44 protein-coding genes and 1 pseudogene (2 of these 45 only partly in view) are annotated in these 57,671 nt (G+C 70.7%); 15 read left to right on the top strand and 30 right to left on the bottom strand.

Annotated features, from left to right (window positions below; genetic code table 11):
- Both ACQEXA_RS06930 and ACQEXA_RS06925 read left to right on the top strand, forming a co-directional pair.
- A protein-coding gene (locus tag ACQEXA_RS06930; RefSeq protein WP_433129060.1) for an ABC transporter ATP-binding protein crosses the window boundary here: on the top strand, positions 1–135 show its 3' end. Its footprint begins 888 nt before the window's first position; only the last 135 of its 1,023 coding nucleotides appear in the window; the start codon falls outside the window, past its left edge; its stop codon occupies positions 133–135.
- Positions 132–1,178 carry an ABC transporter ATP-binding protein gene (locus ACQEXA_RS06925; RefSeq protein ID WP_433129058.1) on the top strand — a complete coding sequence of 349 codons (1,047 nt, stop codon included), beginning with the start codon at positions 132–134 and terminating at the stop codon, positions 1,176–1,178. The genes ACQEXA_RS06930 and ACQEXA_RS06925 overlap by 4 nt, the downstream gene beginning before the upstream one ends.
- Before the next feature lie 251 nt (positions 1,179–1,429).
- On the opposite strand, the gene ACQEXA_RS06920 is transcribed toward ACQEXA_RS06925, so the two are convergent.
- Positions 1,430–1,738: a peptidoglycan-binding domain-containing protein gene (locus tag ACQEXA_RS06920; RefSeq protein ID WP_433129056.1), complete on the bottom strand. Its 309-nt coding sequence runs from the start codon at positions 1,736–1,738 to the stop codon at positions 1,430–1,432.
- On the bottom strand, positions 1,735–2,346 hold the full coding sequence (locus tag ACQEXA_RS06915; protein WP_433129054.1) for a DUF1906 domain-containing protein: 612 nt from the start codon (positions 2,344–2,346) through the stop codon (positions 1,735–1,737). The genes ACQEXA_RS06920 and ACQEXA_RS06915 overlap by 4 nt, the downstream gene beginning before the upstream one ends.
- 263 nt (positions 2,347–2,609) lie before the next feature.
- Between ACQEXA_RS06915 and ACQEXA_RS06910 the strand changes: the two genes are divergently transcribed.
- The gene (locus ACQEXA_RS06910) at positions 2,610–4,076 is read left to right on the top strand and encodes a serine hydrolase domain-containing protein (protein WP_433129052.1); all 1,467 of its coding nucleotides are present in this window, start codon (positions 2,610–2,612) and stop codon (positions 4,074–4,076) included.
- Positions 4,077–4,141: 65 nt separating this feature from the next.
- On the opposite strand, the gene ACQEXA_RS06905 is transcribed toward ACQEXA_RS06910, so the two are convergent.
- Complete coding sequence (locus tag ACQEXA_RS06905; protein WP_433129050.1) at positions 4,142–4,702, bottom strand: type 1 glutamine amidotransferase domain-containing protein; 561 nt, start codon at positions 4,700–4,702, stop codon at positions 4,142–4,144.
- Between the two features lie 367 nt (positions 4,703–5,069).
- Positions 5,070–7,211, bottom strand: coding sequence for a zinc ribbon domain-containing protein (locus tag ACQEXA_RS06900; protein WP_433129048.1), 2,142 nt, complete (start codon positions 7,209–7,211; stop codon positions 5,070–5,072).
- 207 nt (positions 7,212–7,418) lie between these two features.
- On the opposite strand from ACQEXA_RS06900, the gene ACQEXA_RS06895 reads away from it, so the two are divergent.
- Positions 7,419–8,114, top strand: a complete 696-nt coding sequence (locus ACQEXA_RS06895) for a transposase (RefSeq protein WP_433129046.1) — start codon at positions 7,419–7,421, stop codon at positions 8,112–8,114.
- Between the two features lie 53 nt (positions 8,115–8,167).
- Here ACQEXA_RS06895 and ACQEXA_RS06890 read toward each other — a convergent pair whose 3' ends face one another.
- The 3 genes from ACQEXA_RS06890 to ACQEXA_RS06880 are packed head-to-tail and all read right to left on the bottom strand — an operon-like array spanning position 8,168 to position 11,716.
- The gene (locus tag ACQEXA_RS06890; RefSeq protein ID WP_359397633.1) at positions 8,168–8,518 is read right to left on the bottom strand and encodes a UBP-type zinc finger domain-containing protein; all 351 of its coding nucleotides are present in this window, start codon (positions 8,516–8,518) and stop codon (positions 8,168–8,170) included.
- Positions 8,515–9,999, bottom strand: a complete 1,485-nt coding sequence (locus tag ACQEXA_RS06885; protein WP_433134469.1) for an ATP-binding protein — start codon at positions 9,997–9,999, stop codon at positions 8,515–8,517. Before ACQEXA_RS06885 ends, ACQEXA_RS06890 begins: the two co-directional genes overlap by 4 nt.
- A 37-nt stretch (positions 10,000–10,036) precedes the next feature.
- The gene (locus ACQEXA_RS06880; RefSeq protein ID WP_433129044.1) at positions 10,037–11,716 is read right to left on the bottom strand and encodes an FAD-dependent oxidoreductase; all 1,680 of its coding nucleotides are present in this window, start codon (positions 11,714–11,716) and stop codon (positions 10,037–10,039) included.
- A 142-nt stretch (positions 11,717–11,858) separates the two neighbouring features.
- Here ACQEXA_RS06880 and ACQEXA_RS06875 point away from each other — a divergent pair, with 142 nt between their 5' ends.
- Positions 11,859–12,728: a universal stress protein gene (locus ACQEXA_RS06875; protein ID WP_433129042.1), complete on the top strand. Its 870-nt coding sequence runs from the start codon at positions 11,859–11,861 to the stop codon at positions 12,726–12,728.
- A gap of 117 nt (positions 12,729–12,845) precedes the next feature.
- Here ACQEXA_RS06875 and ACQEXA_RS06870 read toward each other — a convergent pair whose 3' ends face one another.
- The 4 genes from ACQEXA_RS06870 to ACQEXA_RS06855 all read right to left on the bottom strand — a co-directional run bounded on the left by ACQEXA_RS06870 (position 12,846) and on the right by ACQEXA_RS06855 (position 19,735).
- Positions 12,846–13,622, bottom strand: coding sequence for a dienelactone hydrolase family protein (locus tag ACQEXA_RS06870; RefSeq protein ID WP_433129040.1), 777 nt, complete (start codon positions 13,620–13,622; stop codon positions 12,846–12,848).
- Between the two features lie 144 nt (positions 13,623–13,766).
- A complete protein-coding gene (locus tag ACQEXA_RS06865; protein WP_432936136.1) occupies positions 13,767–16,406 on the bottom strand; it encodes a SpoIIE family protein phosphatase in 2,640 nt (879 codons plus the stop codon).
- Between the two features lie 252 nt (positions 16,407–16,658).
- Complete coding sequence (locus tag ACQEXA_RS06860) at positions 16,659–18,581, bottom strand: AMP-dependent synthetase/ligase (RefSeq protein ID WP_432939855.1); 1,923 nt, start codon at positions 18,579–18,581, stop codon at positions 16,659–16,661.
- A 203-nt stretch (positions 18,582–18,784) separates the two neighbouring features.
- Positions 18,785–19,735, bottom strand: coding sequence for a TauD/TfdA dioxygenase family protein (locus ACQEXA_RS06855; protein WP_433129038.1), 951 nt, complete (start codon positions 19,733–19,735; stop codon positions 18,785–18,787).
- 261 nt (positions 19,736–19,996) lie between these two features.
- On the opposite strand from ACQEXA_RS06855, the gene efeU reads away from it, so the two are divergent.
- On the top strand, positions 19,997–22,033 hold the full coding sequence (gene efeU / locus ACQEXA_RS06850) for an iron uptake transporter permease EfeU (RefSeq protein ID WP_433129036.1): 2,037 nt from the start codon (positions 19,997–19,999) through the stop codon (positions 22,031–22,033).
- A 44-nt stretch (positions 22,034–22,077) separates the two neighbouring features.
- Positions 22,078–23,358: an iron uptake transporter deferrochelatase/peroxidase subunit gene (gene efeB / locus ACQEXA_RS06845; RefSeq protein ID WP_433129034.1), complete on the top strand. Its 1,281-nt coding sequence runs from the start codon at positions 22,078–22,080 to the stop codon at positions 23,356–23,358.
- 66 nt (positions 23,359–23,424) lie between these two features.
- Here the strand turns inward: efeB and ACQEXA_RS06840 are convergent, their stop codons facing one another.
- Both ACQEXA_RS06840 and ACQEXA_RS06835 read right to left on the bottom strand, forming a co-directional pair.
- Positions 23,425–24,444, bottom strand: a complete 1,020-nt coding sequence (locus ACQEXA_RS06840) for an LLM class flavin-dependent oxidoreductase (RefSeq protein WP_432936146.1) — start codon at positions 24,442–24,444, stop codon at positions 23,425–23,427.
- Positions 24,445–24,707: 263 nt separating this feature from the next.
- Positions 24,708–25,928, bottom strand: coding sequence for an RNA-guided endonuclease InsQ/TnpB family protein (locus ACQEXA_RS06835; protein WP_433129032.1), 1,221 nt, complete (start codon positions 25,926–25,928; stop codon positions 24,708–24,710).
- Positions 25,929–26,110: 182 nt separating this feature from the next.
- On the opposite strand from ACQEXA_RS06835, the gene ACQEXA_RS06830 reads away from it, so the two are divergent.
- On the top strand, positions 26,111–26,542 hold the full coding sequence (locus tag ACQEXA_RS06830) for a cupin domain-containing protein (RefSeq protein ID WP_432936151.1): 432 nt from the start codon (positions 26,111–26,113) through the stop codon (positions 26,540–26,542).
- A 243-nt stretch (positions 26,543–26,785) separates the two neighbouring features.
- Here ACQEXA_RS06830 and ACQEXA_RS06825 read toward each other — a convergent pair whose 3' ends face one another.
- Positions 26,786–27,601, bottom strand: a complete 816-nt coding sequence (locus tag ACQEXA_RS06825; RefSeq protein ID WP_433129030.1) for an ABC transporter permease subunit — start codon at positions 27,599–27,601, stop codon at positions 26,786–26,788.
- Positions 27,598–28,542, bottom strand: coding sequence for an ATP-binding cassette domain-containing protein (locus ACQEXA_RS06820; protein ID WP_433129028.1), 945 nt, complete (start codon positions 28,540–28,542; stop codon positions 27,598–27,600). Before ACQEXA_RS06820 ends, ACQEXA_RS06825 begins: the two co-directional genes overlap by 4 nt.
- Before the next feature lie 290 nt (positions 28,543–28,832).
- On the opposite strand from ACQEXA_RS06820, the gene ACQEXA_RS06815 reads away from it, so the two are divergent.
- A complete protein-coding gene (locus ACQEXA_RS06815; protein WP_433129026.1) occupies positions 28,833–30,194 on the top strand; it encodes a lectin in 1,362 nt (453 codons plus the stop codon).
- Positions 30,195–30,375: 181 nt separating this feature from the next.
- Here ACQEXA_RS06815 and ACQEXA_RS06810 read toward each other — a convergent pair whose 3' ends face one another.
- The 4 genes from ACQEXA_RS06810 to ACQEXA_RS06795 all read right to left on the bottom strand — a co-directional run bounded on the left by ACQEXA_RS06810 (position 30,376) and on the right by ACQEXA_RS06795 (position 39,624).
- Entirely contained in the window at positions 30,376–31,740 is a 1,365-nt protein-coding gene (locus ACQEXA_RS06810; RefSeq protein ID WP_433129024.1) for an FAD-dependent oxidoreductase, read from the bottom strand.
- A gap of 203 nt (positions 31,741–31,943) precedes the next feature.
- Positions 31,944–33,053 carry a PP2C family protein-serine/threonine phosphatase gene (locus tag ACQEXA_RS06805; protein ID WP_433129022.1) on the bottom strand — a complete coding sequence of 370 codons (1,110 nt, stop codon included), beginning with the start codon at positions 33,051–33,053 and terminating at the stop codon, positions 31,944–31,946.
- A gap of 144 nt (positions 33,054–33,197) precedes the next feature.
- Positions 33,198–34,865, bottom strand: a complete 1,668-nt coding sequence (locus tag ACQEXA_RS06800) for an NlpC/P60 family protein (RefSeq protein ID WP_433129021.1) — start codon at positions 34,863–34,865, stop codon at positions 33,198–33,200.
- Positions 34,866–35,232: 367 nt separating this feature from the next.
- Positions 35,233–39,624, bottom strand: coding sequence for an HAD-IC family P-type ATPase (locus ACQEXA_RS06795; RefSeq protein WP_433129019.1), 4,392 nt, complete (start codon positions 39,622–39,624; stop codon positions 35,233–35,235).
- 185 nt (positions 39,625–39,809) lie between these two features.
- Between ACQEXA_RS06795 and ACQEXA_RS06790 the strand changes: the two genes are divergently transcribed.
- A complete protein-coding gene (locus ACQEXA_RS06790; protein WP_432936169.1) occupies positions 39,810–40,178 on the top strand; it encodes a hypothetical protein in 369 nt (122 codons plus the stop codon).
- Positions 40,179–40,334: 156 nt separating this feature from the next.
- Here the strand turns inward: ACQEXA_RS06790 and ACQEXA_RS06785 are convergent, their stop codons facing one another.
- The gene (locus tag ACQEXA_RS06785) at positions 40,335–40,475 is read right to left on the bottom strand and encodes a hypothetical protein (RefSeq protein WP_359397672.1); all 141 of its coding nucleotides are present in this window, start codon (positions 40,473–40,475) and stop codon (positions 40,335–40,337) included.
- 466 nt (positions 40,476–40,941) lie between these two features.
- Here ACQEXA_RS06785 and ACQEXA_RS06780 point away from each other — a divergent pair, with 466 nt between their 5' ends.
- Positions 40,942–41,910, top strand: a complete 969-nt coding sequence (locus tag ACQEXA_RS06780) for a pyridoxal-phosphate dependent enzyme (RefSeq protein ID WP_432936171.1) — start codon at positions 40,942–40,944, stop codon at positions 41,908–41,910.
- Positions 41,911–41,950: 40 nt separating this feature from the next.
- On the opposite strand, the gene ACQEXA_RS06775 is transcribed toward ACQEXA_RS06780, so the two are convergent.
- The 3 genes from ACQEXA_RS06775 to ACQEXA_RS06765 form a co-directional block, all read right to left on the bottom strand.
- Positions 41,951–43,135: a PP2C family protein-serine/threonine phosphatase gene (locus ACQEXA_RS06775; RefSeq protein WP_432936173.1), complete on the bottom strand. Its 1,185-nt coding sequence runs from the start codon at positions 43,133–43,135 to the stop codon at positions 41,951–41,953.
- Positions 43,136–43,346: 211 nt separating this feature from the next.
- On the bottom strand, positions 43,347–44,567 hold the full coding sequence (locus tag ACQEXA_RS06770; protein WP_432936175.1) for a hypothetical protein: 1,221 nt from the start codon (positions 44,565–44,567) through the stop codon (positions 43,347–43,349).
- Between the two features lie 291 nt (positions 44,568–44,858).
- Positions 44,859–45,614, bottom strand: a complete 756-nt coding sequence (locus ACQEXA_RS06765) for a YqjF family protein (RefSeq protein WP_433129017.1) — start codon at positions 45,612–45,614, stop codon at positions 44,859–44,861.
- Between the two features lie 218 nt (positions 45,615–45,832).
- Between ACQEXA_RS06765 and ppk2 the strand changes: the two genes are divergently transcribed.
- A complete protein-coding gene (gene ppk2 / locus ACQEXA_RS06760; protein WP_432936179.1) occupies positions 45,833–46,636 on the top strand; it encodes a polyphosphate kinase 2 in 804 nt (267 codons plus the stop codon).
- Between the two features lie 64 nt (positions 46,637–46,700).
- On the opposite strand, the gene ACQEXA_RS06755 is transcribed toward ppk2, so the two are convergent.
- Positions 46,701–47,936: a cytochrome P450 gene (locus ACQEXA_RS06755; protein WP_432936182.1), complete on the bottom strand. Its 1,236-nt coding sequence runs from the start codon at positions 47,934–47,936 to the stop codon at positions 46,701–46,703.
- 607 nt (positions 47,937–48,543) lie between these two features.
- On the opposite strand from ACQEXA_RS06755, the gene ltrA reads away from it, so the two are divergent.
- On the top strand, positions 48,544–49,962 hold the full coding sequence (ltrA, locus tag ACQEXA_RS06750) for a group II intron reverse transcriptase/maturase (RefSeq protein ID WP_432930471.1): 1,419 nt from the start codon (positions 48,544–48,546) through the stop codon (positions 49,960–49,962).
- Positions 49,963–50,142: 180 nt separating this feature from the next.
- Here ltrA and ACQEXA_RS06745 read toward each other — a convergent pair.
- The 5 genes and pseudogenes from ACQEXA_RS06745 to ACQEXA_RS06725 all read right to left on the bottom strand — a co-directional run.
- A pseudogene (locus tag ACQEXA_RS06745) lies at positions 50,143–51,205 on the bottom strand (FAD-dependent oxidoreductase); the annotation flags it as partial.
- Complete coding sequence (locus ACQEXA_RS06740; protein ID WP_433129015.1) at positions 51,206–52,837, bottom strand: IS200/IS605 family accessory protein TnpB-related protein; 1,632 nt, start codon at positions 52,835–52,837, stop codon at positions 51,206–51,208.
- 63 nt (positions 52,838–52,900) lie between these two features.
- Positions 52,901–53,152, bottom strand: coding sequence for a hypothetical protein (locus tag ACQEXA_RS06735; protein ID WP_433129012.1), 252 nt, complete (start codon positions 53,150–53,152; stop codon positions 52,901–52,903).
- A 190-nt stretch (positions 53,153–53,342) separates the two neighbouring features.
- Entirely contained in the window at positions 53,343–53,567 is a 225-nt protein-coding gene (locus ACQEXA_RS06730) for a hypothetical protein (protein WP_432936188.1), read from the bottom strand.
- A 301-nt stretch (positions 53,568–53,868) separates the two neighbouring features.
- Positions 53,869–54,537, bottom strand: a complete 669-nt coding sequence (locus ACQEXA_RS06725) for a hypothetical protein (protein ID WP_432936190.1) — start codon at positions 54,535–54,537, stop codon at positions 53,869–53,871.
- An 866-nt stretch (positions 54,538–55,403) separates the two neighbouring features.
- Between ACQEXA_RS06725 and ACQEXA_RS06720 the strand changes: the two genes are divergently transcribed.
- Positions 55,404–56,060, top strand: a complete 657-nt coding sequence (locus ACQEXA_RS06720; protein ID WP_433129010.1) for a hypothetical protein — start codon at positions 55,404–55,406, stop codon at positions 56,058–56,060.
- Between the two features lie 239 nt (positions 56,061–56,299).
- On the opposite strand, the gene ACQEXA_RS06715 is transcribed toward ACQEXA_RS06720, so the two are convergent.
- Complete coding sequence (locus ACQEXA_RS06715; protein ID WP_432936194.1) at positions 56,300–56,803, bottom strand: universal stress protein; 504 nt, start codon at positions 56,801–56,803, stop codon at positions 56,300–56,302.
- 221 nt (positions 56,804–57,024) lie between these two features.
- Here ACQEXA_RS06715 and ACQEXA_RS06710 point away from each other — a divergent pair, with 221 nt between their 5' ends.
- Positions 57,025–57,671 carry the 5' portion of a hypothetical protein gene (locus ACQEXA_RS06710; RefSeq protein WP_432936197.1) on the top strand. It continues 508 nt past the right edge of the window, so 647 of the gene's 1,155 nt are visible here — the first part of the coding sequence; it begins with the start codon at positions 57,025–57,027; its stop codon lies off the right edge, out of view.

Genomic DNA, 57,671 nt, shown 5'->3' with positions numbered 1-57,671 from the left:
TGCGTCTTCCGCGAGCGCTGCGCTCTCGCCACGGACGTCTGCGCGGAGACCGAGCCGCTGCTGACGGCTCTGGGCGAGGACCGCCGCCGCGCCTGCCACGCCGAACCTGCCGCTGTCACTGGAGAGTTGTCGTGATCGAGGCCCGCGGTATCACCCGCACCTACCACACCCGCGGTGCGTTCACCGGCGCCCGTACCGTCCACGCCCTGCGCGGTGTCGACTTCGCCCTGCCCAAGGGGGGCGCGGTCTCCTTCATCGGCGAGTCCGGCTGCGGCAAGACCACCCTCGGCAAGATCCTCACCGGCCTGGAGCCGTTCGACGGCGGTGAGCTGGTCATCGACGGCGTCGAGCTGTCCAAGGTGCCGACGCGGCGCCGAGCGGCGTACTTCCGGCGCATCCAGATGATCCACCAGGACCCCTATTCCGCGCTGAACCCGACGCGGACCGTGGAGCAGATCCTCGGCGACCCGCTGCGGATGCGGGCGAAGGAGACCGGGGCGGACCTGCGGGGTGTCAGGGAACGGGCGGCGGAACTGCTGCGGCTCGTGGGCCTGGAGCCCGAGGGCGCCCTGCCGAAGTACCCGCACCAGCTCTCCGGCGGGCAACGCCAGCGCGTCGTCATCGCCCGCGCGCTCACGGTGGACCCCGAGGTGCTGATCGCGGACGAGGCCGTCTCGATGATCGACGTCTCGATGCGCCTGGGCATCCTCGGGCTGCTGCACGACCTGCGCTCCCGGCTCGGCATCTCGCTGCTGTTCATCACCCACGACGTCGCCACCGCGCGCTACCTCGGCGAAGGCGGTGAACTGCACGTCATCTACCGCGGGCAGGTCATCGAGCGCGGGCCCACCGACGAAGTGATCCAGGCCCCGGTCCACCCCTACACCCAGTGCCTGCTGTCGGCCGTGCCGGTGATGCGTGGCCTGGAGGAGCCGGGCCCGGACCGGCTCGTGCCGCTCGCGGCCCTGGACGAGAAGGTGCACACCGACGGCTGCCTCTTCGCCCCGCGCTGCCCCTTCGCCTCCGACCGCTGCCGGAGCGAGCGTCCCGCCCTGGAGCCGGTGGGCGACCAGGGACAGCACCACGCCTGCTTCCACCCCCAAGCCCGCCGTGTGGTGGGCGTGGAGATCGCCGCGGTCCCGGCCGCCGGGGGCGGCTCGGAGAACCTGACGCGGTGAGCGTCCTGTCCCGCACCGGCGAGGCGGCCGCCGCCCGGTTCGTCGGCACGGCCTGAGGGATTCCACGCAGGCAGCGGCCGGCACGACCGGCGGACGGGCCTGCGGTACCGCAGGCCCGTCCGCCGTCGTCGGCTTCGGTTCCGAGGACGGAACCCCGTCTTGCGCAGGGAAATCCTTTCCGGAGACACGGGGAGATAGGTGGGCAAGGCGATGTGACCGGAGCCGGGCTACTTGCCGGACAGGAGAGCGCCCTAGGCGAGGGCTCCGACGATCCCGTCCGCGCCGAGGCCGCGGGCGGTCTGGTAGCTCTTGACCGCGCTCGTGGTCAGCGAGCCGAAGTCCCCGTCGATGCCCACGGTCTGGCCGAGCGCGGCGGTCAGCGCCCGCTTCAGGCGCTGCACGTCCGCGCCGGTGGAGCCGCTCTGCAGGGTCGGCTGGCTGCCGGCCGCGAGGAGCGCCGTCCAGGTGTGCGAGTCCACGGTGCCGGTGGCCGGGACGCCCTTGGCGGTCTGGAAGGCGGTGACCGCGGCTGCGGTGTCCGAACCGAAGGTGCCGTTCACCGAACCCGTGAAGTAGCCCTGGCGCAGCAGCAGGCACTGGCCGCGCTCACCAGCCCACCGGTGGAGCCGGACGAGATGGTGCCGTAGGCGGTGAAGTCCAGGCTCGCGGAGCAGGTCGGGGAGTTGCCGCCGACGTCCAGGTAGTCGTCGTCGACGTTGATGATGACACCGCCCCAGGTCTCGTCGGTGTCGCCCGAGTACTGGTGCAGCCGCTGGTGGTCGGACCAGTCCGCGGCCGGGACGTAGCTGCCGGTGGCGGTGTCGGCTGCGCCGTTCCACCAGGCGAACCAGATGTTGTCGGGCAGGGTGTACGCGCCGCTGGAACACTGCGCCCCCAGGTCCGATATGCCGGAGCCGAGGCTGGAGTAGACGCCGGACAGGTAGCCGTTCGCGTGCAGTTCCTCTGTCCACGCGGACAAGAAGGTCAGCACGGCGGCGCTGCCGGACGCGTTGGAGTTGTCGTAGCACTCCATGTCGTCGTACAGGGTGCTGCCGGCCGGGAGCCCGAGGGCCGACGCCTTGGCGAGGGCGTCGTCCGCCGTCGCGGCTCCCTGGGCGGCCGCTGTGGACAAGGTGGAGGAGACGCGGTGACTCTTTAGGGCAGCCATGGCCAGGATCCTTCCGGGTCTTCAATGTCTCCATCAAACCCGGGGCGATTCAGCCTGACCCCCAAACCTGTCAGAACGACGAAAGTCGAGTGTACCCGATTTGCACCATAAAGCGCGGGTTCCCCTTCGGGAAACGGGAAAACAGGCAGGGGGATCCGCCTGGGCCCGGCCGTGGACATTTCCCGGAGCGCGGCGGAAGGATGGTGCTTGCCGCGAGCCCCGGTCCCGGTCGCCCGCCCGTATCGCCCCAGGAGGCCCACAGGATGAGCGCCCGTCCGCTGCCCGTCAGCACACCTGCCGAGCAAGGGGTGGACGCCCGGGGGATCCAGGCGTTCCTCGATGCGGTCGAGGCGGCACCGGACATCGAGCCGCACAGCCTCATGATCCTGCGCCACGGCCGTCTGGTCGCCTCCGGCTGGTGGGCGCCCTACAGCGCCGACCGCCTCCACCTGCTGTACTCGCTCAGCAAGAGCTTTACCTCGACGGCCGCCGGAGCGGCCGTCACCGAGGGACTGCTCGACCTCGACGCGCCCGTGCTGTCGTACTTCCCGGAGTTCGAGGCGGACATCACCGACCCGCGCAGCCGCGCCATGCTGGTCCGGCACGTCGCGTCCATGGCGAGCGGGCACCTCGCCGAGACCCAGCCGGAGGCGTTCGGGCTCGACCGGGCGGAACCCGTACGCGGCTTCCTGCTGATCCCTCCGGACCGCGACCCCGGCACGGTCTTCGCGTACAACCAGCCCACGACCTACACGCTGGCCGCGCTCGTGCAGCGGCTGTCCGGCCAGTCGCTCACCGAGTACCTGCGCCCGAGGATCCTGGACCCGCTCGGCATCGGCGAGGTCAGCTGGACCCAGCATCCGCGCGGCCGCGACCTCGGCTTCACCGGACTGCACGCCACCACGGACGCGATCGCCCGCCTCGGTCTGCTGTACCTCCAGGACGGCGTCTGGGAGGGCAGGCGCCTGCTGCCGTCCTCCTGGGTGGCCCAGGCGACCCGCCCGCACATCTCGAACGCCGACGGGACGGCCGAGGGCGCCGTGTCGGACTGGCAGCAGGGGTACGGCTTCCAGTTCTGGATGTCGCGGCAGGGCTACCGCGGAGACGGGGCGTACGGCCAGTTCTGCGTCGTCCTGCCCGAGCACGACGCCGTGATCGCGACGACTGCGGCGACCATGGAGATGCAGAAACTGCTCGACGCGATGTGGCGTCATCTGCTGCCCGCGTTCGCATCGGGACCGCTCGCGGACCGCGCCGACGACGACAAGGCGCTCCAGGAGCGCCTCGACCGCCTCGCTCTGCCCCCGGTTCCCGCGCATTCCGGGCCCATGGCGGACTCCGACTGCTGGCAGGGCGCCCGCTTCACGCCCGGGGAGGGCCGTTCGCAACAGCCGACACTGACGGCGGCCGAGGTCACCGCGGCGGACGGGACCTGGACGGTGACCCTCGTGGAGGGCGACGAGCGTCTCACGCTGCCGCTTCCCGGAGCCTCCTGGGCCGTGCAGGAGGACCCCGTCCCCACCGCGGTGAGCGGTGGCTGGACCGATCCGGACACCCTTCGCCTGGACGTCCTGTTCCTGGAGACGCCGCACCGGCTGACGGTCACCTGTGCCCTGGACGGCGGCACGTTCACGGCCCGCTGGCACACCACACCGCTGCACGGCGGCCCCTTGCGGCGCCAGCGGGCGCCCCGCACCGCTCGGAAGGGTGGCGCCGCAACAGGCGGATGACGAGGTGGGTGCTCTCCGGTCCAGGGCGCCCCGTCCAGGCCCCCGTCCAAGGCCAGGCGGTGCCCTCAGGAGGCCTTGCTCGACGCCTTGCTGAACTGCTCGATGATGGCCTCGCAGGATGCGGGCAGGTCGGCGGGTGAGCGGCTGGTGGTGAACTGGCCATCGATGACGACTTCCTCGTCGACGACCTCGGCCCCCGCGTTGCGCAGGTCGGTGCGGATGCTCGGCCAGGACGTCATGCGATGGCCGCGCACGGCGCCGGCCTCCACCAGGGTCCAGGGGCCGTGGCAGATCGCCGCGATCGGCTTCCCGCTGGCGGCGAAGGCCTTGACGAAGGCGACGGCGTCCTTGTTCATGCGCAGTTGGTCCGGGTTCATGGTGCCGCCCGGAAGGAGCAGGGCGTCGTAGTCGTCCTCGGAGGCGTCGGCCACGAGCCGGTCGACGGGCAGGGTGCCCGCCGCGTTGATGTCGAACTGTCTGGCCTGGATCTCACCCGGGTGGAGCGAGATGATGTCGCTGGTGGCGCCAGCACCGTAGAGGGCTCCGCGGGGCTCCTCCAGCTCCACGCGCTCCACACCGTCGGTGGCCAGGATCGCGACCCTCCGGTCACGCAGTGCCTGTGCCATGGTGGTTCCTGCCTTTCCGCTGAGCGATCGGCCGTGTGGCGAGCGCGGCCGGCCGGGCCCCTGCTCGGCCGCCGTCGGCCTGCTCTCCGGGCGGACACAGCGAAGGACAGCGCCGGCCAGCCGGAGGGCGCGCGGCGCATCACCCCGTTCCGGCATGCGCACCATGCCGCTGGTGGTGAGCATGCGAACGGCCGCACCCTCCCTACTTCTCCACCCTCCCACCCGCCTCAGGCGTGTCAACCGGAGCCCGCACTCCATGGCGGAGCGATGGAGTGTGCGTTCCGCGACAGGGGAGACGGGGAGACTGGCGATCGGTCGGTGACCGACCCCCGCACCGCACGCACCCGGACGGCCGCTCCGCTAAGAGTCATCCCGTATTGGGATGCCACCCGATCAGTTCCCGTGTAGGTATACCGCCGCGGGCTGCGGCGTTTCCTACGCGGGCGGCTGTTCCGACGTGGTCCTTGTGCCGCTGGTTCGCGGGTCGGGTCTCATTCGGGGCAGGCCGGTACCGTTCGGGGGTGTTTCGTCGAGCAGAGGCCTGCTGGCCGGGGGCACCCGGACCGTGGGCTGCCGCGTGGGTGCGGCCCCTGCTGGGGCGGGCACCTCGCTGCGGTTGACTCGACAGGGCTTCTTGCAGCCCTGGTGAGAACGAGATCTGTGTGGTGCGGGCCTGGACGATGTCCAGGCCCGCCGTGCTGGGATCGTCCGGGTCGGTGAGCCGGACGTGCGCGGCGAGTGCGGCGGAGACCATGTCACGGTCGGCGACCAGTCCGCAGGAGGTGCAGGCGTGCACTCGGTCGGCGAGGGTTTTGCGGACCTGTGCGCCGCACAGGCAGGTCTGCGACAGCTTCGTGTTGAAGGTCGACGCGCGCAGCAGGCGGCCGCTGGTCTTCTCGCACTCCTTGCCGATCGCGGCGATGAGCCGCCCTGGTGTGGTGGCCTGCAGAGTCTTGCCCCACAGTCGGTGCCAGGTGCGGATGTCGCAGTCTTCGACGACTAGGTTGGCGCCGTGTTCGGCGACGATCTGCTCGGCTATTCGCCGTGCGCGGTGGTCTTTCGCGGCGGCCGCAGTGGCCGCGGCCTCGGCGAGCTTCGCACGGTTTAGGCGGTAGCCGGCCGAGAGGGTGTCCCTGCGGTATGCCTGTTTGGGTACTCCGGCCTTGTTTGCTGCCCGCGCGCCGCCGGGCACTTGGGCCTGCTTGTCTCGGAGTCCGGCGGCTTTGCGGCGTTCGGCACGGGCCTGCTGGCGCTTCGACGGCGCGTACTGGCCTGGGTTGGTGGCGCGGCGGGAGCGGTCGAGGGCGCGTTTACGGCCGCGTTCCTTGCGGCGGGCCTTCTCGAGTGCGGCCCTCTCGGCGTCGGTGAGCTCGACCCGGGTCGAGCTCACCTCTCCGTCGGCAGGGTCGAACGTGTCCGGGAGGGAGACGACGGACAAGTTGGAGACGTTGCCGTCGATCCCACCAACCCGGCCCAGGTCGGCTGCGGCAGCCCGCCGGGTCCGGGTAGCTGGGGATGCGTATCCGCCGGTGAGGATCATCAGGTGCGCCTCGTAAGCCCACCCGCCGGGAGTGCTCGTGTCTCGCCGTCGGACCAGGTCGACCTTGTGCCACGTTTCTGGGCTGTTCAGGAAGTGGACCAGCCGCGGCCAGCGGCCGGCACCGGAGGGCAGCCGCACGGGGAGGACGAGGTCGCCGCGTTGGGAGTCTGCGCCGCCGGTGAACACAAGGGCAAGGGGCCCGGCGTGGTCCCACCAGGTTGCGGCGCGGGTCTTCGGTTTTCCCTTCGCGGTGACTTCGCCGGTTTCGACGCGGCGGGGTCGCACGGGCACAGGCATGCGTCGCGGCTGTGCGAGGACGCTCGTCTTCGGCGGCAGCCCGGCCGCCTGCACCGGATCACTCACGGACGGGTTGAGGTCCCAGTGCCGGTAAGCGTCCAGGTGTCCGGCAAGAGTGCCGTGGAGGCGGAACGTTTCCCACTTCCGGGCCGTGGTGTGCGAGCGGGCACGGCCGGGGATGCGGGTGTAGTCCCACCAGGTGCCCGTCTTCGGCCGTCCAAACCGACGGCCGGACGCATCAGGAAACAGGTGCCGACTGACGGATTCCCACACCTCGTCTGCCTGATGCATCACCAGTGCTTTGGTGACATGCTGGCCGAGGTGCCGAGACCGTTCCATGTGCCGGTACCCGCGGCGTTCCATGCCCTCGCGGGACAGGCCCAGCCCGACCCGCCACGTTTTCGCGTCGATTTCGCGGCGGACATCGCCGGCCCAGTACGCGTCGACCGCAGCCGTGGCATTACGCTGAAGCGCTCGCTTCACCGACCACATCGCCGAATACAGCTGCTCTACCCGATGCTGGCTGTCGAGTCGGCTCACGTCGAGCGGCAGGCGGATCACCGCGAGTTCGGTGTCCTCGCCGCGGGTCCACCGTTTGCCTCTGTTCTTCCCACGGAACCTGCGGGCAGACGCGTCAGAGGCAGATACCGGGTCGAGCAGCTCTGCACTCACGGCATCCCACCTCCTTTGTCTACGGCAACGGCGACGACCTGTCCGGAACTTGGCAGCTTTGGCAAGCAAGGCCAAGGCTACAGACGGCTACTGACAGCGCCCGCTCCAGCGACCCTGGACGGACTCTACGATGCACTCATACGTCTGAGTCTGGCTTGCTGCACGAGCGTTGAGCTCCGTGCCTGGACCGGGCTCGCTGGACCGCAGATGAGATCCCTCGTTGAGCAGCTGTGGGAGCGGAAACCCGACGCCGCTCGAAGCCGGAACGGAGCGTTGCCGTTCCCTGACCGGGTTCTGCTGCTTGTCTTGGCCTACCGGACCAACCTCACCATGCAGCAGCTCGCGTCGCTGTTCGGCACGACCGACTCCACCGTGCACCGCGTGCTCTACCGTTTGGCACCTCGCCTTGCGGAATTTCTGGGGCCGCCACCGGCTGACCGGCGGGAGTTGCGGGTCGTCGATGGCACGCTCATCCCCGTCCACGATCAGTCCCGCACAGCTAAAAGCAAGAATTACCGGCGCAGCGTGAACGTCCAGGTCGTCTGCCGGCCACGGGACAGGCGCGTCGTCGCCGTCAGCGACGCATGGCCAGGGAATCGGAACGATGTGGTCGTATACCGGGAAACCCCCGGCCGGAGTCTTCCCGGCCACCCGCGGATCTCCGGCGACGGCGGCTACCGTGGCTGCGACCAGATCAGAACACCGCGCCGCGGACCAGACGGCCGCATCATCAAAGACAGAAACTACCGCAGGTTCCGGAAACGGCGCGCCGTAGCCGAGCACACCATCGCTCGTCTCAAAGACCACCAAATCCTCAGGCAGTGCCGCCGCCGCGGCGAGGCAATCAACCATGCCGTTGCCGGCGTCGCGGCGCCCCACAACCTGAAGCTCGACATCAGGTAAATCAATCCCCAGCAGCGGCGAGTCATGCGCCGCCCCACACTACGGGATATCTCTTAGCCCAGCGCCTGCGCCCAGTTGGCCGGCACCCGGCCCGCCGGTCCCGGCACCGGCTGGTCCTCGGGATGGCAGGCCGGGGGAGCGAGCTCGGGCCCCGACTCGTACAGCTGCGACGTGGTGTAGTCCCAGAACCAGCCCTCGCCCGGCTCGAAACTGCGGATCACCGGATGCCCGCTGGCGTGGAAATGGGCGGTGGCGTGCTTGGCCGGCGAGTCGTCGCAGCAGCCGATGTGTCCGCACTGCGCGCAGCGCCGCAGATGGAACCACCAGCCTCCCGCCTCGTCGCACTCGGCACAGCCGGTGCCGCTCGGCGGGACGGTGGGCTCGATGCCTTCGACTGACGTCATGACGCCTCCGGTGAGGTCTGGGAAACCCGCTGCGGCTCGATGTCCGGCTCGTCGGCATCGGACTCTGCGGCGGTCAGCGGCAGCCGCACCTGGAACCGTGTGTCGCCGGGCACGGACCGGACGTCCAGGCTGCCGTGGTGCTTGTTGACGACGATGCGCCAGGAGATGTCCAGGCCGAGTCCGGTGCCCTGGCCGACCGGCTTCGTGGTGAAGAAGGGGTCGAAGATGCGGTTGCGGATCTCGGGCGGCACGCCCGGGCCCGTGTCGCCGAACTCGACCAGCAGCCGGTCGCGGTCGAGAGCGGTCCGCACGGTCAGCGTGCCCTCGCCGCCCCCGTCGTTCATGGCCGAGACCGCGTTGTCGATGAGGTTCGTCCACACCTGGTTCAGCTCGCCGGGGTAGGCGGGAATCGGCGGCAGGCTGCGGTCGTACTCCTTGACGATGGTGATCCGCTTGCCGATCTTGCCGGAGAGCATCAGCAGGGTGCTGTCGAGGAGTTCGTGCACATCGGAGTTCTGGAACGGCGCCCGGTCCAGCTGCGAGTACTGCCTGGCCGCGTTGACGAGCGTGGAGACCCGGGTGGTCGAGTCCTCGATCTCGTTCATCAGCAACTCGGTCTCGACCGTGTAGTTGAGCCAGCGGATCGCGCCTTCCAGGGTCTGCTCGTCGACGGCCGCCGCCACCTGGTTGAGCCAGTCGGTGTCGAGCCCGGCCTGTACGAAGTTCGGAGCGATCTGCCAGGCGCCCTGGATGCCGTGGTCGTCGAGCCAGTCGCCGAGTTCGTCCTCGCGGTCGGACGCATCCAGGGGGCTGACCGGAACGGCCTTCGCGACCTGTTCCGCGGTCCTCTCCTGGATGTCTACCAGCGTCCGCAGCGTGTCAGGCTCGTACCGGCCCGCGGCGATCATGCCCAGCTTGTGCCGCATCCCGGCGACGCGCTCGCGCAGCGCCGCCGTCGCGCTCACTGCCGCGGCGGCCGGGTTGTTGAGCTCGTGGGTGAGGCCCGCCGACAGCGAGCCGAGGGCCAGCAGCCGCTCGCGCTGATTGATGACCTGCTGCGTGTTCTTGGAGCCGAAGAACAGCCCCTCCAGCAGATGCACCGCCATCGGGAACCAGTCCCGCATGACCGTGGCGAAGGTCGCGGCGGGCAGGACGAAGAATCGCGAGGGTTCGGTGACCCGCATCGAGCCGTTGTACGTCGCCCCCCGCGCCCGATTGCCGAGATACGCCTGGAAGGCGCCCGCGTACACGCCGCGCTGCGACGTCCGGGAGATCTCCACGTCGTCGGCGCCGACCCGGCGCGAGAGCACCACGGTGCCCTCCATCAGGACGAAGAAGCACGTGGCGGGATCCCCCTCGGTGTACACCGGACCGGGGTCGAACAGTTCCACCCGCCCCTCGAGGCAGAGCCGCGCCAGCTGGTCGTCGGTCAGCTTCTCGAACAGGAAGAGCGTCCTCAGCTCACTCTTGTCGCAGGACATCGGCCGGCTGCTCACGACCGCTCCCCGAACTGTGGGTTCATGACTGCTCCAGATACCGGTGGACGAGCATCACGGCCATGGCTCCCTCGCCGACCGCGGAGGCGACCCGCTTGGCGGACTCGGCGCGGGCGTCGCCCGCCACGAAGACGCCGGGGACATTGGTCTCCAGGTGATAGGGGGGCCGCTCCAGTTCCCAGCCGGGCGGTGGCTGCCCGTCGCAGGTCATGTCGGGACCGGTGGGGATGAAACCGTGCTCGTCCCGCAGCACGGTCCCCTCCAGCCAGTCGGTCAGCGGGGCCGCCCCGATGAACACGAACAGCCACTGCGCGTCGACGAGTTCGATGACTCCCGTCGCCATGTCCCGCAGCGTCAGCTGCTCCAGGTGCTCGGTGCCGTGCGCGGCGTCCACGACGGTGCGCGTGCGCACGTTGATGTTCGACGTCTCGGCGATCTGCTGGACCAGGTAGTGCGACATCGACGCGGACAGCGACTCGCCCCGCACGATCAGGGTGACCGACTTGGCGCCCCGGGACAGGTACATCGCCGCCTGGCCCGCGGAGTTGGCGCCGCCGACGACGTACACGTCGTACCCCGAGCAGGCCGGTGCCTCCGTCAGCGCCGAACCGTAGAAGACCCCGCACCCGGTCAGCTCCTCGAGACCGGGCGCCCGGAGCTGCCGGTACGACACTCCGGTCGCCAGGATCACGGTGTGCGCGGCGATCGCCGAACCGTCGGAGAAGCGCACGATGCGCGCCGCCCCGTTGATCTCGAGTGCGGACACCTCGCGTGCGGTGAGGATCTCGGCGCCGAACTTCTTCGCCTGGCGGCGCGCCCGGGTCGTCAGCTGAGCGCCCGACACGCCGTCCGGGAAGCCGAGGTAGTTCTCGATCCGGGAACTCTGCCCGGCCTGCCCGCCGGTCGCCGACCGCTCCACGAGCAGGGTCCGCAGCCCTTCCGACGCCCCGTACACGGCGGCCCCGAGCCCGGCGGGCCCGCCGCCGATGACGACGAGGTCGTAGAAGTCCGAGGTCGGTGTCGTCGCGAGCCCCACATGTCCCGCGAGCTCCGCGTCCTCTGGCTCGATCAGCGGCGTGCCGTCCGGGGTGACGACGAGCGGAAGCCGCACCCCGTCCTGGCCGGCGGCCGCCAGCAGCCGCTGTCCCTCAGGCATGTCGACCGAGTACCAGTGGTACGGCACCTGGTTGCGGGCGAGGAACTCCCGGACCTCCGACGATCTGGCCGACCAGCGGTGCCCCACCACCTTGGTGGTGGGGACCGACTTGTAGTCGGAGGCCCGCCATGCCTCCAGCAGGTCGTCCAGGACCGGGTACAGCTTCTCCTCCGGCGGATCCCATGGCTTGAGGAGGTAGTGGTCGAGATCGATGACGTTGATCGCGTCGATGGCGGCGCTGGTGTCCGCGTAGGCGGTCAGCAGCACCCGGCGCGCCCCCGGGTAGACGTCCAGGGCCTGTTCCAGGAACTCGATGCCGTTCATCTCGGGCATCCGGTAGTCGGCCACGATGACGGCCACCAGTTCACCGCGCAGCTTGAGTTCCCGCAGTGCCTCCAGCGCGCTCCGGCCGGATTCGGCACGCACGATGCGGTACGACTCGCCGTATCGTCGGCGCAGGTCGCGTGCCACGGCGCGGGACACCCCCGGGTCGTCGTCCACGGTCAGGATGACGGTCCGTGCCGCTGTGGCGGCCGCTTGTGACATCAGGTCTCCCACCCCAGTCAGTCGGCGTCCCGCCCATCGTATGTTCGATCGTCCGGTTTCGCTCCGGAACCCGGTGACCGTCCGTTTCGGTAACGTGTGACCGCCGATCATGGACCCGGATCAGGAACAGGGAGGCAGCCCTATGACCCGCCCCATCACCGTGGGAGTGGACGGATCACCGGAGAGCGAAGCCGCGGCGGCCTGGGCGGGGCGTGAGGCGGTGCGCCGGGGCCTGCCACTGCGGATCGTGCACGCCTGGCAGTGGCAGCCGTACGAAGTGGCCCCGGCCGCCGACCGGGACGCCCAGGCGGGATGGGCGCGGGAGATGGTGGACGGGGCCCGGCGAGCCGTCGCGGAGCGCCATCCGGAGCTGCCCGTGACCGCCGAGGCCCTGGAAGGGGCGCCCGCCGGGACGCTGGCCGCCGAGGCGGACGCCGCCGAGCTGCTGGTCCTGGGTTCGCGGGGCCACGGGGCAGTCGTGGGCTTCCTGCTCGGCTCGGTGGGCCAGCAGGTCATCGCCGAGTCCGCCCGGCCCGTGGTGCTCGTACGGTCGGACGACCGGGCCAGCGCGGAGGCGGCGGGCCGCGAGGTCGTCGTCGGACAGCACGGGGGCCCCGACGACAGCGCGCCCACGCTCGGATTCGCGTTCGCCACCGCCGCGGCGCGGGGCGCCGCCGTGCGGGTCGTGAGGGCCTGGAGCCTGCCGCCCGTGTTCGCCTACAGCCCCGGCTCGATGAAGCTGCTCGACGAGGCCGGCGGTATGGAGCCGTACGAGCGGAAGGCGCTCGACGAGGCGCTGCGGCCCTGGCGGGACCGCTATCCGCAGGTGCCGGTGACCGAGCACGTGGAGATGGGCAGCGCGGGCCAGGTACTGCTCGCCGCGGCCGCCCACGCCCAGCTGGTCGTGGTGGGGCGGCACGCCTCTCGGCCGGTGGGCCCGCGCATCGGATCCGTGGCGCACGCGCTGCTGCACCACGCGCCCTGCCCGGTGGCGGTCGTGCCGCCCGCCTGACCGCGGACGTGCCCCGTCTCCCCGGCCCGCCGCGGCCGGGGAGACATCTTCAGCGAGGTTCCGGGCGCCGGCTGACGACTCCGCCGGCGCCCGGTGACCGTGACGGTCCCCTCCGGTCTACGACGCGCTGCCCTTGCCCCGCAGACTGCGGTCCAGGAGTGCCAGCAGCTCCGTCCAGTGGCGTTCCGTCGCCTCGGCGTTGTACGCCGCGGTGTCTGCCTGGGTGTAGCCGTGGTGCGCGCCCGGGTAGACCTCGCTGCGGTGGCGCACGCCCGCCTCCGTGAGCACCTTGTCGAGCAGCTCGATCTGCTCGAGGGGCATCGAGGAGTCCTGGTCGGCGTGGCCGAAGTACACCTCCGCGGTGACGCGGTCGGCCACCAGGTGGGGGCTGTCGGGGGTGTCGGTCGCCAGACGCCCGCCGTGGAACCCGGCGATCGCGGCGACCCGCTCGGGGTACGCGCCGGCGGTGCGCAGGGCCAGCCTGGCGCCCATGCAGTAGCCGGTGATGCCGATCGGCCCGTCGGCGGCCTGGGGGAGGTCGGCGAGCCGGCGCAGATAGGCGTCGGCGTCGCGTTCCACCGCTTCGGGCGTCAGGGCCTGCATGAGCGGCATGATCTGCTGGAACAGCTCGGGGCGCGCGGACGGGTCGATAAAGTCCGGCAGGTCGACCACGGGAGCCCGCCCGCGCCGGTAGAAGACATTGGGCACGAGGACGGTGTAGCCGTGCTCGGCGAGGTGGTCGGCCATCCGCTTCAGGGACGGCCGCAGCCCGAAGGCATCCATGTAGAGCAGGACCGCGGGGTGGGGGCTGTCGTCGTCGGGGTGGACCAGGTAGGCATCGGCCGTGCCGTCTTGGGTGGGGATGTCCAGGGACGTCCCACGGATGGAGGTCATGTGCTGTACTCCTGCCTTTCGACATCCGGCCGGTGGCGGGCCGGCCGGGCCTTGGAGCGCCATCATCGCAACGCCGCCTGTGGGCCCTTCGCCTGGGGATCGTCATCGAGGACGCACGGCTCAGGGTGCGGGCCCGCCGGGCGTTCACGCGGACGGCGGTACGGGCCGCTCCTGCTCCCCGGGATCGGCGAGCTCCTCCCGGCCGGGCCGGGCGGCGCTGGTCGGCGCGCCGTCGGACACCCGGCCGCCGGGCCGCTCGCCGTCGGCACCGTGGTCGCCGCCGACCTCGTAGGGCGGCCGGTGGTGCCGTGTCGCCAGCAGGAGTGCGATGTCGTCCGGTCGGTCGAGGGTGCGCCGGGCCCGTTCCATGAGCCGGTCCGCGATGTCCGTCAGGCTGGGCCTGCCGACGCTGTCCATGCCTTCCCCCGCGCGGGCGAGCGCCGCGCGCAGGACGTCGACGCCCTCGTCGATGTCGGTGCCGGGCCGCTCGACCAGCCCGTCGGTGTACAGCGCGAGGACGGCATCGGGTTCCAGTGACAGATGCGTCACGGGATAGCGGGCCTGCGGATCCACCCCGAGCACCAGTCCGCCGGGCAGGTCCAGGACCTCTGTCAGACCGTCGGGATGGCGCAGCAGGGGCTGCGTGTGCCCGGCTCGTACGGCCCGCGCGTATCCCGTGTCCGGGTCCAGCCGGATGTAGCAGCAGCTGGCGAACTGGCCCGGATCCAGGTCGATGAGCAGCCGGTTGGTGCTGCTCATCACCTGGTGCGGGGCGTGGTCGCCGAGGGCGAACGCCCGGACCGCGCTGCGCAGTTGGCCCATCGTGGCGGCAGCCTGCACTCCGTGTCCCTGTACGTCGCCGATGACCAGGGCGAGTCCGTCGCCGGCCTCGACGACGTCGTACCAGTCGCCGCCCACGTCCATGCCCTGTGTGCCGGCCAGATAGCAGCCGGCGGTCTCCACCAGCGGATGGTCGGACAGCCGGTGCGGCAGCAGGGCCTCCTGCAGACCACGGGCGAGGGCGGCCTCGGAGTCGTAGCGCTGGGCGCGCTCCAGGGCCTGGGCGATCAGACCCGCGAGCGCGGTGAGCACGGTGCGCTCCCCGGCGCTGAAGGTGCGCGGCCGTTCGAAGCCGAGGACGCACGAGCCGACCGGCCGGCCGGAGGCGATCAGCGGCAGGAAGGCCCGTGAGCCCGACTCGGTGTCCAGCGAGAGGCCCGGATAGGCGGCCTCGACCTGCTGCATCGACTCGAAGAACAGAGGGCGTCCGGTGGTGAGCGTCTCGACGCTCGGCAGCTTGGCGTCCAGGCCGACGCCTTCGAACTGGGCGAGGTACCCCGGCGGAAAGCCGGTCTCCCAGGCCACGTACAGATGCCGCTCCTGCAGCAGATAGATCGCCAGCCGGCGCCCGCCGAACGCGGGCAGCAGCTCCCGCATCACCACCTCGGACACCTGACGTGCCGTCATGGCCTCGGACAGCGCGATCGCCAGGACGATGGGGCGGTACACCGGGGCCGAGGGGTCCGGTGTACCGAGCACTCCCGTGGCCGAGGCCGGCGACTCGCCCAGTGAGGGCGCCTCCACGGTGTGCCCGAGCGGCACCACCCGGCAGCTCACGACATCCGGGCCGGGATGGGCCGAGACGGTGAGCCAGTCGCCTTCGCCCTCGTCCTCGGACTCCGTCGTGGGACGCCGGACCTGGAAGTGCACCGGTTCCGGCGAGATGAGAGCCGCGCGCAGATAGTCCTCGTAGGCGGGCTGTTCGAGCCAGGGGACGGCCTCCCACAGGGGCCGGCCGACGAGCTCCGCCTGCGTCCGGCCCAGCAGTTCGGCGGCACGCGGGTTGACGTAGGTGATCAGTCCCAGCCGGTCGAACGCGAACACGCCGTCCGGGAGGAGGTCCGTTGCCTCCTCCGCCGCAGGTCCGGGGCCCGGGTCGACGACGAGGCCGCCCACCCTGTGCTCCCGTCCCGTCGATGCCTCGGGCCAGAACTCCAGCATCCGCCGGCTGCCGTTCGCGGCCCGGACCCGCAGCGGACGCACGGGTGGGGAGTCGGCGGCCGAGTCGCGCAGTGCGCACAGCACCCGGCACGCGTCATCGGGGGAGATGGCCGCGGCCAGGGCCTCGGGCGAACGGGCGATGTCCTCCTTGGTGCCGCCCGTCAGCTCCCAGAAGACGTTGTCGGCGGTCACCGTGGCATCGGCGGGGTCCCAGACGAAGTGCCCGATCGACCCCTGTGACGGCCCGCTCACCGGTGGCCGTACGCACAGCGGCTCGCGGTCCCAGATCACGGGATCCCCTTCGGCCTCCAGGGCACCCAGGGCCTCGCCCAGACGATCCGCCACCGCGGTCAGCCGGGCCCGTTCGGGCAGCGCCTCGGAGACGTCCGATGCCGGAGGCCGCAGCACCGTCAGCACGCCGTACCTGGTCGTACCGTCCGACACGGGCATGCAGACCGAGCCGAACCGGAACGGCAGCCCCGCAGCCAGTTGCGGGTAGCGCCGCATGGTCTCCGTGGAGTCGGTGAGCACGACCGGGTTGCCGTGCCGGTAGGCGTCCGCGACCGGGAACTGGCGCTCCGTGTGCAGCCGCCACCATGGCCGGAACAGCGGGCCCGGAAGGCCGGTGAGTACGGCCAGGCGCAGTACCGCGGGCGCGCCGGAGCGCAGGTACACGCCGCCCGCGAAGCCGCCGACGGCGTGGATCGCGTCCGCCACGGCGCCGGTCAGCACGGCGGTCGGCGTCCCGGGTGCGCTCTGCGCGCGCTCGGCGCTGCCTTGCATCGGTCTGCCCTCGTCCCGGGCCGTCGGGTGGGTATCACAGCAAGAATGCGCCGTATCGGCCCGGATGCGCATCCGGACAGGTCAGTGCGGAGGCAGCGACCACCGCACCGGGTGAATCATGCGGCGTGGCGGACGGGGTCGCCGCCGCTGACAGGGCGGACGTGGGTCAGGCGGGTGTTCCGTGCCGGGCCCCGCAGGTCCCGCCCCGCTCGGCTCGGAAGCCGGCCAGGAGACCGCCGGGCCGACTCCGGCTCACCGTGCGCGCCGGAACACGTCGTCGGATTCGTCCCAGGTCGCATGCTCGTCCAGCCTGCGCTCGCGCGGGATGCGGGACGCGGACTGGTACATCGCCTCGATCTCCCCCGCGTACCGGCGCGCGATGACGTCCCTGCGCAGCTTCATCGACGGCGTCAGCAGCCCGTTGGACACGTCGAACAGCTCCGGCAGCACCCGGAAGACCCGGATGGACTCCGATCGCGACACCGTGGTGTTGGCCGCGGCGACGGCGCGGGCCACCTCCTGCCGCAGCGCGTTCTCCTCCCGGGCCTCGCGTCCGGGCGCGTCCCCCTGCGCGAACAGGGCGCGGCGCCAGTGCGCCAGGAACTCCGGGTCAAGGGTGATCAGAGCGCCCACGCAGGGCCGGTTGTCACCCACGACCACCGCCTGGTGGATGAGCGGATGCATCCGCAGCCGCTCCTCGAGGGCCGCCGGGGAGACGCTCTTGGCACCGCTCGTGACGATGGTGTCCTTCTTGCGGCCCGTGATCGACAGATAGCCCTCGGGGTCGAGGTGCCCGAGGTCGCCCGTGGCCAGCCAGCCCTCGCGCAGTGCCGAGTGCGTGCCCAGGTCGTCGTTGACGTACCCCTGGAAGACCGAGGGGCCGCGCACCAGGATCTCCCCGTCCGGGGCCATCCGTACCTCGACGCCCGGCAGGGGGCGCCCCACGGTGCCCCACTTCTCCCGCCCGACCGGCTGCGCGGTGATTCCCCCGCTCGTCTCGGTGAGGCCGTAGCCGTCGTGCACGGAGATCCCGATCCCCGCGTAGAACAGGGTGAGTTCCCGGTTCAGCGACGATCCGCCGGACACGGCGCCGCACACCCGCCCGCCGAGTGCGGCGCGCACCTTGCGGTACACCGCCTTGTCGTACAGGGCGTGCTGGAGCTTGAGGTCGAGGCCGGGACCGTGCCCGGTGCCCAGCCGGTGCCGCTCGACCGCCAGGGCGTAGTCCTGAGCCGTGCGCACCGCCTTCTCGAACAGGGTGCCCCGCCCCGCCTGCTGGGCCGTGCGGAGGAACGTCTTGAAGAGTCTTTCGAAGACGAACGGGACGGCGTACAGGTACGTCGGGCGGAAGCTCAGCAGCGATGCGGCCAGGGTGTCCGCGCGCAGGTCCGGTTCATGGGCCATGAGCAGGCCGCCGCGCAGGCACATCCCCTGGATCATCAGCCCGTAGACATGGGAGAAGGGCAGGAAGGCGAGGACGGCGGGCTGCTCCCCGGGCGGTGCCCCGGTGTGCCCCCAGCCGGCCAGCAGTGTGTCGCAGGGGCTCGCCAGATTGCGGTGGCTGAGCGCGCAGCCACGGGCGTGTCCGGTCGTACCCGAGGTGTAGGCGACGACCGCGGTCGAGTCCGGCAGCACGATACGGCGCAGCGAGTCGATGGTCGTGGCCGGCACCGGTCGGCCGCGCTCCACCAGCGTCGCCAGCGCGCCGGCGTCCAACTGCCACACGTGGCGCAGCAGGGGCAGCGAGGCGCACACCGACCCGACGGTCATCACCCCGTGCTCGTCCTCGACGACGACGGCGACGCAGCCGGAGTCCCGCAGGATCCACTCGACCTGCTCGTGCGAGGACGTCGGATAGACCGGCACGACCTCGGCGCCGACCGCCCACAGGGCGCAGCTGAGCAAGGTCCACTCATAGCGGGTGCGGGCCATGATGGCCACGCGGTGGCCGGGGCGGATGCCCGAGGCGACGAGTCCCTTGGCCAGATCGACCACTTCGTCGCGCAGTTCGCCTGCCGTCATGGTGTTCCACGTGCCGTCGCCCCGCCCGGACCGGCGGGCGATCATCGGCAGGCCGGGGTCGCGGTTCGCCGTGTCGAAGACGCTGTCGGCGAGCCCTCCGGTCATCGCGGGCCATCCCGCCGTGTCCGGGGCGATCGCCCGGGCGTTTCCCATGTCGCGCATGCGCCGCCCCCGAGCCTCTCCTGCGACGTCGCCGATGGATACGGGATCGGCGGGCACGAATGTAGCCCAGCCTGTGACCGGTCGTGCAGGAAATGGACAAGGAATCCTCGCGAATTGGCAACAGCGGGTTCCGGACAATCAGTTGGGGTGCCGGCGGTCGTTCGTCTCCCGTGGTCCGAGCTCCGTGCCCCGTGTCACCAGCGGCCCGGTTCCGTGCCGGTCACAGGCGCCGAGGGCGTGCCGTCCGGTCCCACCGGGACGTCTCCGGCGAGCATCACCCGGTGCATGATCCGAGACTGTTCGGGCGTGACGAGGTCGCTCGGGGCCAGGTGGATGGTGGCCCGGTTGTCCCAGAAGGCGACACTGCCCGGCTCCCAGCGGAAGCGGACCGTGTACTCCGGGCGCGTGGCCTGCTCCAGGAGCATCTGCAGGATGTGCGCGCTCTCGGCGCGCGAGAGGCCGGCGATCTGCTCGACGTAGTAGCCGTTGACGAACAGCACGCGTTCGCCCGTCTCGGGGTGCACCCGGACCAGCGGGTGCTCAGCGGCGACCTGGTGGTCCAGGAGATGACGCAGGTAGGCGTCGTCGCCGGGCCGCGCCTGGTACCCGACGCCCAGTCGGTGCTCGGCGCGCAGTCCGTCCACGAACGTCCGTACCGGCTGCGAAAGGCCCGCGTACGCCGCGGCCAGATTGGACCACTGGGTGTCCCCGCCGTACGGCGGCACGGTCTCGGCCCGCAGGATGGTCGCGGCGGGCGGGTCGACGCGGGCGCCGTGGTCGCAGTGCCAGCCCCGCAGGAGCGAGTACCGCCTGCGCCGCAGCCACTCCTCGTGGTCCATGCCGTAGCGCCCGCCCAGCTCCAGCCGGTCGGCCGTCGTCTCGATCTCGGGGAAGCCCGGCGGGGAGGTACTTCCGCGTTTGCCGAGGACGACGGGTTCGCCGAATCGCCGTGCGAACGCGATGTGCGCGGCGTGGTCCAGTTCCTGGCCCCGGAAGAACACCACCTTCCAGCGCAGCACCGCCGACCGGATCGCGGCCACCGTCGCGTCGTCCAGGCCGGCGGCGAGGTCGACCCCGGTGATCTCCGCGCCGATGTGGCCGGCGACGGGCCTCACCTCGACCTCGGTACCGCTGTCCGTCGTCATACCGGCTCCGTCCGTCGTGGGTCCGTCCGCCGTGCGTGCGGACTGGCTGGGGGCAAGCATCGTCCGGCTGCTGCCGGTGCGAAAGATCGCATGGGCAGCAGGCGGACGGCCGGAGGGCTCCCTGCCGCCGGTGCTTTTGCCTTCTCGTTGCCTCTCCATGACTGGATGACTACATATCTGTAGTCGTGATGGTTCGCGCGAGTAAGGCATGCCTTCGCTAACCTGCACGTCCATCGGCGGGAGGCTGCCGGGGAGGGTCGTATGTGGGATGACGCGTTTCCGAGCTTTCTCATCGGACTGAGGGAAGGGCTCGAAGGCGGACTGATCGTCTCCATCCTCGTGGCGACCCTCGTACGGGCGGGCGCCAGATCCCGGCTTCCGCAGGTGTGGACGGGCGTGCTCGCCGCGATCGCGCTCGCCATGAGCTTCGGCGCGGTGCTGACCTTCACCGCCGCCTCGCTGTCCGCCACCGCTCAGGAGGCGTTCGGCGGCACACTCAGCGTGATCGCCGTGGCGTTCGTCACCGCGATGGTGTTCTGGATGCGCCGCTCGGCGCGCAGCCTGTCCGGAGAGATCAAGGACAAGGTCACCGGCGCGCTCGCCACCGGCGCGGGCATGCTGATCGTCACCTCGTTCCTCGCTGTGGGCCGCGAGGGCCTGGAGACCGCCCTGTTCCTGTGGACGACGGCCCGCGCGGCCGGCGAGTCCGCGGGGCCCCTGACCGGCGCCGGCATCGGCCTCGTGCTCGCGACCGGCCTGTGCTGGGGCCTGTACCGCCGGGTCCTGAAGATCAATCTGACGAAGTTCTTCACCGCGACCGGTGCCGTCCTGATCGTGATCGCCGCCGGGGTGCTCGGCTACGGACTGCGGGATCTGCAGGAGGGCGGTGTCCTGCCCGGCAGGACCGCGTATGCCGTCGACCTCAGCGGCAGTGTCGACGCCGGGTCCTGGTACAGCACCCTCGTCCAGGGCGTGCTCAACCTGACGCCCACGATGACGTGGCTTCAGGTCGTGGGCTACGCCGCCTACCTCGCCGTGGTCATGACGCTGTTCGTGCGCGGCCTGCGGGCCACCCGCAGCCCAGCGGCCAAGGACGAGCCCGCCCCGAAGGCATCGCAGGCGCGGCCGGCCCCCGCTCGCAGCCGCCCGGTCTGGGTGGTCCCCGTCGCCGTCGTCGCCGTACCGGCCGTCGTCGCCGGGCTGGTCGTGGCTCTCGGCGGCGCCAAGCCCGCCGGTGCCCAGACGGTGGCCGTGTCCGAGACCGACTGCGGCAAGGGATTCACCGCGCCCAGGACGGGCCGCCAGACCTTCCAGATGCACAACACCGGCGACAAGACCTCCGAGGTGTACCTCGTCGACCCGGCCACCGACGCCGTCTACGGCGAGATCGAGGGCCTGGCCCCCGGTACCACCCGCGACCTGGTCGCCACCGTCTCCGGCGGCTCCTACGCCTGGCGTTGTGTGCCCACGGGCGGCAAGGCCGTCACCTCCCGGGCGGTCCGCGTCACCGGCGGCAGCGGCGCCAAGCCCGTCGCCCCCGTCTCCGAGAGCGACCTCGCCGGACCCCTGAAGGCATACAAGGCGTATGTCGAACAAGGCCTGGCGACCCTGGTCACCCAGACCCGGAAACTCAGTGACGACATCGCGGGCGGCCACCTGGACGACGCCCGCACGGACTGGCTCACCGCCCACCGGACCTATGCCTCGCTGGGTGCCGCCTACGGCACGTTCGAGGACTTCGACCAGAAGATCAACGGCCGGCCCGACGGTCTGCCGGGCGGCGTCGACGACAAGGACTTCACCGGCTTCCACCGCGTCGAGTACGGGCTGTGGCACGGACAGCCCGTCGACGCGCTGAAGGCTCCCGCCGCCCAGCTCGCCGACGCGGTCACCGGTCTGCAGAAGGCTTTCCCCACCCAGGACTTCGACCCCGGTGACCTGCCCCTGCGCACCCACGAGATCCTCGAGAACACCCTTCAGTTCGAGCTGACGGGCGACGCCGACCAGGGCAGCGGCACCGAACTGGCCACCGCGGACGCGAACCTGGCCGGCACACGGGAGCTGCTCACCGTCCTCCAGCCCCTCCTCACCACCCGGGCTCCGCAGTTGCGCAGCACCGTCGACACGGACATCGCCCGGCTGCAGCAGCTGCTCGACGCCGCCCACCAGGGCGGCACCTGGACCCCCGCGGCGCGGCTCGACGAGACCACCCGGGCCCGCCTCGACGGAGCCACCGGACAGCTCCTCGAGGACCTCGCACCCGTTCCGGACCTCCTTGAGATCCGGAAGTCCGCGTGATGACCGCACAGCGCGCCGAGAACGCACGCACCGAAGGGAATCCCATGCCGTCCGCCGAAACGCCCGCCGCCCAGGGCGGTTGCCCCGCCGGCCACGGCCGCCGCTCGTTCGTGAAGACGGCACTGGGCGCCGGAGCCGCGGGCGCGACCCTGGCCGGCGGCGGCTTCGCCCTCAGCCAGACCGGCGCCACCGAGGCCCGCGCAGCGGACACCGCCGACGCCGTGAAGGTCGCTTTCCACGGCATCCACCAGGCAGGCATCGTCACCCCCGCACCGGCGGCGGCGACCTTCGTCTCCTTCCACGTGATAGCCGAGGGACGCGAGGAACTCGCCGCACTGTTCGAGACCATCACCGAGCGGGCCCGCTTCCTCACCTCCGGCGGTACCCCTGCGGACCTGGGCGTCGGCGCCCCGCCCGCCGACAACGGCATCCTCGGCCCCGAGGTGCCCGCCGACGGACTCACCGTCACGGTCGGCGTCGGCGCCTCCCTCTTCGACGACCGCTACGGCCTCGCCGCGGTCAAGCCGCGCCGGCTCACCCCGATGCGCACGTTCCCCAACGACAACCTCCAGGCCGCCGAGTGCCACGGCGACCTGTCGTTGCAGATCTGCGCAGCCCGCCAGGACACCGTGCTGCACGCGCTGCGCGACATCACGCGGCACACCCGGGGCGCGATGCAGATCAAGTGGCGCATCGACGGCTTCCAGAACACACCCCGCCCGACCGGGGCCCAGCGCAATCTGCTCGGCTTCAAGGACGGTATCGCCAACCCCGACGTGACCTCGGCCCGTGAGACGAACCGGCTGATCTGGGTCGGCGAGGGGCAGGGCGAGCCCACCTGGACGACCGGTGGCAGCTACCAGGTCATCCGGATCATCCGCATGCTCGTCGAGTTCTGGGACCGGGTCTCGCTGGCCGAACAGGAGAAGATGTTCGGCCGCCGCAAGGACACCGGCGCCCCGCTGGACGGCGCCAAGGAGACCGACATCCCGCACTACGCCAAGGATCCGCAGGGCACGGCGATCCCGCTCGACGCCCACATCCGCCTCGCCAACCCCCGCACGGCCGGCACGGACAACTCGCGCATCCTGCGCCGGGGCTACAACTACGACCGGGGCGTCGACAACGTCGGGAACCTCGACATGGGGCTCGTGTTCTGCTGCTACCAGCAGGATGTGCAACGCCAGTTCGAGGCCACCCAGACCCGGCTGATCGACGAGCCCCTCGTCGACTACATATCGCCGACCGGGGGCGGCTACTTCTTCGCGCTGCCCGGTGTGAAGGACGCCTCGGACTGGCTGGGGCGCGGGCTGCTCGCCACATGAGACCGGGCCGCCGCCGACCGGCCACGGCCCGGGCGCCGCTGACGGTCTCCCTCCGTCAGCGGGCGTTCAGCCGGCCGGCCGCCAGCCCAGCGCCGGGCCGAGGGCGGTGGCGATGTCCGTGAGGATCTGCACGTAGTCCTCGTGCTCGAAGGTGAACGGCAGCGCGAACGCCACCTCGTCGACCTCCCGGAACGCGGCGTGCGCGTGGAGCTGCTCGGCGATCTGCCCGGACGGGCCGACGAGGTCGGGCGCGAACATCATCCGCGCCGGGCCCTGCGGCGACGCGGTACGCGGCATCCGCTGCGCCGCGTAGGCCTCGTACTTGGCGCGCTGTCCGGACGAGGCGCTGTCCGTGGGGATGACGACGAGCCCCTGCGAGACGCGGGCGCGCTCGCCGTCGGGGTGGTGGGCGCGGAACCTGCGGATGTGCGAGAGCTGAACCTCGGCGAAGTCCTCCGACTCCTCCGCCTTCACCACACTGCTGGTCAGCAGGTTCATCCCGTGTTCGCCCGCCCATTGCGCCGAACGCAGGCTGCCTCCGCCGTACCACATACGCCGGCCCAGGCCGGGGGAGTGCGGCTGCACCCGCTGTGAGAACACCTCGAAGCCCTCGACCCCGCTGAAGTCGGTGGCCGGCTTTCCGCGCACGAAGTCCAGCAGCCGCTGGACGCGGTCGTAGCCGAAGTCCTCCGCATCGGCCGTGTGGGGATAGAGCGCCTGCTTCAGATGGTCGTAGTGCATCGGCGGGCCGACGCTGATCCCGGGGTTGAGCCGGCCCCCGGAGAGGACGTCGACGGTCGCCAGATCCTCGGCGAGCCGCAGCGGGTTCTCCCAGCCCAACGGGATGACCGCCGTGCCCAGTTCGATCCGGCTCGTGCGCTGGGACGCGGCGGCGAGCACCGCGACGGGCGAGGAGATGCCGTACTGCAGATGGCGGTGGCGCACCCATGCGCTGTCGAAGCCGAGCCGCTCACCGAGTTCGATGATCTCCAGCGTCGACTCGTGCCCGTGGCGCGGATCCGCCTCGTCGAACAGGCCGATGGTCAGGAATCCCAGTTTCTGCAGCGGTTTCGAGGTCGGGGGCACGGGGCTCCTCCAAGATCCGTGGTGTGTCTGCCGTACGCCGGTTCTGTGTTCGAGTCTCGCAGGTGATCGTTGCGCGCGTGTGAAGGGAGAGCCGTGCCGTGCGGGCCGTGGCGGCGGACGTGAAACGGGAGGGGCCTGGGAAGGCTCCCGGGGCGCGCCGCGCACCGAGTCACCCCGACCCTGGAGGACGCATGCATTTGAAGGCTCCCCTCCCTGAAGGGAGGGGATTCTCCACCCTCCAGGGTTGAGCGGGGATGTACGGCTCAGGCTGCCACCGGAGCCAGCGGCTCAGGTGGTCTTACGCCCTCGGCACCGTCCGGGTTCCAACCTGCCCGGACCAGCATCACGCGGGCGGAGTTCTTGTCCCTGGGGGACACGGCTGCGCACACGGTGCAGGCATACGTTCTCATCGAGAGAGGGAGTGCGTGCTTGGTTCTCGCCCCGCACGTTGCGCAGTCCATCGTGGTGTGCGCCGGGTGCACGAGACGGACGTCCCGTGCGTGCTTGCGGCCCATCTCGATCAGGGCACGCTTCGTCGCCGCGATGGCCGCGTCGGCCGCCTTGCGGGCCATGGTGGTCTTCGCGAGGAACTTCGGGCGGAAGTCCTCCACCGCCACTCCGTCATGATCGCGCATGACGGCCTTGGCCCACTTGCGGCCGGTGTCCTCACGCTGCCGCGCGATCTTCCTGTGCAGCTTCGCTGCCTGTGCCTGCGCCTTCCGGTAGCCGGTGGATGCACGCTGTCCTTTCGGTCGCCGGCGCCGGGCCATCATCCGCTGGTACTTCGCGAGCCGCTGAGCGGACCGCTTGCCGTGTTCGGCATGCGGAAGGTCGTAGGCGTCATCCGTGGTGGTCGCGGTCTCCTTCACACCCCAGTCCACGCCCAGGACGTGGCCGGTCTCCACAAGCGGCTCGACCTGGGCCGGGGCGACGAAGGAGGCGTACCAATGTCCGAGCGTGTCCTGGTACACGCGCACACTCGACGGGTCGGCCGGAAGAGCCCGCGACCACACCACGCTCAGCACGATCTGGCCCGCAAGGTGCAGACGGCCCTCCTTCAGGCGGAAACCGCGCCGGGTGTAGTTCAGCGACGGTCGGCTGTCACGCTTGCGCTTGAAGCGGGGCATCCCCGCCCGGCGGTGCTGCGCAAGCCCGTCCTTGATGTCCTTCAGCGCCTTCGCCCTCGACCTGGCGAACTCCCGGATCACCTGCTGCTGCGGCACGCTCGCGCCCTCAGCCAGCCACGCTGTCACCCCGCGGGCGTCGGTCAGCATCCTGTCCAGCTGCGCCGGACCACACGTCAACTTCTCGCCGCCCGCTCTGCTCTGCGCGTGGGCCTGCCGGGACTTGGCCACGCATTCGTTCCAGATCCAGCGGCAGCGATCCCACTCGGCTTCGAGTGCGCGCCGGGCTGTCTTCGACAGGCGTACACGGAAGGTGTACCGGGCATGCCCGGTGTCCTTCGTGGTCGCTTCTGTCGTCATGCATCTGAACCTACCTGGGAGGACTGACAGTTGAGAGTTCTTGACCGTTGTGGGCGGCATCACGGCCGTGCGGGGTGGACGCCGGATCGCCCTGACGGCGATCCGGCTGTCCCTGCCCTGCTCCGCAGGAGTCCGATTCCTCCCCGGCCTGAAGGCCGGGGCATCCTCGGAGAAAGCCGGTGATGTTCCGAAGAGCGCTGACGGGAGCCGCCGCCACGGCCCTGGGCGTGGCCGGCCTGTCCGGCACGGCCGGTGCCACCCCGCCGGGTCCCGGTGTGACCGGCGTGGTCCTCGCCCAGAGGACCGTCGGCGGCACGGACTACATCCTGCGCGAGATAACCGTCCCGGCCGGGCAGAGCACCGGCTGGCACTACCACGACGGCCCCCTGTACGGATACGTCAAGCAGGGCACCCTCAGCCACTTCGACTCCACCTGCGCCTCCGACGGCGTCTACCGGGACGGCAGCACGATCACCGAGCCGAGCGGTCCCGGCCACGTCCACATCGGCCGGAACCTCGGCACCACCCCCGTCGTCCTGGACGTGCTCTATGTGCTGCCGCACGGCGCGCCGTTCTCCGAGGACGCTCCGAATCCCGGTTGCGACTTCCAGTAGGCCGGGCATCCGCTCCCCGGTCGGCCGGAGGGTGAGGGCATCCCGTCCCGGGCACCGCACGGGGCGGGGTGCCCTGGATCTGCTGCACCTGCCGTCGACGGGCGCCGTCCGCGTCTTCCTGGGGCTGACTGCCCGTCAGGGCTGCTGAGTGCGTTCCTCGTTGCACCGGTTGGTGGCCCGGATCGGCCGTACGCAATTCCGATTACCAGCCGGTGCGGCGCAGGGTGCAGGCGTCACCCCGGCTCAGGCATTCCGTCGTTTCAGTGCCACCGCGGCACACACCAGCGCCGCCAGCGCGTAGAGGCAGAACACCGCGAATCCCGTCCACGGTGCCGCGGTGTGCGGCTGCTGCTGGACGTGGATGAGGCTCTGCCCGGCGGTGCTCGGCAGATAGGGGTTGATCGTGTCGTACCAGGACGACGGCAGTGCCTGGGCGAGCACCGGCAGCACCAGCAGCAGGGCGAAGACGGCGGTGATGCCGCCCGCGGTGCTGCGGAGCAGCGCGCCCAGCGCCACACCGATCAGGCCCACGACGGTCAGATACAGACCGGTGCCGAGGACCCCGCGCAGCACGCCGGGACTGTTCAGTGAGGTCTGGAGATGATGGCTGGCCAGGGCGGTCTGGCCGAGCAGGAACGCCGTCAGTGAGGCGCACGTCATCAACAGCCAAGCGACCGCCGCGTACACCAGGGCCTTCGCCCACAGCACCGGAAGCCGGCGCGGCACCGCGGACAGCGAGGCCCGGATCATTCCGCTGGCGTACTCGCCGCTGACGACCAGTACGCCGAGCACGCCGATGGCCAGTTGGGCGAGGTAGAGGCCGCGCAGACTCACCATCGTCGGATCGAAGACGAGCCGTTCCTCCGGCGGCAGACGGTCCCAGCGCGCGGCGGTGAAGTAACTGAACAGGAAGCCCAGGCCGATCATCGCGACGACGGCCGCGAGCAGGGCGAACACCGTGGACCGCAGGGAGCGCAACTTGATCCACTCGGAGCGGATCACCCGCAGTTGAGTGACATGGCCCCGCTCTGCGGCGGGGATCGGCGATGCCGTCGTCATGCCGCCAGTCCTCCGCCGCCCGCGCCGATGAGTTGTGGCGCGGGTGCCTGGTACTCCACGGCGTCCCGCGTCAGTTCCATGAAGGCGTCCTCCAACGACGCCTGCTGCGGCGTCAGTTCGGCCAGCGCGATGCCGTGCTCGGCCGCGATTCGCCCGATGCGCTCACTGCCGAGGCCGGTCACCTCCAGCGCACCCGGCTCCTGCGGGGCGATCGACACGTCCGGACCTGCCAGCAGTCCGGACAGCTTCTCCGCCTCGTCGGTGCGCACCCGCACCACGTCCTTCGCGGCCCGCGCGACGAACTCCGCCACCGAGGTGTCCGCGATCAGCCGCCCGCGCCCGATCACGATGAGGTGTTCGGCGGTCTGTGCCATCTCCGACATCAGATGGGAGGAGACGAGTACCGTGCGGCCCTCGGCGGCCAGTCCCTTGAGCAGGTTGCGGATCCACAGGATGCCCTCCGGGTCCAGGCCGTTGACGGGCTCGTCGAGGATCACCGTCGCCGGGTCGCCGAGCAGTGCGCCGGCGATACCGAGCCGTTGGCCCATTCCCAGGGAGAAGCCGCCGACCCGTTTCTTCGCCACCGCACGCAGTCCGACCAGGTCGATCACCTCGTTCACCCGGCGTTTGGAGATGCCGTGGGTCGCGGCGAGTGCCAGCAGATGGTGGTACGCGCTGCGCCCGGTGTGGACGGAGCGTGCCTCCAGCATCGCGCCCACCTCGTGCAGCGGCGCCCTGTGCCGGGCATAGCCGCGGCCGTTGACGACGGCCCGGCCCGAGGTGGGCGCGTCCAGCCCCAGCAGCATGCGCATCGTGGTGGACTTCCCGGCCCCGTTGGGCCCGAGGAAACCGGTCACGATGCCGGGGCGCACGGTGAACCCGAGGTCGTCGACGGCGGTGCGTGCTCCGTAGCGCTTGGTCAGGGAGTGGGCCTCGATCATGACCTCCACCCTCGTACGCACCGCCTCCCTGTCGCGCGGGACTGCTCCGCACGGAGGGCGCGCGGCGCAACTGCACCCTCCTTGCGGCACCTTCGCGGCGCGTGCGAGCGCGGACGTTCTGGTGCCGTAGTCCCTCATATATCCGTGCTGTCCGCGGGCGCCCGGGACCGGTTCGAGGAGAACTGGCACTGGTCTGTACCAAAGCCTTGACAGTCCCTTAGTTCACTTCTTAAATCGCGGTCTGAAGTAACCACTTCGCTGTCTCCCCCCACATCGAGAAAGGGAGATTCATGCGCTCCCCGACCGCCGCTCGCGCCGCCCTCGCGGTGTCTCTGCTCGCCCTGTCCGCCACCGCGCTCAGCGCGTCCCCCGCTGCCGCCGCCACCGGTGCCATCACCGGTCTCGCGGGCAAGTGCCTCGACGTCGCCGGCGCCAACTCCGCCGACGGCACCCCCGTACAGCTCTACGACTGCAACGGCACCGCCGCCCAGCAATGGACGGTCGGCACCGACGGCACCATCCGCGCACTCGGCAAGTGCCTTGACGTGACCGGCAAATCGACCGCCAACGGGGCCCGCATCCAGTTGTGGTCGTGTACCGGCGGAACCAACCAGAAGTGGACCGTGACCGCCGCGCACGACATCGTCAACCCGCAGGCCGACAAGTGCCTCGATGTCGTGGACAACAACTCGGCCAACGGCACCCCGACCCAGATCTGGAGCTGCACCGGCGGCGCCAACCAGAAGTGGACGGCACCCTCGTCCGGCGGCACGAATCCCGCCGCCCCGATGGCCGTGGCCCCCTACCTCTACAACGGCTGGGGCGACCCGCCGAGCCCGACCACCATCACCAACGCGACCGGCGTCAAGTGGTTCACGCTGGCCTTCGTGCTCAGCAACGGCTACTGCAACCCGCAGTGGGACGGCGGCCGTCCGCTCACCGGCGGCGTCGACCAGCAGACCGTCAACACGGTCCGGGCGAACGGCGGCGATGTGATCCCGTCCTTCGGCGGCTACAGCGGCAACAAGCTGGAGAGCTCATGCTCCAGCGCGGGTGAGCTCGCGTCCGCGTACCAGAAGGTGATCAACGCCTACAGCCTGAAGGCGATCGACATCGACATCGAGGCCGACGCGTACAGCAACGCGACCGTGCAGCAGCGCACGGTCGACGCGCTGAAGACCGTGAAGGCGAACAACCCGGGCCTGAAGGTGTACGTCACCATCGGTACCGACCAGAGCGGCCCTGACACAAGCCTGATCAACCGGGCCGCCGCGTCGGGCCTCACCGTGGACAGCTGGACCATCATGCCGTTCGACTTCGGCGGCGCCGGTCAGAACATGGGCACGCTCACCCTGCGGGCCGCCGAAGGCCTCAAGACGGCGGTGAAGAACGCGTACGGCTACAGCGACGACCAGGCCTACCGTGACATGGGCATCTCGTCGATGAACGGCATCACCGACCAGAACGAGACCGTCACCGTCGCCGACTTCCGCACCATCCTCGGCTACGCGCAGCAGCACCACCTGGCACGGCTGACCTTCTGGTCCGCCAACCGCGACCGTCCCTGCACCGGAGGCCCGGCCGACAGCTGCTCCGGAGTGAGCCAGCAGGCCTGGGACTACACGCGCGTCTTCTCCTCCTACACCGGCTGATCGAACCGGCATCCGCCCAGGTCGGGACCGACCGCGGCGGGCCATCGAACTCCCCGACGAACGTGGCGAACCTGGTCAGCTTGCCTGACCTGCCCCGGGGGAACCGCCGGGCAGGGCATCCTGCTCGGCGGGCCGCCGCCCGGCCGTGGCTCGATCCTCCTCGGCCGGGCGGCGCCGGCGTTCAGGCGCCGCTCGCCCGGAGCATGTCCGCACGCTCGACGATCTTCACTCGCTCCCGCCCCTGCGGTTCCCCGAGCGCCTTCTCCGCCGCGTCGAGGCGGTACCAGCCCTCCCAGGTGGTGAAACGGATGCCCCGCTCGGCGAGGAACGCGTCCACGGCCTCGGGCGCCGGGGAGGCGGGCGTGTGCAGGCGGCCGTTCGCGTGGTCGTCCAGCAGTGAGGCCACGGTCTCGTTGGCGTCGCCCTTGGTGTGGCCGATGAGGCCCACCGGGCCGCGCCGGATCCAGCCCGTCACATACGTGGACTGCAGATGCGCGCCGCTCTCCTCGATGACCCGGCCGCCCTCGTTGGGCACCGTGCCCGACTCGATGTCCCACGGCAGCTTGGGCAGGGAGTCCGACAGGTAGCCGACGGCACGGTAGACCGCGGTGATGTCCCAGTCCCGGAACGTGCCCGTGCCCCTGACGTTGCCCGTGCCGTCGAGGGCCGTGCGCTCGGTGCGCAGGCCGACGACCCCGCCGTCCTCGCCGAGGATCTCGGCGGGCGACTCGAAGAAATGCAGGAACAGCTTGTGCGGCCGGTCGCCGACTTCCCGGATGGCCCAGTTCTCCAGCGTCTTGGCGACCATGTCGGCCTGCTTGTTGCCGCGCCGCGTCGCGATCGAGCCCTCGTCGTAGTCGATGTCCTCGGGGTCGACGATGACCTCGATGCTGGGGGAGTGGTCCAGCTCCCGCAGCTCCATGGGGCTGAACTTGGCCTGCGCCGGGCCGCGGCGGCCGAAGACATGGATCTCGAGCGCCTCGTTGGCCTTGAGGCCGTCGTAGACGTTCGGCGGGATCTCGGTGGGCAGGAGCTCGTCCGCCGTCTTGGCCAGGATGCGGGCCACGTCGAGCGCGACGTTGCCGACGCCGAGGACGGCGACCTTCTGTGCCGTGAGCGGCCAGGTCCGCGGCACGTGCGGGTGCCCGTCGTACCAGGACACGAAGTCGGCCGCGCCGTAGGAGCCGTCGAGATCGATGCCGGGGATGTCGAGGGCGCGGTCGGCCGTCGCACCCGTGGAGAAGACCACGGCATCGTAGAACGTGCGCAGGTCGTCCAGGCTGATGTCGGCCGGGTAGTCGACGTTGCCGAACAGCCGGATCTGCGGTTTGTCGAGGACCTGGTGCAGGGCCGTGATGATGCCCTTGATCCGCGGGTGGTCGGGGGCGACGCCGTACCGGATGAGGCCGAACGGGGCCGGCATGCGCTCGAAGATGTCGATAGACACACCGGGCTCGGCGGCCACCTCGGACTTCAGCAGCGCGTCGGCGGCGTAGATACCGGCGGGACCGGCTCCGACTATGGCTACCCGCAGGGGGCGGGGCATGATCAGGTTCCCTTCGAGCGGTGACAGGCGGCTCGTCGAGAAACCCTAAACTAAGGCAAACCTTACCTGGTACTCGGGTCCGGTCTATGCCCTCATAAGGCCATGTTATGTGCAGAGGCGGGAGCTGAAATCCGGGGGGTGCCCTTCCCTTGCCGACCGTCTCGCGGGCCGACCGGACCTGCCGATGCCGCCCCTGCCCCGGCTCATCCGTCGCCTCCGGGCTCGGGGGCGAGGAGGAGCATCGTGGCATCGTCGCGGACGGTGCCGCAGTGACGGACGAGATCCGCCCACACATTCTCCGCGGTCCTGGTCGGATCCTCGACCGCCAGCTGCGGGAGCCGGTCGACCAGCGGGTAGAACATGCCGTCGGTGTCTCTGGCCTCCCAGATGCCGTCGGACGCCAGGAACACCCGGTCGTCGCGCCCCAGCGGCAGGGCGACCTCGTCGTACGTACCTCCCGGAGACAGGCCGAGCCCCAGCGGCGTACCGGGTGTGACCTGTACTTCGGTGGCCTTGCCGTCCTGGAGCAGCAGGGGCGGCGGACTGCCGCACACGATGATCCGGACGGTGCGGGCGTCGGGGGTGAACTCGAGGAGCACCGCGGTCGCGAAGAGTTCCGGTCGCCGCTCTTCGGTCGAGTCCACGACCAGCCTGCGGTCCATTCGGGCGGCGACCGACGGAAGGTCCGCCTGATCGAGCACCGCTTCCCTGAAGGCGCCGAGCAGGGATGCGACGGTGGCCACGGCAGACAGCCCGTGACCCTGTACGTCGCCCATGACCGCCCGCACCCCGCCGGGACTCTTGCGCACATCGAAGAAGTCGCCGCCGACGAGCGTCCCGCGCTGTGCCGCGCGGTACAGCCCGGTGCAGTGGACGGGGCCGACCTGTTCGGGCAGCGGGGGAGCGAGGGCGTTCTGGGCGGCTTCGGCCACGGTGCGTTCCAGATCGAGCTGGGCGTCCCGGTGGCTGCGGACATACGACACGAACACGCTCAGCAGTGCGACGAAGCTGATGGTGAGCAGGTCGGCGCTGCCGGGTTGGTCCAGGTGGAAGACCCTTGTGTGCTGCAGACCGATGACCAGGGCGCCGAGTACGGCCGTCGCCGCCGGTCCGTAGGAGAGCACGGCAAGGGGTGGGATGGCGCCGAGCAGGAAGCCGATGTTGAGTGGTTGGGGGCTCACCAGGGTGACGATGCCGACGATCAGCAGCAGGAAGATCGGCAGGATCCGCACCCACCGCGGTGGCGGCGCGCCGCGCAGCCATCCCCGCCGGTCCCCTGCCCGGCGCCACGGAATGGCGCTGATGCTTCGCACAGCCCCACATTCCTACGCGAAGCCATCCGTCGCACGTCGGCGCGGGCACGGCGATACTTCTATATCTGCTGCCAGGTGTGCCGCGCACCCGGCAGGATCAGGGAGCCTGACGCCGCCCCGCAGGACGCGAGGCGGAATGCCAGGTCATGCGGGGCGTGCCGCGCCGTGGATCGCCGAGTTCCCGGCGAAGAAGATCGACTCCTCGCGGATGAAGGAACCGGGACTGGAGGCGTGGACCATCATGGCGTCGCCGGCGTAGATGCCGACGTGGTCGGCGGTGTCGTAGAAGAAGATCAGGTCTCCGGGCCGGAGGTCGGTCAGCGGGATCGCCGTACTCATGGCCGCCTGCTCCTGCGCGGCACGCGGAAGGACGACCCCGGCTGCCCTCCAGGCGGCCTGGGTGAGGCCGGCGGCGTCATACGAGTCGGGTCCGCTCGCACCCCATACGCACGGCTTGCCGATCTGCGCACGGGCGAAGGCGAGGGCCTTCGCGGCCTTCACGTCGTGCCCGCTCACCGGCGTGGCGCCAGCCTCTGCCGGGGTGGCGTGGGGACTGATGGCGGGGGCGGTGGCGTAGGGGTCGACGCCGGGCGCGACGGCGAAGGAGTCGGTGCCGGTGCCGGGCGCGACGGCGAATGTGCCGGTGCTGGTGGCGGCGGCGAAGGGGTCGGTGGTGATGGAACCGGCGTACGGGTCGGTGGTGGCGGCACCGGCGTACGCGTCCGTGGGGCCGAGGGCGTCGGCGTACGGGTCTATGGGGCCGAGGGCGTCGGCGTACGGGTCCGTGGGGCCGAGGGCGTCGGCGTACGGGTCCATGGGGCCGAGGGCGTCGGCGTACGGGTCCGTGGGGCCGAGGGCGTCGGCGTACGGGTCCATGGGGGCGTAGGAGGCGGTGGCCGCGAAGGCACCGCTGCCGAGTGCCGCGTCGGGGGCGACCGGGGCCGCGAAGGAGAGACTCGCTCCGGCAGGCGCGGCCGACGACTCAAGGCCGGGATAAGAGGGGCCTGTACCGACGGGCGCGGCCGACGACTCAAAGCCGGGGAGGGACGGTTGCTGCTGCCATGCCGCCTCGGCCGGGGCACCGGTCTGTCCCGCCGCTGCGGGCCGCGGGGGCTCGATCGCCGCGAGTGGCGTGCGGAGTGCCGCCGCGTGCCGGGCCAGCATCTCGCGGGCAGCGGCCAGCTTCCGCTGGTGCCGCCCCTTGGAGCCCGTCAACGGGGAGGGCCAGGACTTGGCGGCGGGCGCGGGCAGGGCCTTGGGCGGCTCGGTCTCCCGCAGTGACTGAGGCGCGGCGGGCAGCGCCGCGACGGGCCCGGCGGTGAGCTCCAAGGGCCGGGCGGTAGCTCCGGCCGGTCCGGCGGTGAGCTCCGGGAGGGCGCGGTCGTTCCTGCCCCACTCGATCGCCGGGAGATCGTCCGCCGGACGCCGCGCCGGGACCACGGGCCGCGGCTCGGGCGCGCTGTCCGGCATTCTGTCGGCCGGGAGCGCTGCCGGGACGGTGGGACCGACGCTCTCGCGCGCCGCGTCGAACCACTCCTTGGCGATGGCGTCGAGGACGGGATCGACGCGTCTGCGCTCCCCGTTGAAGGCCGGGGCGGGGCGGTTGCGTGTCCCCGCCGCCATCGCGCGGGTGGCGTTGAAGGTCCCGCTGTCGGTCTCGGCCCGGTCGTAGAGGTTGCGGATCCGCTGCTGGACCTCGGCGCGGCTCGGCCCGTCGTCCCCCGTCAGGGACGATGCGGCGGCGGTGCGGTCGGAGTCGTGCATACCGGGGAGGCCGAAGCCTCCGGGGCGCGAGGTTCGCTCCGGCGCCATGGAGACGTACTCCTTCCGTGCTCCGCCTGTCGAGTTGGCGACGGGGGTGGTGCCCTCAGGCCGCTCAGGCCCTGTGCGGTGCCGGCGGACGAATCCGGGAGGCGTTCCCCACGACCCTTGCCCTGGTGGGCAGTCGGGCCGATTCACCCCATGGCCGGTTGGGTCCCCGGCATCGCTGTGCTGGTGGTGCACCGGGGCTCGGCGGAGGCCGCTGGACCCGGCGAGGTTCGCCGGAGGGAGTCGTACGGCCTGCCGACAACCTAGCCAACTTGTGTGGCGGGCGTGAAGATTGGAGTGCCAAATGTCCGATACGTAATTGTGACTTTCATCTTGGCACCTCAGGTCTTGCCACCAGCACGGAGCGCCGCTATGCCGTGGAGGCGGCCGGTCGCAGCGCCGCGCTGCGGATGCGGCCGATGAGCGGTGGGAGGAACAGCGAACTCACCGTCGCCCCGGCCGCCGCGGACAGGGCGATCGTCCAGGCGACGGGGCCGAGGGGCGTACAGCCGAAGAACTGGCTGAGAACCGGGGTCTGGACCACGGCGGCGAGCGCCGCCATCGAGCCCAGGGAGGACAGCGCGATCGGCATGCTGCGGCCCCCGGCCAGCAAGGTCTGGCCGAGTTGCGCGCCGACCAGCGCCACCAGGCCGACGGTGCGGGCGCGCACGGCACGGCCGGTGAATCGGGCGACGAGCCAGCCGGCCAGGGCGCCGAGGGCGGTGGCCACGGCACGGTCGACGGTCTCCTCGGTCAGCGCCGTGCCGAGCGAGACCTCGGGTCCCTCGTGGAGCATGCGCTCGGTGGCTTCGGGATGGGGCGGCCGCAGGGCCACCGCCATCGCCGGTGCGAGATCCGTGAAGAGGTTCACCAAGAGGAGTTGACGAGCCGTCAGCGGCGAGGTGCCGGTCGTCGCGGCGCCGATGAGGGTGAAGGCGATCTCGCCGAGGTTGCCGCCGACGAGGATCGCCAGGGCCTGCCGCACCGAGGCCCACATGGCGCGGCCCTCCACAAGCGCGGCGAGCACTGTCTCCAACCGGTTGTCCGTCACGACGAGGTCGGCCGCCGCACGTGCGGCCGGCGTGGCCCGGGTGCCGAACGCGATGCCGATGTCCGCGAGCCGGATCGCCGGCGCGTCGTTGGCGCCGTCACCGGTCATCGCGACCGTACGGCCCAGGCGTTGGAATGCCTGCACGACGCGGACCTTGTGCACGGGGGTACCGCGGGCGACGACACCCACGTCGGGCAGCAGTCGCTCGAGCGCGTCGTCGTCCAGGTCGTCGAGTTCGGCGCCTGTCACCACGCGTCTGCCGTCCAGAACGCCGAGTTCGGCGGCGGTCGTGCCGGCGGTGCTCGGGTGGTCTCCGGTGATCATCACGATGTGCACCCCGGCGTCGGCCAGTTGGCGCACCGCGTCGGCTGCCTCACCACGCACCCGGTCGGCGAACGCGAGGAAGCCGAGGAACTCCAGGTCGCGCACGGCCTCCTCGGTGAGCTCGTCGACCGTGGCGCCCCGGAGTTCGGCGACCGCGAGGATGCGGTGGCCCTCGGCCGCCAGCTTCTCGCCGGCCGCGAGGACGTCCGCACGTCCCTCCTCGTCCAGCGGCTGTCCCTCACGCGTGGCACAGCGCTCCACGACCTCCTCCGGCGCTCCCTTCACCGACAGGATGTGCGTTCCCTCGGACTCGCTCAGAGTGGCGTGGAAGCCGCGACTCGGCTCGAACGGGAGGCTGGATTCGCGCCGCCAGCCCGGCGCTCCCATGGTCCGGCGCACTCCCGCCTCCTCGGCGCCGTCGGTGACGGCGCCGTCCGTGGCGTGCTCGAGTCCCGCGTCACCGTGCGGACGCGGAGTCGCCCGCAGCGCGGCGGCCAGTACGGCACGCTGCTCGTCGCCCAGCGATTCCAGGAGTCGGCTCTCGCCGTCGGCGGACACGGCGACCAGGGAGATGTGCCCATGGGTGAGCGTTCCGGTCTTGTCGAAGCACAGTACGTCGGTGCGCCCGGCCGCCTCGATCGTGCGAGGATCCCTGACCAGGGCGCCTCGTGCGGAAAGCCTTCTGGCGGAGGCGAGTTGGGCCGCCGAGACCAGAAAAGGCAGACCTTCCGGGACGCTGGCCACGGCCAGTCCCACGCCCGCGCCGACGGAGTCCCGGACCGGGCGCCCACGCAACGCTCCGGCGGCCATCACGGCAGCGGCCGAACCGAGGGCCACGGGCAGGGTGCTGCGGGTGATCCGGGCCAGCCTAAGCTCCACACCGACGGCGGGGGCGGCACCCCGGCCGATCGCCGCGGCCCGGCTCGCCTCGGTCGCCTTGCCGGTCGCCACGACGACCGCGCAGCCACGCCCGGCCGCGACGGTGGTGCCGTCGTAGACCATGGAGGTACGGTCGGCGAGGTCCGAGGCCAGTACGGGTGCCACGTCCTTGGCCACCGGAAGCGACTCGCCGGTGAGCGCCGACTCGTCGAGCTCCAGATTGTGTGCTTCCAGCAGGCGCGCGTCGGCCGGCACCACGGCACCCGCGTTCAGTTTCACCACGTCGCCCACCACCAGCTGCTGCGCGGGCAGGGTGATCTCCTTTCGGTCCCTCAGCACCTTGGCCATGACGGCCGATTCGCGCCGCAGCTTGGCCACCGCCCGTTCGGTGCGGTGGCGTTGGAAACCGCCGAAGAATCCGGACAGCCCGGTGACTGCCACGATGACGATGGCGTCGAGGACGGCGCCCACCGAGGCGGACATGGCCGCTCCGGCGGCGAGGACGGGCGTGAGCGGGTTGGCCATCTCGATCAGATAGGCACGGACGAGCGAGGACGTGCCGCCCCGCTGCTCGGGGATGGTGCCCCGGTTCCGTGCTTCCTCGCTCGTCAGCCCCTCGGCACGGCTGCCCGTCCGGGCGAGGGCCGTGGCCGGGTCCATCGCGTGCCAGGGCTGACGGGACTCGGCGGTCGGCGGCAGCGGCCGGCGCAGCAGCCGGACCGCCGACCAGACCCCGGCGGCGGTCCCGAGGGCGGCCGCGGCGTTGTACGCCGTCGTACCGCGTCTCTCGGGTTGCCGCGAGTCCGCGGCCACCGCCGCCGTCGCGCCCACCGTCGCGGACGCCTGGGAGAGCCTCACCCCGCGCCGCGCACTCTCCCGCGCGCCGCGGCAGGCCTGGACGATCAGGACGGCCCCACCCGGACCATGATCCACGTACAGATCGGCGCTCCAGGGAGGAATCCCGTCCGTGTCGGCGACGCCTACGCCCACGTCCGCGGCCCGGAGCGCCGTCCGGTCCCGTGAGATGAGGAGCACACCGTCGCCGCCGCGCTGGAGGTCCCGTACCGAGTCGACCAGCCGTTCGCCCGCGTCGCGCACCGCGTCGGCCTCCCGCACGGCCGGATCGGCCGTGTGCGTGCCCGCGACCACCACGGTCAGTCCGGCGGCATGGGCGGCGGGGACGAAGGCGCCCGCCGCGTCGTGCAACTGCGGCAGCACGCTGATCACGGCCACCAGACGGTCCTCCTGCGCGAGCCCGAGCACGAGCCGGGCGCCTTCTCGCTGAAGGCGCTCCTGGGCCTGCGCCGCCTCGTCTCCTTGCGGGAGGGACTCGATGGGGCCCAGCGTCCACTCGCCGTCCCGGGACAGCCTCTCGGGCTCCGAGCCGTCGAACAGTCGGTGCGCCTTCGCGGCGAGCTCTCCCGCGGGCGCGTCCTCGTCGAGGGCGATCAGATCGGCCAGCAGATGGGAGCCGGTGGCCAGGACGTCCGTGTCCAGGAGCAGGGTGCCGATCCGGTCCAGCCTGCGCAGTGCGTCGGGACACGGTACGAGCACGCCTCTGTGTGCCAGGCCCCGGCCGAAGGCGCAGGCGAAGCCCTCACGGGCGTGCAGCGGCGCCTTGGGGATGGCCGCCAGCGCGCCGGCGACGGCCTTTCCGGGACGCCGGGTGATGAGAAGCGATCCGGTGAAGGACGCCGCGGCGACCAGAGGCGCCTCGTCGGCGTAGCGCTCGACCGGTCCGCGCTTCAGGGCCTTCGCGCGGGGCGGGGGCGCTGGTTCCGGGCCGTTGGATCCGGCTTCCGGACTGCCGGCCAGGCGTGGTTCGGCCGCGGCCCAGGCGGCGCTCTCCGCCTTCGCCTCCATGACCCGCAAGGTGTGTGCCACGGCGTCGGCACCGGCCCCGAGGAGTCCGCCGGAGGCCGCCTGACCGAGCGCCGTGAGCCCGGCCATGACCACTCCGGCGGTCTCGCGGCCCACCGCCTTCTCCACCAGAGACCTGAGCCGCGGCTCGGACTCGACGATCGGGACCAGGGAGGCGACCCAGGCGGGCAGCGGGGCACGCCGGGCCAGTCCCACCGCCGCGGCCAGGGGCATGGCCCCGAGGTGCGCGGCCACGGCCGACGCCGCTCTCCGGGCCGTCCCCCCGGAGAGCGGGTGGTCGGGCAGCGGATGCTCGACGTCGTGCGCCTCCTCGACCCCCTCGACCACGTCGATCAGGACCGACGCGATCTCCTCGGGGTCGGTGCCGTCGTCGGTGCCGACGAAGACGTGCCCGAGTGCCGTGTTCACCACGGCCCACGCCACCCCGGGCACGTCGCGGAGCCGGCGCTCCACGTCGGCGGCCAGCTTCGTCGCGGCCGCGTGGGGCATCTCGCCCTGGCGCAGACCGCGTACGGCGACATGGAGGCGCCCGTCGAAGTGCCGTACACGCCGGCGGCTGCCGTTCCACAACGCGCCGGTGGTGGTCGACACGACGGCACGCAGCAGATCGCATCCCGGCAGTGCCACAGCGCATCACCCGCTCCCGGCGGACCGACGTTCGGCTTTGCTTGCATCAGTAGCCACAAAACGTCGATTCAAATCCGCTATGTGCGGATACCCGGTCCTATGGGGGTATACGCCGTATTTCAGAAGGCGTGCACCAGGGTGGAAGAGGGGGACACCACACCGACTCCGTGAGAGGAGGCCAGGGGATGGCCAAGACAGTGGGGACCACAGAAGACCGGGACCAGTCCATGAGGGAGTCCCACGAGGGAGCGGGTCTGCACCTGCACACGCGTACCCTGCACCCTTCGCTGAAGATTCCGTACATCACCAGGGGTGACATGGCGCATACGGCCAAGGCTGCGACGTCGCGAGTGCCGGGCGGCATGCCGTCGACCAAGGATCTCGTGTTCTACGGCGGACTTGGAGCGATGACGGTCGCGGGGGCTCTGGAGTGGCCCGTCGCGCTGGCCGTCGGCGGGGCCACCTATCTGCTGCGTGGTGGCAGAACCCGCAAGGCCGGCGACAAGACGACCGAGCGCAATGCCGGGTCCCCCGCCGCGGTCGGCAAGATGTGACGCGGCACAGCACGACGCCCGGCAGTGGTGCACTGCCGGGCGTCAACGTGCCGGTATGTGGCCCGGCGGGCCGGGCGGAGTCGTCGCGGCGGCCTTGTGCCGGCCCGGCGGTCGGAACGCCGGCACGTCAGGGGCGGCCCAGGTGGCGGCCGTACGTCAGACGGCGGCCGCGGGGGTGGCGGTCGTACGCAGGTAGCGCGAGCAGGCGGCCCACAGCTCCCAGGCAAGACGCATGACGATCGCCTCGGCGATCGCCACACCGATCTTCATCGCGACGGCTGCAAGTATCTGGCCCATGTCGGTATGGCTTTCTGTTCATGTTGCGGATGTCCGATATCCGACGATGGGCCCTTTCCTTGCGTTTCGGGTGCCTCGTGAAGGTACTTTCCCTGTCGCTTGGATGAACAGGCCATGAATGCCGCCGCCCCACGCCTCGGTCGTCCGGCGCACGGTCGTCGCTCCCCGGCGGGCCACCCAGGAGCGCGGGCTTTGGATTTGCTGCCCGGCGATCTAGATTCTCCGTACAGATTCCGGCGCTTGCCGGGGCTGATGGCGGGAGGGAGTCACCGGTTGGGGGAGGGGACGCCGTCATCGCGGCGCTGAGCCCGCCTCCACGACCGTGGAGCGGCGCGGCAGGTCGCCGAACGGCCGGGGATCTGACGGACCTGAGCCTGCACCCCCTCGCCGAGGCCAGGACCGCGCCGGACGCACCCGGCGCGGACGTCAGCGCGCCCGCCGGCACCGACCAGGACGGAGAACACACATGACCGACCCGCAGTTCGTCACCCTGGAGGACGTCCGCGACGCCGCCGTGCGGATCAAGGGCGTGGCGCACCGCACCCCCGTACTGCGGTCACGCACCCTGGACGCCCTGGTCGGCGCCGAGGTCTTCGTCAAGTGCGAGAACTTCCAGCGGATCGGAGCCTTCAAGTTCCGCGGCGCGTACAACGCCGCCTCCCGGCTGTCCGCGGCACAGATGGCGAACGGCATCGCGGCCTACTCCTCGGGCAACCACGCGCAGGCCGTCGCACTCGCCGCGCGTGAACTCGGCACCACCGCCGTGATCCTCATGCCGGAGGACACCCCGCGCTCCAAGATGGAGGCGACCGCCGGCTACGGCGCGGAGATCGTCACCTACGACCGGTACACCGGCGACCGGGTCGCCATCGGCGAGGCACTCGCCGCCGACCGCGGTCTGGCGCTCATCCCCCCGTACGAGCATCCGCATGTCATCGCCGGGCAGGGCACCGCGGCCCTCGAACTGCTGGAAGAGGTCGGGGATGTGGACGCCCTGGTGGTGCCCGTCGGGGGCGGCGGCCTGATCGCCGGCAGCGCCACGGCGGCCAAGGGGCTCCGGTCCGGGACCCGGGTCATCGGCGTCGAACCGGAGGCCGGCGACGACACCAAGCGGTCCCTGGAGGCCGGCCGGCGCGTCTCCGTTCCGGTGCCGCGGACCATCGCCGACGGTCAGGCCGCGGACATACCCGGTGAGCTCACCTTCTCCGTCAACCGACGGCTGGTGGACGGTATCGCCCTGGTCAGCGACGACCAGATCCGTGACGCGATGCGGTTCGCCTTCGAGCGGATGAAGATCGTCGCCGAACCCAGCGGCGCCAGCGCGCTGGCCGCGCTTCTGGCCCACCGTGTCGACCGTCTCCCGCGCAGGGTCGGTGTCATCGTCTCCGGCGGCAACATCAGCACCGACCGGTTCACCCGGATTCTCGCCGGCTGACGCCGGTCCGCGGCCGGTGGAGCCGGGGGCGGCGGGTTCGTCATCTGCTTCCCTGCTGGGAGCCGGACCGGTGACGGAACCCGTTGCCGTGGATGAGCCGCCCGTGATGGTGGACGTGGGGGAAGGCGGGGATGCGCTGGAGGGCGACGAGGGCGACGTCGTCGTCCAGGCGCGCCCCGGTGTGCTCGAAGAGGTTGCGCCGAATGTGGTGCAGCAGCGCCTCCGGGCTGGCCTGGGTCCAGTGGGCGACGCGTTCGGTGAGCGGGTAGAAACTGCCCTCGCCGTCCCGTGCCTCGATGACGCCGTCGGTGTAGAGCAGCAGGGTGTCGCCGGGCTCGAAGGAGAACACGTCCAGCGTGTAGTCGGACGGGCTCGTCCTGCCGATCCCCATCGGGGGTGCGGGGTGCAGGCTCGGGACGGTGACGGCGCTTCCGGGGCTGAGCAGCAGCGGGGGAGGATGCCCGCAACTGGTCATCCGCGTGGTCGCGTCCCCGTCGGGGATCTCCACCAGCAAGGCGGTGGCGAAGCGTTCGCCCTTCTCCTCGTCCGGCTCGAAGTCGGCCAGATACCGGCTCACGCTGTCCTCGAGGGACGCGGCCAGTTCCGGCAGGGAGTCGTGCCGGTGCGCGGACTCCCGGAAGGCACCGAGCAGCAGCGCGGCCTCGCCGATGGCGGACAGACCCTTGCCGCGTACGTCGCCGATCAGGATCCGTACCGCGTGCTCGGTGCGGGTGGCCGCGTACAGGTCGCCGCCGATCTGTGCCTCGTCCTCGGCGGCCAGGTAGAGGCAGGCGATCCGCAGAGGGCCGATCTGTTCCGGCAGCGGCCACAGCAGGACATGCTGCGCCGCCTCGGCCACGGACCGGACCTGGGCGAGCTGCTTGGTGCGCCGGTCCCGGATGGCGCAGTAGATCACGCAGAGGACCGAGAGCAGGGCGAGGGTGCCGATCTGCACGATGTGGTTGGTGGTGGTCAGCCCGCCATGGAGGACGGCGATGATGACCTGGCCCGCCACCGCCAGCGCCCCGATCAGGGCGGTCGGCCGCGCCCCGGCGAACGACGGGGTGAGGGCGGGCGCCATGACCAGGGCCGGGCCCAGATGGACGGTCTCGGGGGAGTGGATGTCCACCACGGTGATGACCACGATGAGCGCGATCGGAAGGAGAAGCAACGCATGACTCGACTGCCACGGCTGCCCACTGCCAAGGCTCGGCCGGGAACCCATGCCTTCCACCCTGCCTCGCCGCCGGTCCGGCGGCCACCGCTCGCCGGTGCCACCGCCTGATCCGGACGATCCGAAGCACGGCGGTGAGCAGCTCCCCGCCGGTTGCCCGGAGCGCTGTGCCGGGATCCACGCGGGGGATCCACGGGCCGGCTGCGGTCGATCAACGGGAAGCAGGCGCGGATGAGCACCGTCGAGGTGCTCGGGCGAAGGTTCAGGCCATGACCTGTACGGGCTCGCGTACGGGGCGCATGCGCTCCGCCGAGTACTCCGTCCCGCCTCGCCGTGCCGGCGGAATGACCGGACCGCGGGGGCGGGCCGAGGACCGGGGCCGCCGGTCGCCCCGGTCCCGCAGCGGCCAGAAGAGGACGTACGCGGTGGACACGGCCACGAAGCCCAGGCGGATCAGGCCCCGCGCCGAGTCGTCGGGGACGACGAAGACACTGCCGTACAGGGTGAGCAGTCCGATCCAGCTCCACCAGGGGACGAGCCGCCGCTGTCCGATCACGTCCCACAACAGGGTGCCGAGCAGGACGGACGCCGTGTAGTAGGTGTAGACGCTCGGGTCGAGGACGATCCGGGCGTTGGCGCCGAGCAGGACGACCGCCGGCCAGCGGCCGCGCCACACGGCGGCACAGCCGAGAGCGAGGCCGAGCGCGGCCTGTGCCGGCCGGTCCCACGGAGGGGTACGTGGATCGCCGACGCCGAGCCAGCGCAGGGCGGACGCCGGTTGGTTGGGGATGGTGAACTGGGCCGCGGCGAACGTGTGCGGGGCTCCGACGAAGAACGGCAGCCAGACGACCGCGACCAGGGCCGCGCACCACAGGCCCGCGCGCGACCACTGATGCCTCGGCAGTGCGAGCAGGAGGGGCAGAAAGGCCAGCGCGGTCGGTTTGGAGTCCATGGCCAGGCCCAGGAGGACGCCGGTCGCGGCCGCGTTGCCGCGGGTCAGGGACTGCACTGCGAGGGCCGTGAAGAAGAGCGCGAGGACATCGTCGAGATGGCCGAAGCGCACCGACACCTCGATCCACATCGGGATGAAGGCCAGGCCCGCGATCAGCACCCGTTGCCGCAGCCGCTGGTGGTTGGTACCGGTGCCCAGGAAGTGCCAGGCGGCGCTGCGCCCGGCCAGAACCACGATCACCAGGCCGAGCCCCGACATCAGGGCGGCGGCCAGGAATTGTCCCAGGGCCTCGGCGAACGGGTTGAAGAGACCCGCCACCAGGAAGCTCACCGGACCCATCTGCAGTTCGGGATGATGCGCGTACAGGTTCAGACCGCCGTCGCCTCTGCCCGATGGGCCCTCGTAGAGCAGCTGCCCGCCGGTGCGCAGGTAGTGCCAGGAGAATCCTCCGTGCCGCTCGACCACGGCGAACCAGACGACTGTCCAGGCGGTGAGCAGCACCAAGTGGACCCGCTGACTGATGACGGGCACGCGTCTTCCTTTCGGCTCCTGTCTCCTGCGGACGGCCCGGGGACGTCAAGGCCCCCCCTCATGGAGATGGCCGAATGAGGCGGGAGGTTCTGTCGCGGTCGTGAGAGATGCCGGACGGGACAGGTGCCACCAGTGGCCGCGGGGGCGGAGGGGACTGCGGACGGCACGGCACGACGGGCATGTCCGTGGGGCGGCGGACCGCGTCGTCGGGCGTGTTCGCCACGGCGGCGATCCTCCTCCTGAGCACCGCCGGCCCCGGCGCTCAACCGGTCCGCCCCCTTCGGGCCGGGGCTACCGGCCCCGGCTCCGCAGCGGCGACAGCACGGAAGGGGTCCCGAAGCGCACGGCGACTCCGGGGGAGTAGAGCACGCTGACCGGCGGACGCGTCATACGGGGCAGTCCCGCGGCGGTGACCAGGCCGTCGTCGAGGTCCAGCAGGTCCGCCCGGTGCAGCGGCCACGGCTGGTGGTCGTTGGGCAGATGGACGGTGCGCCCGTGCCACGAGACATGCAGGCCCCAGCGGGCGGTCAGGAACCGCTCCAGCGGTGTGGGTTCCGTGATCCGCCGGCCTATGCGCACCACGGCCCGGCTGGCCGGCCCCGTTTCCGGCGGGCGGCGTCGGCGGCAGCTGTAGGTGATGACATCGTGCTCACGGCGCAGGTGCATCGCCGACCAGGTGTAGGGCAGCCGGACACCCAGCCGGCCCACGAGCGCGGGAAGGAGACGGGCGGCGTCGAGCGACCGGAACACCACGCCGCGTCTGCCCTCCCCGTCGACCGAGTACAGGCGCACATTGGTTTCGCAGAACGTGCCGAGATACGGCAGTCCGGGCCCCGCTCCGAGGCCCGCGCCGCGCATCATGAAGGGGACCAGCCCGACGTAGGTGACCCCGTCGAGAGTGTCGGGCCGGGTGCCGGCCGGCAGCAGCCCCGCCACTTCCTCCGGCGCCACCGGCCAGTGCACAAAGGCCAGTTCGTGCCAGCCCTGCACGAGAGTGGGCCGGCGCATGGGGCGCGGGGTGGACAGGGTGATCGGCTCGGTTTTCATGACGGGCATTCCAGCAGGGGACCACGGACGGCGGGGCGCGCTGAACTCGGTGCGGTACGGCGGTCCGTCACCCTAACGCCGTGCACCACACTCGGGACATGGCCGAGGGCGGCGGACGTGCGCGGAACTGCGCCGGTCAGTACGGTGGCGGCTGGCGCCCGGCCGCGGACACGGATTCGGGCAGGTGAGCCCGCACGTCATCGACCGGTGGAGGCGGCATGGACGGGAACAATGCGGAAACGCTGCCGCGTAAGACGTACGAGCGGGAACTGCTGCGCCTGCAGACCGAGTTGGTGCGGCTGCAGGAATGGGTGCGGGCGGAGGGCGCCCGGTTGGTCGTCATCTTCGAGGGGCGGGACGCGGCGGGCAAGGGCGGCACCATCAAACGGGTGACGGAACACCTCAATCCGCGGCTGGCGCGGATCGCGGCACTGCCCAAGCCGACCGAGCGCGAGCGCACCCAGTGGTACTTCCAGCGGTACGTCGAGCATCTTCCCGCGGCCGGGGAGATCGTGCTGTTCGACCGCAGTTGGTACAACCGGGCCGGAGTCGAGCACGTGATGGGCTTCTGCACGGCGGAGGAGTACCAGTTGTTCCTGCGGCAGTGCCCGATCTTCGAGCGGATGCTGGTGGAGGACGGGATCCTGCTGCGCAAATACTGGTTCTCGGTGAGCGACGCCGTACAGCAGGAGCGTTTCCGGCGCCGGCTGGAGGATCCGTTGCGGCGCTGGAAGCTCTCGCCGATGGACCTGGAGTCGCTCACCCACTGGGAGGCGTACTCACGGGCCAAGGACGAGATGCTGGTGCACACCGACATCGCAGATGCCCCGTGGTACATCGTGGAGAGCGACGACAAGCGCCGGGCCCGGGTCAACATGATCGCCCATCTGCTCGACTCGGTCCCGTACCACGAAGTGCAGCCCCCGGTGCTGGAACTGCCCGAACGGCCGCCGTCGACCGGATACGAGCGCCCGCCCCGCGATCTGCAGACCTACGTCCCCGACCACGCGGCGAGCCTGTAGCGTCCCCTCGGTCCACAGCTGCCGGCCCTGGCACGAGGCCGCCGGGATCCGCGGGCGCTGCGTACTAGGGCCGCAGACCGTCGAAGACGACGTTCAGATGGCGCGGGCCGCGGAGCACCGCGTTCTGCCGGTAGGGCGGCGGATCCTCGGCCAGCCGCGGGTTGTCCAGCCTGCGGGCCAGTTCGGACAGCGCGATCTGCGCCTCCAGCCGGGCCAGCGGCGCGCCGAAGCACGAATGGATGCCACTGCCGAAGCCGAGGTGCTGGATGTCGCCACGGTAGGGATCGAACCGGTCGGGGTCCTGGAAGCGCTCGGGGTCCCGGTTGCCCGCCGCGAGGACGAGCCAGATGCGCGAGCCCTTCGGAATGGTGACCCCGCGCACCTCGATGTCCGCGATACAGGTGCGCTGCGGCACGAGTTGCACGGGCGGTTCGTAGCGCAGCAGTTCCTCCACGATGTTGACGGCCAGTCCGGAGTCCTCGCGCAGCTTCCGCAGGTACTCCGGGTGGCGCAGCAGCGTGAGCATGCCGTTGGTGATCAGGTTGACCGTCGTCTCATGGCCCGCGATCAGCAGCAGTACGGAGGTGGTGAGCACTTCCATCGTGGTCATGGGGCCGTCGGGGCCGTGGCCCCCCACCAGTTGGGACAACATGTCCTCACCCGGGTTCTTGCTCCGCTGCTCGACCAGACCGGCCAGGTACATGCCCAACTGCAGCCGTGCCTCCTGCGCGGCGCGCCGGCGTTCGTCGCCGTCCTCGCCCGTGTCCGGATCCAGACCGGCGACGATCGGGTCGACCCAGGCGCGAAAGCGCGGCTCGTCCTCCCGTGGCACCCCGAGCACCCGGCAGATCACCGTCACCGGGAACGGGTAGGCGAACTGGTCGACCACGTCGATCTGCCGGGAGTCCCCGAAGCCGTCGATCAGGGCGGTCACCATCTCGGCCAGTTCGCCGCGCATGGAGTCGATCCGGTCGGGACTGTGCGGCGGGCCGAAGGGGCGGTTAGCCATCCGGCGCAGCCGGTCGTGCTCGGGAGGGTCGAGCCGGATGAAGCTCGGCGGCAGGCCCGTCGTCTCCGCCCCGTTCAACTCGTCGGCTCCCGCGGCGGCGAGGTTGGCGGCGTCGGAGCTGATCCGCGGGTCGTGGAGCAGGCTGAGAATGTCCCAGTACGAGCTGACGAGGTAGGGGCCGTCCTCCTCCTCGTGCAGCACCGGAGTCTTGCGCAACTCCTCGTACAGCGGATACGGGTTGGCGCGATTGGCGTGATCGGTGATCTGGCGCAGGAGCGAGGCGTGCGTCATGAGGCGTCCGTGCGCCGTGAGGCGCGGTGAATCGAAGGAGGTGCGAGACCTCCTCGCCAGGTTGTCGCAGCAGCCTGGTGGGAGCTGAGCGCAGTCCGATCCGGGAGACGCCGGGGAGGGCGGGAAGCAGCGCTGACAAAGCCGGGACTGCTCGGAACTACCAGACGGGCCGGGTCCGGCGAGCGAGATCAGAGGGCGTACGAGAGGAACCAGTGGTAAAGCTCCGTAAGCGTGGCACCGGCTCAAATCTGGTGGATATGGGCCGGGTTGTAGCGCACAGTTCGCTCGTTGAGCGGGCTGACTCCGTAGCCGACTTGGCGTGTCGGTGGGGAGGCCACGGCGAAAGCCTGCGGCGTAACCGTGGCGATGCTGCCGGGGCAAAGCTGGGCGCCGGACTGACCGATCGATTCACCGTGAACACGGGAACCATCTCGCGTTGTTCCCCGGGCCCGGAATCCATCCGGGTTCTTGGGATAGATACGTCGTCTGTCGAAGGCGCGGGATGGGGCGGAGGCCCCGTAGTAGTCCGAGCGGACGAGAGGTCCGCGCATGGCGAAGGGGGCCAGCAAGTCGGCAATAAGGATGCTGGAATGCCGGGAGGCCGTTGGTGAATACCGACGAACTGGAATACGTCTTACTCAAGGCGGAACGCCGGGTACTGGAAATCCAGACCAAGCTGCACCGTTGGGCCAGTGATGACCCTCATCGCAGGTTCGATGATCTGTACAACCTCGCCGCGGACCCGGGCTTCCTGCTGGTGGCCTGGGATCGGGTGCGGAATAACAAGGGCGCGCGCACGGCGGGAGTGGACGGCGAGACCGCCTACTACATCGAGTCCGTGCGGGGGCTGGAGGGGTTCCTTTCGGAACTGCGAGATGATCTCAAAGCCCGCACCTTCCGGCCCCTCCCGGCTCGGCGACGCGCGATTCCCAAGGCTGGCGGCAAGGTCCGCTACTTGGGGGTCGCGACCATCCGAGACCGGGTAGTCCAGGCGTCCGTGAAACTGGTGTTGGAGCCGATTTTCGAGGCGGATTTCCTCCCGTGTTCCTACGGATTCCGTCCGAATCGCCGGGCTCACGACGCAGTGGCCGAGGTGCACCATTTCGCATCCCGCTCGTATGAGTGGATTGTTGAAGGTGACATCAAAGCCTGCTTCGACGAAATCTCGCACACCGCTCTTATGGGCCGGGTGCGGGAACGGGTCGGAGACAAACGTGTCTTGGATCTGGTGAAGGCATTTCTGAAGGCTGGCATCCTCGATGAGGACGGCACGCTGGTGGATACCAACGCTGGGACTCCGCAAGGGTCGATTCTTTCGCCGTTGCTGAGCAATGTGGCTCTCTCGGTCCTGGACGAGCATATCGCCCAAGGGCCGGGCGGCCCCGGAGCCAGCCCGTATGGAAGGGCCAAGCGACGCCGTCAAGGTCTGCCCAACTACCGTCTCGTGCGGTATGCGGACGACTGGTGCCTGCTCGTGTCGGGCACCAAGGCACACGCTGAAGCCCTGCGGGAAGAAATCGCCGGGGTCCTGTCCACGATGGGCTTACGCCTGTCGCCGGAGAAGACCCTGATTACCCATATCGACGAGGGCCTCGTCTTCCTCGGCTGGCGCATCCAGCGCCACCAGAAGCGAGGCACCGGCAAACAGTACGTCTACGTCTATCCAGCCAAGAAGGCCCTGGTGGCCGTCATGGCCAAGGTGAAGACAATATGCCGGCGGAGCACGAACCTGTCGCTCGAAGACCTGCTGCGTCAGCTCAACCGGATGCTGCGGGGCTGGACCGCGTACTTCAAGTACGGGTGCTCGAACGCGACTTTCAGCTATCTGAGGGCCTATCTCTGGAAGGAGATCATCAGATGGCAGGAGCGCAAGCATCGGCGCGTTCCTTGGAAGGTACTACGCCGACGCTACGGCATCTGGCCCGCCGAGGGCGGGAAGGAATTGTTCGATCCGGCAAGAGTGAGCGCAAAGCGCTACTACTACCGGGGAACACGCATCCCGACACTGTGGCCGAGCACAGCATGAAGTGAACACCGACCCACGGGACTTGTGGAGAGCCCGGTGCGCTTAGCGGTGCACGCCGGGTTCGGGAGGCGACCCGGAGAAACGGGCTGGTCGTGAGGCCAGTACCGCGCTCCGGGTCGACCTCACTTGGGGCGTGGAGATCCGTGGGTGCGGGGCGGCCGGGCGCCGAAAGGCCGGTGGTCAGTGGCGTCCGGGAGTGAAGACCAGGCGCCGGTCGGTCGGCGAGTAGCCGCTGAGCGTCACGGTCGGGCCGTGGCTCGGCAGGGACGGGTCGGGGAAGTCGGCGGGGACCGGCTGCCGGCCCTCGGGACGCCGGTCCACCGTCGGGAACTCCGGGGGGAAGGGGGTGGCCGTCTCGATCAGCCGCTCGTAGAACTGCAGCCACCGCGTGCTGTCGAAGCTCACAGCGGCGATGACACGGTCCTGGTAGCCGTACACCCCGACGAACCATCGCTCGGTGAGCGATCCCTGCGTGATCATGATCTGTTCCCCCATGGGGGGAACACCGACCGACTTGATGTTGACTCCGAACTGCGACGACCAGAAGGCGGGGACCCACACGTGCGGACGGCGGTCGGCGGTGGCGCTGATCATGTTGTGCGCGGCGACCTCGGCCTGGGCGACGGCGTTGCCCCAGTGCTCAAGTGACAGGAACTGGTAGCCGAACAGCGGATGCGGAGACCGGGCGACGTCCCCGGCGACGAAGATGTCGTCGGTGACGATCCCCCGGAAGTCGAAGGCCCGGCAGCCCGCGTCGCAGGCGATGCCCCGGGGGCCCGCGCCGAGCCCGGACCCCTCGAGCCATTCGGTGTTGCGGGTCGCGCCGAGCGAGACGACCACGACGTCCGTCTCCACGACGCTGCCGTCGGACAGGTGGGCGGCGCGCACCCGGCCCACCGAGTCGCCCTGGAGCGCGGTGACCGTCACACCGGTGCGCAGGTCCACGCCGTTCTCGCGGTGCAGTTCCGCGGCCACCGCACCGACGACTCCGCCGAGCGCGCCCACCAGGGGCGCGCCCCCGCGCTCCGCCACGGTGACCGCGATGCCCTGTTCCCGGCAGGCCGAGGCGATCTAGGTCAAGGCTGGTCGCAGCCACCCCCAGAAGCCACTTCGCGTCGATCTCCCGGCGCTGGGGCAGATCGGTGTCGTGCGGGGACGCCCGGCCCAGCAGGACGGCCTTGGACAACGGGCGCCGGTCGTACGGCTCGTCCCCGATCATAGTGAGAGAGCCGGCGAACCGTTCCTAGTCAGTGAGCAGGAGTGAGTCTTGTACCCAATCCTGGTCAACTGGCGCATCCCGAACGGTGGTGGATGCACTGGTCGCCCGCGTTCGCGCCGCGTCCGGCGACACGGATCGTGTCCGTGGTCCAAGGATGCGGGGGCGGGTTTCCTCACGCCCGCGGGTGCCGTGTCCGGCCTGGGCGGTCCGATGCTGCTGTCCATCGCTCTGGTGGGCAGGAGGCGGTGCCGTCCGTCGCCGGATGCGGTGCCCGAGGGCGCGTCGTCCGATCGCGATGCTCGCGGCATCGTGACGGGTGGTCTTGCGGTTCTTGCCGGTGGGGGGTTTTTGCCAGTGCTGGGCGCCCCATCTGCTGGTGTAGGCCGGGTCGACGGCGATGATGGTGATGCCGAGTGCGGCCGCCATGCTGACGAGCCGGGCCCGCAGCTTGGATACGGGCATGCCGGAGATCACCTGCCTGAAGCGCTTCCTGCGCCCGTGTTTCTCCCGGGTTTTCTCCGTGCTGAAGTCGAGGTCTTCGATCGCGATCGACAGGCCGTGGCGTTGGGCCCAGTGCAGGAGCCGGATCAGTGCATGCCGTATCTGGGCATCACGATGCATCGCGGTGCCGGACAGGTCGTAGACGAACCGGCGGGGTTGGCCGCAGGGATTGCCGTGCTCGTCCAGCCGCCAGGCGGCGAGGTGGTCGGCGTTGGTGTCCACGCCGATCAGTCCGCGGGCGCGGGCTACGTCGAGGGGAACGGTTTTGACTGGTGGGATGGTCCAGGAGGCGGTGAGGTACCAGCGGGCGCGGTCTGTGTCGTAGTGGATGCGGTAGGCCACGGACCGGTTCGTGGTGATGCGGTCGGCCCACTCGTCGCTGCGGTGGTGGAAGACCGCAGCGCCGGTGAGCGTATACCGGCCATGCGGGGCGTTGGCCAGGTGGGCGAGCGGCGCAGGCAGTTTCAGTGACACTTCGCCCTCGGGCGTGACGCGGATCGTCTCATTGCCGAACCGCTTGCCCGATTCCCCATCCGCCTGCAGGAACCAGCGTGATGCTTCCCAGCGTTGCCGCCACTGGGCCTGCGTGAGCTGGGCGGCCGTGAGGTGGTGCCGGTTGCGCGCGAGCCGCTTCCCGCCGCGCACCACCCGGACCCGGCCCACGGCGTGGTCGGCCTGCTCGGCATGCAGCCGGTCTTGCAGGACCTGCAGGCGCCGGGACTTAGCGAACCACTCCCGTGCGCTGCGGTAGCCGCCCGACGCCCGCCTGTTTCCCTTCTCCCCGACCGGCAGGGACAGGCGGTGCGCGATCGTCCGCACGCCCACCTGAAGGCTTTGAATGTGCGCGAGTTGGGCACGCCGCGCAAGCGCCCACTGATCATGCGTGCCCTTGGTGATGCTCCCGGCCCAGCGCGACGAAGACTCCTCCGTGAGGGCTCGCTTACGCTCCGCCCACGTATCCGAGGAGTGCTCCAGGCCGTCGGCGCACCGGCGTTTGAGGTCCCTTGAGGCCAGCGAGCCCAGATGCGCGCCCACCAGGCGCAACACCTCCTCGTCGTCGGCGCTCAAGTGTTTTAGACGGGTGCGGATCGCCACGCCGGACGGGCCGACGGCCACGAAAGGGGCAGCGATCGTGCGCAACGACTCACCACGCATCGATGTACTCCCTCCGTCACGCTTGATCGGCAGCAGGAAGAACGGTACGTGCGGGCACTGACATCAGTGCCCGCCATGCGACGTGTGCGCACTGCAACCCGAACCAGTACATGCTCCGGCACCCCCATGCACGCTCCTGCACATCCGAAAACGACCAGTTCCCCACCCCTCGGCGGTGACGGCGCCGGCGCCCTGGGGAATCCCCAGCTGGATCAGGATGATCGCCGCCGCGAACAGCAGCGCGAAGACGACCCCGGCCAGCCCGGCGGCCCGCGGGGTCTCCAGCGGCTGCCGCTCCGGCCCCGTTATGCTCATGCGCGGCGCACTCCTCTCCGGCGGAACCTGACTCCAGCAAGCGGCCGTCGAGAGGGTGGCGCCAGCGGAGACGGCCGAACGGCAGACCGGTTCCGTGGCCCCTCCGGCCGGGCCTCAGCCGCTCGCCAGTTCTCCGAGGAAGCCGCGGACGTACCCGGCGACGGTGTCGAGGTGGCTCTCGATCAGGAAGTCACCATGGCCGCCACGGACGCACCCCGGTTGCGCAGGCGCGCCGTGACCCGTGCCGCACACCCGAGTCGTCCGTGCCGGTGATGTCCTCGGACACCCGCGTGCGCGGACCCTGGTTCAGGGCCCGCATGTCGTGTGCGTCGCGATGGCGCCCGTACGTGGTCTCGTTGGGCAGTACGCCGTGCGGGCCGGTCAGGCGCAGCAGCAGCTGGAGGTCCGGCAGCACTGTGCCGGCACTGCGGACGACGGTGGCGTCGGTGATGGGACGCCTTCGCCGCGGGCTTCCTCGCGGGCCTTCTGAGGGGGTGAGACCATGGCACGCGCTCCGGCCCGGCCGTGACCGCCGGTTCGGCCCTCAAGGCGACGGGGATCACGGTCCATTGCCGGACGTGAGTGGGATCGCACGACTCCTCGGTCTCCCGGCGCGGAGGTGGGCGGAACACGAGGGGTGAACTGTCGTCCGTGCCGCCGGAGCCACGGCATCCGGGAGATGCGCCTGACGGAGGAGTGCGCGACCCTCCGGGGCCTCAGCCGGCCTGGTCCGGCTGTGCCTCGTCCTCGGACCGCGCCGTCGCATCGGCGCCGTCGGGAGCGGTGTAGAAGACGGACGTGCCCTGCTTGGTGCGGTGGGCGTGATTCTTGGCCACGAGTCCTTCGAGCGTCGTGCGCACGACGGTGGTCTTGATACCGCGCTCGGGGTGAGCCTGACCGAGTGTGGCGGCGACTTCCGCGGCGGAGCGCGGTTCGCTCTGCCCGGTGAGGTGGCTGCGGACCAGTTCAACCAGCGTGGGCCCTGACGCCTTCGCGGAAGCGGACCTTCCCGCGCCCTTCTTGGCGGCGGCCTTCCCGCCGGTCCTCTTCCCGGCCGTCGTGTCCTCCTGTTCGGCACCGGACTTCTTCCCTCGCATCCGCTTGCTCGTGCCGACCCCGATGGACCGCTTCCTGCGCGGAGCAGGCACGGTGGCGCTGTCGGGCTCGGCCGCGGGCTGAGCCGGGGCGGGCGCGACACCGAGGGCCTGCTGCATGTTGACCAGCACCGCGTAGTCGACCTGGAGGGTGGCCAACTGCTCCTGCAGGGCGGCGATCTCCGCTCCGACGCGCTCCTGTTCCTTGGCGTTGCGCTCGAGGTCGCTGGTCACCTGGGCGGTGTACTGCGACGTCAGTTCCGTGGTGGTGGTCGTGCTGGTCTCCGACATGGTGCTGACCTCTCCTCGCCTTTTTGGCTGTGCTGACGGACCCGTGACACATGCGGGGAGCCGTGCGTGTGCGCTCCCGTGCCCGGTGTCCGGGTAGCAGGGGCGTAACCATTGGGCAATCCCCTGGTGTCCAGATAGTACGGACGACGGGAGATGAATTGTTCCTCTCGAGACATGTCTTTCCCCCACCGAACGGGAGAGATGGGCATCACTAACTCGTCGGGGGTCGTTGTCCCGAACGCGATTCGAGCCCCAACTCATCGTGAAGGAGCGGTAGTTGTGCGCATTCGGCCTGACATGGCAGTCGGCCGGACGAGTTGATCGCCGGGACGCCTCGGCGTGGTCGTCGCCGCTCGGGTCACGGCGTGCCGCGTGCCGGCCGACGAGGCGGGACGCCACATGTCCGGTGCCGCCCTGACCGGCCAGGAGGTGACGCCAGGCTTGAGGAGTTGGGGAAGCGAGGCGCCTAAAAGAGCTTGACGTAAGCGAGTTGAGCTCGTTCGTTGTGTATGCCGACCGTCACTCCGACTACGGCGGCGCCCCGCCCGGCCGGGCCCGTCGCCCCCTCGCCCGGGACCCCCCGTCCGGTGCTGCGACGTCGTACGGCCTGTCAGGTCGGTTGCGTGTGCGGGGTGGGACGGGGGACTGGTGTGGGTTGCCGACACGGCATGACACACCGTCAGTGCGACCATTACGCTAATAGGATTCTTCTTATTATCGTCTGCATGTCCGACACGACGGTTATTTCGCGCCTATGTACCGTCAATCTCGCATCGGCTTACAACCGACGTGTCTGAGACAGGAGAGGTGACATGCCAACGTGTTCCATCGCGCTAACCGCCGCTGTTGCGGCTGGTTCGGCCCTCGTGGCCAGTGGTATCACGTACGCCGCCACCGAGCCGGCGCGGGGCGGTGCGGAGGCCTGGCAGGTCGCCGCCACTTCCGCCGGTCCCGCTGTCGCTCCGCTCGGCGGCAGTAACGACAGCAAGGGCAACGGGAACGGCAACGGCAACGGGAACGGCAACGGGAACGGCAACGGGAACGGCAACGGGAACGGCAACGGGAACGGCAACGGTTACGGGAACGGCAACGGCAACGGTTACTGGAACGGCAACGGGGGCCGGGACAACGGGGGCGACCGCGGATACCGCGGAGACCATGGCGACGACTACGGTGACCGCGGTGACCGGGGTTACGACGACGACTACGGCTGGAGCAGGATCCACATCAACGAGCGCGACTACCCTGCCGTCCCCGACGGCTGCATCACCGTGGTCAGCGGCCTCGGAGCCGACAGCCTGAACGTCCGCAACGACAGCTGGAGGACCGTGGAGGTGTTCAACGGCGCCACCTGCGACAACGGCGCCCCGCTCGCGACGGTCGGTCCCCATAGCTCCAGCAACGGGCTCTTCCCCCGTCAGGTCAAGGGCGGTGTGCAGGTCGAGGACGGCGTCGTGGGCAGCTTCCGCGTGGTCCGTGAGTACTACGGCCACCACCGCGACTACGACTACGACGGCGAGTAACCGGCCGCCCGCCTGACGGTGAGAACGAGAACCCCGGCCCGCCGGAATCGGGCCGGGGTTCCGGTCTGGGTACCCCTGACCGGCGTGCCCGGGCTTCACACTAGGCCTTCGCCGGACGAGGGTGGGCCACCAGCGTGGCGAAGCGGCTCAGTGACTCGACTCGACCGGCGCGGGGATCGCGGGGGGCGATCGTTGAACCACCGTCGCGTCCCGTCTTTGGGGAACGCCGGGGGCACGCCTCAGTGGCGGTGGTGCGGCCCTGGTGGCGGGGGAGGCGAGGGCAGTTCGGTCGGTGGGGCCTCGCCCGGCCAGACGAGGAGGACCGGGCATGGGGCGTGGTCGACCACGAAGCGGGTGGCGGGGCCGAGACTGCGGGGCCCGAGCCGTGAGCGGTCGCCGTCACGTGCGCAGATGAGGAGGTCGGCCCCGGTGGCCGCCTCGACGACCTTCCGTTCCGTGCGTCCGTGGGTGAGAACTCGTTGGGCGGGGCGGCCCAGGCGCTGTTCGGCGCTGTCCAGGAGCCGGGCCGCGGCGGAGTCGGACAGTGCCTCGATGCGGTTCCCCGGGTCGCGTTCGGGGTGACCGCGCCCGAGGAGTCCGGCGAACGCGCCGTGCGCCGTCTCGGCGACGGTGTCGTCGAAGACGTACAGCAGCGTGATCTCCTCCTCGGGGACGACGCGGCTGAGCGCGGCGTCCACGCAGGCGGGCCAGGTGCCTTCGGTGATCCAGACGAGGGCGCTCATGGGCGGCTCCGGCGGTCCGCTGGGGTCAGATGCCGATCGGATGCAGCATCTCCCACGACGCGGGGGCGAAGGCAAGAAGCGCGGCCGCTTCGGATGGCGTCCGGGCGAGAACGCCGTTTCGTACCGCCCGGGTTGACCGGCCGGCCCTTTTTTCTTCGGTGTGCCAGGCGTGACCGAGCCCGGTCGGGGGTTAGATTCCGATCCACACGATTGTGTGTTCTATGGGCGTTGGGGGGAACTTGCGTTCACGCGGGGAGAGGCATCACAGTCCTGCCCGGGACGGCGGACTCGTCGGCGATGGACTGCCCTCTATACCGGGCGAAGGCGGACCGGAGCAACGGGGTGCCGCATTCGTCCGGGCGGCGCGGTTCATCGCACGCACACTGCTCGGCGAGTGGCACGGCATCGTCGTCGATCCGGTGCGGCGGCTTCTGCGGCGGGGGTTGGCCGGTCTCTCCCTGGCCTTCGTGGCCACCTGTGGCGTGATCTTCTTCCATGCGCTCGCGCAGCGGCCGACGGGTGCGGTGGCCGTGCGGCTGATGGGCGGCGTCACCGCCGACCTGCCGCTGTGGCTGGCCCTGCTGCGCACCCCGGTGTCCCTGTACGTTCCGGCCCTCGACCTGCCGGTGTGGGCGGGCATCACCCAGTTGTTCCTCGCCTTCGCGCTGGCCGAACTGTCCCTGGGCCGGGCCCGGACGCTGGCCGTGGCCTACGCCACGACGCTGGCTGGCACGCTCACGGTGCGGGTGATGCTCGCGCTCGGGCCGGGCTGGTGGGGTCTTGGTCTGCCGCCCGAGATAGGGAAGGTACTCGACACCGGGCCGTCCGCCGCGGTCGTGGGCCTGTTCACCTACCTCGCCGTCATCCG

The organism is Streptomyces sp. CA-106110 (assembly GCF_050936285.1).
Lineage (GTDB): Bacteria > Actinomycetota > Actinomycetes > Streptomycetales > Streptomycetaceae > Streptomyces.
Note: the sequence above shows the minus strand (reverse complement) of the source record. Positions and strands in the feature narration are given on the sequence as shown.

What these genes read in the sequence shown, in the direction of transcription:
- ACQEXA_RS06800 (WP_433129021.1), bottom strand. Translation starts at nt 34,865, where the DNA reads ATGGCGCCGGAGCGAACCTCGCGCCCCGGAGGCTTCGGCCTCCCCGGT.
- ACQEXA_RS06815 (WP_433129026.1), top strand. Translation starts at nt 28,833, where the DNA reads ATGCGCTCCCCGACCGCCGCTCGCGCCGCCCTCGCGGTGTCTCTGCTC.
- ACQEXA_RS06875 (WP_433129042.1), top strand. Translation starts at nt 11,859, where the DNA reads ATGACCCGCCCCATCACCGTGGGAGTGGACGGATCACCGGAGAGCGAA.
- ACQEXA_RS06835 (WP_433129032.1), bottom strand. Translation starts at nt 25,928, where the DNA reads ATGACGACAGAAGCGACCACGAAGGACACCGGGCATGCCCGGTACACC.
- ACQEXA_RS06765 (WP_433129017.1), bottom strand. Translation starts at nt 45,614, where the DNA reads ATGAAAACCGAGCCGATCACCCTGTCCACCCCGCGCCCCATGCGCCGG.
- ACQEXA_RS06915 (WP_433129054.1), bottom strand. Translation starts at nt 2,346, where the DNA reads ATGGCTGCCCTAAAGAGTCACCGCGTCTCCTCCACCTTGTCCACAGCG.
- ACQEXA_RS06880 (WP_433129044.1), bottom strand. Translation starts at nt 11,716, where the DNA reads ATGTCACAAGCGGCCGCCACAGCGGCACGGACCGTCATCCTGACCGTG.
- ACQEXA_RS06785 (WP_359397672.1), bottom strand. Translation starts at nt 40,475, where the DNA reads ATGGGCCAGATACTTGCAGCCGTCGCGATGAAGATCGGTGTGGCGATC.
- ACQEXA_RS06820 (WP_433129028.1), bottom strand. Translation starts at nt 28,542, where the DNA reads ATGATCGAGGCCCACTCCCTGACCAAGCGCTACGGAGCACGCACCGCC.
- ACQEXA_RS06895 (WP_433129046.1), top strand. Translation starts at nt 7,419, where the DNA reads ATGAGATCCCTCGTTGAGCAGCTGTGGGAGCGGAAACCCGACGCCGCT.
- ACQEXA_RS06865 (WP_432936136.1), bottom strand. Translation starts at nt 16,406, where the DNA reads ATGCAAGGCAGCGCCGAGCGCGCGCAGAGCGCACCCGGGACGCCGACC.
- ACQEXA_RS06740 (WP_433129015.1), bottom strand. Translation starts at nt 52,837, where the DNA reads ATGCGTGGTGAGTCGTTGCGCACGATCGCTGCCCCTTTCGTGGCCGTC.
- efeU (WP_433129036.1), top strand. Translation starts at nt 19,997, where the DNA reads ATGTGGGATGACGCGTTTCCGAGCTTTCTCATCGGACTGAGGGAAGGG.
- ACQEXA_RS06735 (WP_433129012.1), bottom strand. Translation starts at nt 53,152, where the DNA reads ATGAGCATAACGGGGCCGGAGCGGCAGCCGCTGGAGACCCCGCGGGCC.
- ACQEXA_RS06780 (WP_432936171.1), top strand. Translation starts at nt 40,942, where the DNA reads ATGACCGACCCGCAGTTCGTCACCCTGGAGGACGTCCGCGACGCCGCC.
- ACQEXA_RS06830 (WP_432936151.1), top strand. Translation starts at nt 26,111, where the DNA reads ATGTTCCGAAGAGCGCTGACGGGAGCCGCCGCCACGGCCCTGGGCGTG.
- ACQEXA_RS06755 (WP_432936182.1), bottom strand. Translation starts at nt 47,936, where the DNA reads ATGACGCACGCCTCGCTCCTGCGCCAGATCACCGATCACGCCAATCGC.
- ACQEXA_RS06870 (WP_433129040.1), bottom strand. Translation starts at nt 13,622, where the DNA reads ATGACCTCCATCCGTGGGACGTCCCTGGACATCCCCACCCAAGACGGC.
- ACQEXA_RS06825 (WP_433129030.1), bottom strand. Translation starts at nt 27,601, where the DNA reads ATGACGACGGCATCGCCGATCCCCGCCGCAGAGCGGGGCCATGTCACT.
- ACQEXA_RS06910 (WP_433129052.1), top strand. Translation starts at nt 2,610, where the DNA reads ATGAGCGCCCGTCCGCTGCCCGTCAGCACACCTGCCGAGCAAGGGGTG.
- ACQEXA_RS06885 (WP_433134469.1), bottom strand. Translation starts at nt 9,999, where the DNA reads ATGTCCTGCGACAAGAGTGAGCTGAGGACGCTCTTCCTGTTCGAGAAG.
- ACQEXA_RS06810 (WP_433129024.1), bottom strand. Translation starts at nt 31,740, where the DNA reads ATGCCCCGCCCCCTGCGGGTAGCCATAGTCGGAGCCGGTCCCGCCGGT.
- ACQEXA_RS06790 (WP_432936169.1), top strand. Translation starts at nt 39,810, where the DNA reads ATGGCCAAGACAGTGGGGACCACAGAAGACCGGGACCAGTCCATGAGG.
- ACQEXA_RS06890 (WP_359397633.1), bottom strand. Translation starts at nt 8,518, where the DNA reads ATGACGTCAGTCGAAGGCATCGAGCCCACCGTCCCGCCGAGCGGCACC.
- efeB (WP_433129034.1), top strand. Translation starts at nt 22,078, where the DNA reads ATGCCGTCCGCCGAAACGCCCGCCGCCCAGGGCGGTTGCCCCGCCGGC.
- ACQEXA_RS06905 (WP_433129050.1), bottom strand. Translation starts at nt 4,702, where the DNA reads ATGGCACAGGCACTGCGTGACCGGAGGGTCGCGATCCTGGCCACCGAC.
- ACQEXA_RS06715 (WP_432936194.1), bottom strand. Translation starts at nt 56,803, where the DNA reads ATGAGCGCCCTCGTCTGGATCACCGAAGGCACCTGGCCCGCCTGCGTG.
- ACQEXA_RS06860 (WP_432939855.1), bottom strand. Translation starts at nt 18,581, where the DNA reads ATGGGAAACGCCCGGGCGATCGCCCCGGACACGGCGGGATGGCCCGCG.
- ACQEXA_RS06725 (WP_432936190.1), bottom strand. Translation starts at nt 54,537, where the DNA reads ATGTCGGAGACCAGCACGACCACCACCACGGAACTGACGTCGCAGTAC.
- ppk2 (WP_432936179.1), top strand. Translation starts at nt 45,833, where the DNA reads ATGGACGGGAACAATGCGGAAACGCTGCCGCGTAAGACGTACGAGCGG.
- ACQEXA_RS06855 (WP_433129038.1), bottom strand. Translation starts at nt 19,735, where the DNA reads ATGACGACGGACAGCGGTACCGAGGTCGAGGTGAGGCCCGTCGCCGGC.
- ACQEXA_RS06775 (WP_432936173.1), bottom strand. Translation starts at nt 43,135, where the DNA reads ATGGGTTCCCGGCCGAGCCTTGGCAGTGGGCAGCCGTGGCAGTCGAGT.